The 57671-nt window shown below is 69.3% G+C and carries 43 protein-coding genes and 3 pseudogenes (1 of these 46 running past the window's edge); 18 read left to right on the forward strand and 28 right to left on the reverse strand.

Annotated elements, in window-relative coordinates; genetic code table 11:
• Window positions 1-263: 263 nt before the first annotated feature.
• Window positions 264-881, reverse strand: a complete 618-nt coding sequence (locus tag EBO15_RS14460) for a hypothetical protein (RefSeq protein WP_122194901.1) — start codon at window positions 879-881, stop codon at window positions 264-266.
• Between the two features lie 276 nt (window positions 882-1157).
• On the opposite strand from EBO15_RS14460, the gene EBO15_RS14465 reads away from it, so the two are divergent.
• The 3 genes from EBO15_RS14465 to EBO15_RS14475 are packed head-to-tail and all read left to right on the forward strand — an operon-like array spanning window position 1158 to window position 5213.
• Window positions 1158-2150: a LuxR C-terminal-related transcriptional regulator gene (locus EBO15_RS14465; protein ID WP_147481498.1), complete on the forward strand. Its 993-nt coding sequence runs from the start codon at window positions 1158-1160 to the stop codon at window positions 2148-2150.
• A 28-nt stretch (window positions 2151-2178) separates the two neighbouring features.
• Window positions 2179-3981 carry a S9 family peptidase gene (locus tag EBO15_RS14470; RefSeq protein ID WP_122194903.1) on the forward strand — a complete coding sequence of 601 codons (1803 nt, stop codon included), beginning with the start codon at window positions 2179-2181 and terminating at the stop codon, window positions 3979-3981.
• On the forward strand, window positions 3978-5213 hold the full coding sequence (locus tag EBO15_RS14475; protein ID WP_158628227.1) for an MFS transporter: 1236 nt from the start codon (window positions 3978-3980) through the stop codon (window positions 5211-5213). The genes EBO15_RS14470 and EBO15_RS14475 overlap by 4 nt, the downstream gene beginning before the upstream one ends.
• Window positions 5214-5313: 100 nt before the next feature.
• Here EBO15_RS14475 and EBO15_RS14480 read toward each other — a convergent pair whose 3' ends face one another.
• The 7 genes from EBO15_RS14480 to EBO15_RS14510 form a co-directional block, all read right to left on the reverse strand.
• Window positions 5314-7278, reverse strand: coding sequence for a hypothetical protein (locus EBO15_RS14480; protein WP_122194905.1), 1965 nt, complete (start codon window positions 7276-7278; stop codon window positions 5314-5316).
• A complete protein-coding gene (locus EBO15_RS14485) occupies window positions 7275-8432 on the reverse strand; it encodes a 5'-methylthioadenosine/S-adenosylhomocysteine nucleosidase (protein WP_122194906.1) in 1158 nt (385 codons plus the stop codon). Before EBO15_RS14485 ends, EBO15_RS14480 begins: the two co-directional genes overlap by 4 nt.
• The gene (locus EBO15_RS14490) at window positions 8429-9163 is read right to left on the reverse strand and encodes an NUDIX hydrolase (protein ID WP_122194907.1); all 735 of its coding nucleotides are present in this window, start codon (window positions 9161-9163) and stop codon (window positions 8429-8431) included. Before EBO15_RS14490 ends, EBO15_RS14485 begins: the two co-directional genes overlap by 4 nt.
• A 615-nt stretch (window positions 9164-9778) precedes the next feature.
• Window positions 9779-10180, reverse strand: a complete 402-nt coding sequence (locus EBO15_RS14495) for a superinfection immunity protein (protein WP_122194908.1) — start codon at window positions 10178-10180, stop codon at window positions 9779-9781.
• A gap of 18 nt (window positions 10181-10198) precedes the next feature.
• Window positions 10199-11098, reverse strand: coding sequence for a hypothetical protein (locus EBO15_RS14500; protein WP_122194909.1), 900 nt, complete (start codon window positions 11096-11098; stop codon window positions 10199-10201).
• Between the two features lie 26 nt (window positions 11099-11124).
• Window positions 11125-13083, reverse strand: coding sequence for a toprim domain-containing protein (locus EBO15_RS14505; RefSeq protein ID WP_122194910.1), 1959 nt, complete (start codon window positions 13081-13083; stop codon window positions 11125-11127).
• Window positions 13080-13418 (reverse strand): hypothetical protein, encoded by a 339-nt coding sequence (locus EBO15_RS14510; protein ID WP_122194911.1) that lies wholly within the window; start codon window positions 13416-13418, stop codon window positions 13080-13082. The genes EBO15_RS14505 and EBO15_RS14510 overlap by 4 nt, the downstream gene beginning before the upstream one ends.
• Window positions 13419-14108: 690 nt before the next feature.
• Between EBO15_RS14510 and EBO15_RS46795 the strand changes: the two are divergent.
• From EBO15_RS46795 to EBO15_RS14525, 3 genes and pseudogenes are all read left to right on the forward strand, one after another.
• A pseudogene (locus EBO15_RS46795) lies at window positions 14109-16172 on the forward strand (type I polyketide synthase); the annotation flags it as partial.
• Window positions 16173-16191: 19 nt separating this feature from the next.
• Window positions 16192-19200 (forward strand): SDR family NAD(P)-dependent oxidoreductase, encoded by a 3009-nt coding sequence (locus EBO15_RS46800; RefSeq protein WP_122194913.1) that lies wholly within the window; start codon window positions 16192-16194, stop codon window positions 19198-19200.
• A gap of 142 nt (window positions 19201-19342) precedes the next feature.
• Window positions 19343-20848 carry a spirocyclase AveC family protein gene (locus EBO15_RS14525; protein WP_158628229.1) on the forward strand — a complete coding sequence of 502 codons (1506 nt, stop codon included), beginning with the start codon at window positions 19343-19345 and terminating at the stop codon, window positions 20846-20848.
• Window positions 20849-21104: 256 nt separating this feature from the next.
• Here the strand turns inward: EBO15_RS14525 and EBO15_RS14530 are convergent, their stop codons facing one another.
• The 15 genes from EBO15_RS14530 to EBO15_RS14600 form a co-directional block, all read right to left on the reverse strand.
• On the reverse strand, window positions 21105-21740 hold the full coding sequence (locus EBO15_RS14530; RefSeq protein ID WP_147481499.1) for a hypothetical protein: 636 nt from the start codon (window positions 21738-21740) through the stop codon (window positions 21105-21107).
• Window positions 21741-22005: 265 nt separating this feature from the next.
• Window positions 22006-23520, reverse strand: coding sequence for a hypothetical protein (locus EBO15_RS14535; protein ID WP_147481500.1), 1515 nt, complete (start codon window positions 23518-23520; stop codon window positions 22006-22008).
• A complete protein-coding gene (locus tag EBO15_RS14540; RefSeq protein ID WP_122194917.1) occupies window positions 23504-23908 on the reverse strand; it encodes a hypothetical protein in 405 nt (134 codons plus the stop codon). The genes EBO15_RS14535 and EBO15_RS14540 overlap by 17 nt, the downstream gene beginning before the upstream one ends.
• A 51-nt stretch (window positions 23909-23959) precedes the next feature.
• Window positions 23960-24733, reverse strand: coding sequence for a hypothetical protein (locus tag EBO15_RS14545; protein ID WP_122194918.1), 774 nt, complete (start codon window positions 24731-24733; stop codon window positions 23960-23962).
• Window positions 24730-25125 carry a hypothetical protein gene (locus tag EBO15_RS14550; RefSeq protein ID WP_122194919.1) on the reverse strand — a complete coding sequence of 132 codons (396 nt, stop codon included), beginning with the start codon at window positions 25123-25125 and terminating at the stop codon, window positions 24730-24732. Before EBO15_RS14550 ends, EBO15_RS14545 begins: the two co-directional genes overlap by 4 nt.
• 243 nt (window positions 25126-25368) lie before the next feature.
• On the reverse strand, window positions 25369-26175 hold the full coding sequence (locus tag EBO15_RS14555) for a hypothetical protein (RefSeq protein ID WP_122194920.1): 807 nt from the start codon (window positions 26173-26175) through the stop codon (window positions 25369-25371).
• A 72-nt stretch (window positions 26176-26247) separates the two neighbouring features.
• Window positions 26248-27048 carry a hypothetical protein gene (locus EBO15_RS14560; protein WP_122194921.1) on the reverse strand — a complete coding sequence of 267 codons (801 nt, stop codon included), beginning with the start codon at window positions 27046-27048 and terminating at the stop codon, window positions 26248-26250.
• A 49-nt stretch (window positions 27049-27097) separates the two neighbouring features.
• A complete protein-coding gene (locus tag EBO15_RS14565) occupies window positions 27098-27538 on the reverse strand; it encodes a DUF4913 domain-containing protein (protein ID WP_122194922.1) in 441 nt (146 codons plus the stop codon).
• Between the two features lie 84 nt (window positions 27539-27622).
• Window positions 27623-29428 carry a type IV secretory system conjugative DNA transfer family protein gene (locus tag EBO15_RS14570; RefSeq protein WP_122194923.1) on the reverse strand — a complete coding sequence of 602 codons (1806 nt, stop codon included), beginning with the start codon at window positions 29426-29428 and terminating at the stop codon, window positions 27623-27625.
• Window positions 29425-30888 carry a hypothetical protein gene (locus tag EBO15_RS14575; protein ID WP_233616192.1) on the reverse strand — a complete coding sequence of 488 codons (1464 nt, stop codon included), beginning with the start codon at window positions 30886-30888 and terminating at the stop codon, window positions 29425-29427. Before EBO15_RS14575 ends, EBO15_RS14570 begins: the two co-directional genes overlap by 4 nt.
• Before the next feature lie 15 nt (window positions 30889-30903).
• Window positions 30904-32376, reverse strand: coding sequence for an SCO6880 family protein (locus EBO15_RS45260; RefSeq protein ID WP_199744532.1), 1473 nt, complete (start codon window positions 32374-32376; stop codon window positions 30904-30906).
• A complete protein-coding gene (locus tag EBO15_RS14585; protein ID WP_122194925.1) occupies window positions 32366-33775 on the reverse strand; it encodes a hypothetical protein in 1410 nt (469 codons plus the stop codon). Before EBO15_RS14585 ends, EBO15_RS45260 begins: the two co-directional genes overlap by 11 nt.
• Window positions 33772-34443 carry a hypothetical protein gene (locus EBO15_RS14590; RefSeq protein WP_122194926.1) on the reverse strand — a complete coding sequence of 224 codons (672 nt, stop codon included), beginning with the start codon at window positions 34441-34443 and terminating at the stop codon, window positions 33772-33774. Before EBO15_RS14590 ends, EBO15_RS14585 begins: the two co-directional genes overlap by 4 nt.
• Complete coding sequence (locus tag EBO15_RS14595; RefSeq protein WP_199744533.1) at window positions 34440-34787, reverse strand: hypothetical protein; 348 nt, start codon at window positions 34785-34787, stop codon at window positions 34440-34442. The genes EBO15_RS14590 and EBO15_RS14595 overlap by 4 nt, the downstream gene beginning before the upstream one ends.
• Window positions 34787-35302 carry a hypothetical protein gene (locus EBO15_RS14600; protein ID WP_122194927.1) on the reverse strand — a complete coding sequence of 172 codons (516 nt, stop codon included), beginning with the start codon at window positions 35300-35302 and terminating at the stop codon, window positions 34787-34789. Before EBO15_RS14600 ends, EBO15_RS14595 begins: the two co-directional genes overlap by 1 nt.
• A 182-nt stretch (window positions 35303-35484) precedes the next feature.
• Here EBO15_RS14600 and EBO15_RS14605 point away from each other — a divergent pair, with 182 nt between their 5' ends.
• The gene (locus tag EBO15_RS14605; protein ID WP_158628231.1) at window positions 35485-35802 is read left to right on the forward strand and encodes a helix-turn-helix domain-containing protein; all 318 of its coding nucleotides are present in this window, start codon (window positions 35485-35487) and stop codon (window positions 35800-35802) included.
• 30 nt (window positions 35803-35832) lie between these two features.
• A complete protein-coding gene (locus EBO15_RS46010; RefSeq protein ID WP_233616193.1) occupies window positions 35833-36795 on the forward strand; it encodes a C40 family peptidase in 963 nt (320 codons plus the stop codon).
• Window positions 36796-37948: 1153 nt separating this feature from the next.
• Here EBO15_RS46010 and EBO15_RS14615 read toward each other — a convergent pair.
• Window positions 37949-38224 carry a hypothetical protein gene (locus tag EBO15_RS14615; protein WP_147481501.1) on the reverse strand — a complete coding sequence of 92 codons (276 nt, stop codon included), beginning with the start codon at window positions 38222-38224 and terminating at the stop codon, window positions 37949-37951.
• 601 nt (window positions 38225-38825) lie between these two features.
• Here EBO15_RS14615 and EBO15_RS14620 point away from each other — a divergent pair.
• Window positions 38826-40379: an NAD(P)/FAD-dependent oxidoreductase gene (locus EBO15_RS14620; protein WP_122194930.1), complete on the forward strand. Its 1554-nt coding sequence runs from the start codon at window positions 38826-38828 to the stop codon at window positions 40377-40379.
• Window positions 40380-40464: 85 nt separating this feature from the next.
• Here the strand turns inward: EBO15_RS14620 and EBO15_RS14625 are convergent, their stop codons facing one another.
• Both EBO15_RS14625 and EBO15_RS14630 read right to left on the reverse strand, forming a co-directional pair.
• Window positions 40465-41412, reverse strand: a complete 948-nt coding sequence (locus tag EBO15_RS14625) for a UbiA family prenyltransferase (protein WP_122194931.1) — start codon at window positions 41410-41412, stop codon at window positions 40465-40467.
• 211 nt (window positions 41413-41623) lie between these two features.
• Window positions 41624-42655: a polyprenyl synthetase family protein gene (locus tag EBO15_RS14630; protein ID WP_199744534.1), complete on the reverse strand. Its 1032-nt coding sequence runs from the start codon at window positions 42653-42655 to the stop codon at window positions 41624-41626.
• Between the two features lie 401 nt (window positions 42656-43056).
• Here EBO15_RS14630 and EBO15_RS14635 point away from each other — a divergent pair, with 401 nt between their 5' ends.
• From EBO15_RS14635 to EBO15_RS14650, 4 genes and pseudogenes are all read left to right on the forward strand, one after another.
• Window positions 43057-44175 (forward strand): IS630 family transposase, encoded by a 1119-nt coding sequence (locus tag EBO15_RS14635; RefSeq protein ID WP_122194933.1) that lies wholly within the window; start codon window positions 43057-43059, stop codon window positions 44173-44175.
• A 44-nt stretch (window positions 44176-44219) separates the two neighbouring features.
• Window positions 44220-45053: pseudogene (locus EBO15_RS14640) on the forward strand (IS3 family transposase); the annotation flags it as partial.
• Window positions 45054-45307: 254 nt separating this feature from the next.
• Window positions 45308-46597 (forward strand): hypothetical protein, encoded by a 1290-nt coding sequence (locus EBO15_RS14645; RefSeq protein ID WP_147481502.1) that lies wholly within the window; start codon window positions 45308-45310, stop codon window positions 46595-46597.
• Between the two features lie 552 nt (window positions 46598-47149).
• Window positions 47150-48055, forward strand: coding sequence for a transposase family protein (locus tag EBO15_RS14650; RefSeq protein WP_378240127.1), 906 nt, complete (start codon window positions 47150-47152; stop codon window positions 48053-48055).
• Window positions 48056-48110: 55 nt separating this feature from the next.
• On the opposite strand, the gene EBO15_RS14655 is transcribed toward EBO15_RS14650, so the two are convergent.
• Entirely contained in the window at window positions 48111-51059 is a 2949-nt protein-coding gene (locus EBO15_RS14655; RefSeq protein ID WP_158628232.1) for an AfsR/SARP family transcriptional regulator, read from the reverse strand.
• A 281-nt stretch (window positions 51060-51340) separates the two neighbouring features.
• Here EBO15_RS14655 and EBO15_RS14660 point away from each other — a divergent pair, with 281 nt between their 5' ends.
• From EBO15_RS14660 to EBO15_RS14680, 5 genes are all read left to right on the forward strand, one after another.
• Complete coding sequence (locus EBO15_RS14660) at window positions 51341-52840, forward strand: coproporphyrinogen-III oxidase family protein (protein WP_122194936.1); 1500 nt, start codon at window positions 51341-51343, stop codon at window positions 52838-52840.
• Window positions 52841-52941: 101 nt separating this feature from the next.
• The gene (locus EBO15_RS14665) at window positions 52942-54108 is read left to right on the forward strand and encodes an ATP-grasp domain-containing protein (protein ID WP_158628233.1); all 1167 of its coding nucleotides are present in this window, start codon (window positions 52942-52944) and stop codon (window positions 54106-54108) included.
• Entirely contained in the window at window positions 54105-55364 is a 1260-nt protein-coding gene (locus EBO15_RS14670; protein ID WP_158628234.1) for an MFS transporter, read from the forward strand. Before EBO15_RS14665 ends, EBO15_RS14670 begins: the two co-directional genes overlap by 4 nt.
• Window positions 55361-56827, forward strand: a complete 1467-nt coding sequence (locus EBO15_RS14675; protein ID WP_122194939.1) for an amino acid permease — start codon at window positions 55361-55363, stop codon at window positions 56825-56827. Before EBO15_RS14670 ends, EBO15_RS14675 begins: the two co-directional genes overlap by 4 nt.
• Window positions 56828-56846: 19 nt before the next feature.
• Window positions 56847-57350: an aminoacyl-tRNA deacylase gene (locus tag EBO15_RS14680; RefSeq protein WP_122194940.1), complete on the forward strand. Its 504-nt coding sequence runs from the start codon at window positions 56847-56849 to the stop codon at window positions 57348-57350.
• A 154-nt stretch (window positions 57351-57504) separates the two neighbouring features.
• On the opposite strand, the pseudogene EBO15_RS46015 reads toward EBO15_RS14680, so the two are convergent.
• Window positions 57505-57671 (reverse strand): annotated as a pseudogene (locus tag EBO15_RS46015) (transposase family protein); its annotated part runs 275 nt beyond the window's last position; the annotation flags it as partial.

The raw sequence follows: 57671 nt of genomic DNA on the forward strand, positions 1-57671 counted from the left end.
CGCACCCAACAAGGCATGACCAAAAAGGAGATCATCCGCTGCCTCAAACGCTACATCGCCCGCGAGCTCTACCAACTCATCACATCAAACGATCTTGAACTCGCCGCTTGACATCCATAGGAGCATCTCCAAACCGGTTGATCGACGCAATAGGGCAGCGAACTCCGTGCGCTGCCCGGGGGCTGGTATTGCCGCGACGGGAAGCCTCGGGCCGTCTTCGGTCTGCGGGGCTTCGTGTGACAGAGCTCTTGGCGGTTGGTCGGTCAGCTCGGCGGCTGGAGGGCAGCAAGTGCATCTTGCAGGGGTTGGGCGCTGAACGCGTGGGTGATGGTCGTGGGCCAGTGGGCGGGGTGTGGGCGGCGGTTGGGGCCGTGGGGCCAGTGGCCGCGGAGCAGGGCGATGAGGTCGAGGCCGGCCCAATAGTCGATCGTCTGGTGGATCACGTCGGTGTTGTCGCCGAGCGTGGTGACCCAGATGGTGGTCGGTACCGGGAGGCCTGCGCGAACCCTGTCGGCTTTGGCCTCGAGATGTTCGATGGAGTCTTCCAGGGTGTCGAAGACGGACAGCCGACCATCGAATGCCCCGTTGGTCCCGTCGGCGCGGTGGCCCCGAAGGATGAGGGCCAGGTCGTGGTGAGTGGTGACGACGTCGGGGAGGCGTTCGTCTTCGATGAGTGCCTCGGCGAAGGCCGTGCGAAGCCAGTCGGCGGCGAAGGAGCCATCGATTCCGCAGTGGAGAGGGCGGGCGATGCTATGGAGAAGACGCTGCCTGGGCGGTCTGCGGATCGAGTCCGCTTCGACGGAGTCGAGGGGCGGGTGGTTGGACGGGTCTGAAGCCGGAATGAGGCTGGTCGTGGTGCTGGCCTGAGGCTGATGGCTCACGGTGTCTCCTGTCGCTGGGCGATTGCCTAGATGGAAGCCGAACGGCCAGGTCGGAAGCCACGCTCAAAGTCGTCAAGACAGGAAGTGGTCTCGCGAAGTCCTCGGGGGTGCTGAGTCGCGAGTGGCCGGAGTGCCTCGTGGTTCGGGGATCCAGTGGGCGTCTCACCTTCGTCGCCCGGACGTGATCAGTTTTGGTCTGTGGCTAGAACCGCCCACGCGCGTCACCGTCCTGTTACGCTACGTGACTCCGATTGGGCTGAGCGTCAGAGGAGCGATGTGGCGGACGGGCCAGAGGTGGCAGCGCGTCTACTGGAGGGCATCGTCCCGGACGAGTTGTACAACGCCTACCGAGTGTTGCTCGATGGGCAGGGGTGCCCCCCAGAGGAGGAGCACGCGACGCTGGGGAGTGCAGAGGTCGTCTCTGCATTGCTTGACCGGGGGATGGCCTACCGGGGGCCGGAACCGGGGGAGGCGCCTCGGTTGTTCCCGGCGCCGCCGCACCTGGCGCTCCAGGCTGTGCTGGTCGAGATCAACCAGCGGCTGAGCAACGAGCATGAACGGCTGCTGGTCGGTCATCGCCGCTTGGTCGAGTACATCCCCACTCCATCGGCGAGCGGGCAAGGCTCGTCCCGCGGACTGATCGAGGTCGTCACCGACCCTGAGGAGATCACGCGGCTGTCCGGTGCCCTGGTGAACGCGGCACGGCGCGACTGGCTGACGCTGGAGAGCTACCTGACCGAGGGCCCGATCGACGAAACCGTGATCATCGAACCGCCGTCCGCCCTCCGGAAGGGCGTGCGGAGTCGCACCATCTACGAGAGCCGCTGGGCCGATCATCCCATCGTCACCGAGAACATCATTGGTGCCGCCGAGCTCGGTGAGGAAGCCCGGCTGCTGCCCGGTGTCGGGATGAAGATGAAACTTGCCGACGCGAGTGTGGCGCTGCTCCCTCTCGGGCCGACCGGCATGACGGGCGCGGTCCTCGTTCGCTCACCGGTCATCGTCGCGGCGCTACGCGAGTACTTCGAGATGTTGTGGGAGCGGGCGACGCCGGTCGGAGCCGTGCAGTCCGACAACCCGCTCAGCGAAGACCTCCGCGCGGTGCTGGCACTGCTGGCCCAAGGCGCAGATGACGACGCCATCGCTCGTCGGCTGAAGATCAGCACAACGACGGTCCGGCGGCGATTCACCATGATCCGCGAAGAGCTGGGAGCCGTTTCCCGCTTCGCGGCCGGTGCCGCGGCGGTCCGCCGCGGCTGGATCAAGTAGCTCACTCCACACCAATGTCAGGAGCGGCATGCCCTCGTTCCAGTATCAGGACTTTGTTCCCCACCAGCGGTTCCAGCGTGCTTTGGCCTTCGCTCCGCAGGGCGACCGCCTCGCCTTCTCGAGCAACGCGGGCGGCACTTCCGCGTTGTGGACGGTGCCGACGACTGGGGACCCCGCACGCAAACTCGCGCAGATGCCTGGACGGATCGTTCGCCAGGCCGCCTGGACGCCGGACGGCGCCGCTGTGGTGTTCACCGCGGATTTCGAGGGTGATGAGCAGTACGGCATCTTCCGGGTCGGGCTCGATGGCGACGCTCCGATCCCGATCGTCTCAGGCCAGGACTGCCAGTGCATCATCGCGCGGCGCCCCTTCGATTCGGAGGGTCGTCGTCTCCTGTACGCGGCCAATGACCGTGATCCGGCTGTCCAGGATCTGCTGATTCGGGACCTGGCAACAGGTGATGTGCAGCGGATCGAGCCCGAGGAGGGGGTCGCTTTCACGCCTGTGATGCTCTCCCCGGACGCTCGTTGGGTGTTGGTGTCGGGCTTCCGCTCCAACACCGATGTCGGCGCGTACCTGGTCGACCTCGCCCGTCCGGACGACAGGCCGCAGTGCGTCACCAATGAGCACGGAACGGCTCTGTACGAGCCAATGTGCTGGGCCCCGGATTCTTCCGGCTTTTACCTGCTGACCGACCTGTGGGGATTCACAGCGGCGGCCTTCTACCGGTTGGACGATCACTCCCTGAGCCCGGTCTCCCAATACGATTGGGACGTCGAGACGCTCGATGCGGCAGGCGGGTCGCTCGCCTGGACCGTCAACGAGGCCGGACGGTCGGTCCTGTACGTCCGGCGAGCCGAGGGCACCGCCGGGATTTCTGACGTGCCCAGCGGTGTGATCTCGACGTTGAGCCTGTCGGAGGACGGCCGGATGGCGGCGATGTTGCTGGATTCGCCATCGCGCCCGGAGGAGATCCTGCTGGTCGATTTGGACGAGGGCGCTTCGCGCCGTCTTACCGACGGCAGACCGTCGGCGCTCCGTTCGGTCGCCCCGGTCGAGCCCGAGTTGATTACCTACCCCTCGTCCGGCGGGCGCGATGTCCACGCGTTCGTCTACCGGCCCACGACTCCGGGTCCTCATCCGGTGCTGTTGTCGATTCATGGTGGGCCCGAGGGCCAGGAACGTCCGCGATATGCGGCCCTCTACCAGCACCTGCTCCATCACGGGATCGCGGTGTTCGCCCCCAACATCGCAGGTTCAACCGGCTACGGCCGGGTCCACCAGAAGCTCATCTACCGTGACTGGGGCGGTATCGACCTGGAGGATCTGGACCACGCCGTCCGCTACTTGCACACCCGGCCCGATCTGGACGTCGACCGGGTCGCGGTCTTCGGCGGCTCCTATGGCGGGTTCGCCGCGCTGTCCTGCCTCGCGCGCCTGCCGCACCGCTGGGCTGCGGGCGTCTCGATCTGCGGCCCTTCGAATCTCGTCACTCTCGCCTCGGAGGCCCCGCCCACCTGGCGCAGCGTGGTCGACGCCCTCTTGGGTAACCCCGAGACGGACGCCGATCGCCTGCTGGCCAACTCGCCGATCACCCATGCGGACGCCATCGACGCACCGTTGCTCGTATTGCAGGGAGCCCGGGACCCGCGGGTCCCGCGCGCCGAGTCCGACAATCTCGTCGAGCGGCTCCGTAACCGTGGTGTCCAGGTCCGCTACGAGGTCTTTCCCGACGAGGGGCATGGCTTCGCCACGCAAGCCAACGAGTTGCGCGCATACTCCGAGACCGCCGCGTTCCTCATCGCCCATCTCGCCAAGGACGGACGGTGACCGCGTTCCGCCTGCTCTCCAATCCGGCCGTCGCCCCGCTCCTCGCGGCGCGACTCCTCTCGTCGGCCGGGCTCGGGTTCGGGCAGGTGGCGCTCGTCTGGGGCATGAAGGCGAACGGTTACGGCGCCAGCGCGATTTCCCTTGTGGCAGCGTGCAAGGCTTTGCCGGCCCTTTTGATTCTGGCGGGCGGAGTTCTGGGGGACCGTTTCAAGCGTCACCATGTCCTTGCCGCCGCCGAACTCACCGCGAGCGCCACGTGGCTGGCCATCGGTGTGTGCCTGCTCGACGGCCGCACCCCCACGGCCGTGTTGTGTGTCCTGGCCTTGCTGTCGGGGACGGCGTTCTTCGTTTTCCTGCCGACCGTTCGAGGCATCGTCGCCGACCTGCTCCCCGGTGCGGAGCGGCATGCTGGAAACGCCCTTGTAGGCCAGACCGAGGCGGTCGGCGCACTAGTCGGCCTGGCCGCAGCAGGAGCGGTGGTGGGGTCGTTCGGTGCGGCATCGGCAGCCGTTCTCAAAGCCGTGCTGTGCCTTGTCAGTGCTGCCTTGCTGCTACGGCTCAAGGTTCCCCTTCGTAGGACGAAAGCGCCCGGCCCGATTTCCGAACTGGCCGCTGGCTGGAAGCATTTCGCCGCCCACCCCTGGATGTGGGCCACGGCGCTGCAGTTCACCGCCGCCGTCATCGCCACCGCGACGCTCACTGACGTCATCGGACCGCTGTTCATGTCAGAGCATGGCCGCAGCGCCAGGACCTGGGGAATCATCGGCGCCTGCGAAGCCTTTGGCGCTCTTGCCGGGGCGGTCCTGGCAGTCCGCTGGAAACCACGTCGCCCGGTCACCGTCGGGATCGTCCTCCTGACCTTCGCCGGAGCACCGTTGCTGGCCGTCGGCATCACGACCCCGTCCCCAGTCATCGCAGCGACAATGGTGGCATCAGGTGTTGCCAAAGCGGTCTTCCTGGTCCTTTGGCTGACCCAGCTCCAAAAGACGCTTCCTGTTGAGATGCTCGCCCGCGTGAACAGCTGGAGCATTGTGCCCGCCTACGCCTTGGCGCCCATCGCGCTCCTGCTCGTCGGCCCGCTCACGGAGGCTGACGGCCCCGGTCACGCAGCGCTGGCGATTGCAACCACAACGCTGCTCGCGACCATCGCCGCGCTGCTCGTCCTCCTGCTGGGAGCCCGTGCGGCCAACCGGAGAGAGGAAGACGCAACCGAACTCCTCACGGCCTCGTAGGGACCTCTATGGCGCCAGCGGAGAAGGAGACGCGGTCGCCAAGTCGTTGTGGCCTCGTCACTCTTCGGCGGCGTGGGGTTCCCCATGCGGCCGCGTGACCTCATGGCTGTGCCCTTCGGCGGCGTGCCTGTTCGATCCACAGCTTGCCCTCTGCTGCGATCCCCTCCATGACATGGAGGGTGTGGCCCAGACCGGCGGCGTCCAGCGTCGTCTCAGACACTGTGGCGGAGGTCTCGTCTACATGGAGTTCCTCCATCGCGGCGGCCAACATCTCCGCCTTGACCAACTCTCCGTTGACGAGGGCGAGTTCAAAACTGTGGTCGCCATCGTCGGCTTGGCGTACCCGGACGGCTGCAACGGCTTCGTAGCGGTAGTTGGTGCGGTTCCGGTCGTGGAAGGTGCCCCGCTTGAAGTCGAGGTCAGCATTGAGCTGGCGTACCCCATCCCTGGTGAGGAGGAAGAGGAGCAAGCGATAGCGCGTGTAGCGCCGAGGCCCGTTGCGGACCCGTGCACGCTTGGTCGGGGACCCAGGAGCTTCGATGAAGGCGTGCGCGATCATGTCGCTCATGCTCAGGCCGTAGTGGTGTAGCGCCTCGTTCAACAGCACTTTTCGGTCGCGGTCCAGCCAGACGGCCATGTCCGGGTCGGTCGGCTTGTCGGCGAGTTTGAGCTTCCAGCGTTGGTAGGCCGCGTCGCAGCCCTCCTGGATCTTGGCCGCCTCGGCATTGTCGGCCGCGTACCGTCGACGCTCCATGGTGATCCGCAGCCAGGCACGGACAGCGGTCGCCCCGGCCGGCAGCGCCAAGAGCATGGACCCGATTGCGCTTGCGGGTGAGGTCCAAACTGCAAATCCCACTGTCCAGATCGTCCCACTGGTGAGGACGGCGAGGCCGAGTAGGGTCACCACCTTGATGGCCGGCGGGGCTGCAAGTTCCCGCTGGTAGTCCCACAGCGTTCTCTGCTCCCACTGTCGACGGACCTCACTCACCCGGTATCGGATCAACCAGGTGATCTCTTCCGCGCCGGTGCGCTGTTCCCGATAGACCTCGACAATCTCGTTTCGGATGCTCCTGCGGATCCCTGCTGTGCCGGTCAGCCAGTCGGAGCGGCTCGTGTTGCGTGGCACGTACTTGGCGAAGTAGCGATCGAAGTGCTGGTCCACCTTGCCGACGAAGCCATCGGCTTTCGTACGAGGTGCATGCTCTCGAGGCTGTCTGTACTCCTTGTCCTTTGTCAGCCGCCTCTCGGTGAGGAAGTGCCATTCGGCGCCCGCGCGTGCAGCGCAGAGTCCACCGCCGATACCCAGCAAGAACACAAGTAACGTGAACAACTGAAGGTCCCGTACCAGCAGATTTGCCATGTTGACCGCTGTGGCGAACAAGACGACCGCGGCGACCATACCCTGGACCCAGGTGCTGGTCGGTATGTCCGGCGGTCGGACCGGACGGACCCGAGGCGGAGCAGGGTCTGGCTCGAAGAACTTCCATACTCGTTCGCTGCGGTCTTCCGCCATCTGATCACGCTGAGCCTCTTCCAGAGCACGGCTCCACATCTCATCCTTCAGTGGCCCGTCGAGGAACGGCTCCAGATGCCGGAGGATCATGCCACGTTGAGGGTCACCGAGACCGTCGAAGTCCTTCAGCAACGGGCGGAGATCCGTGTCGGGCTGCCCCGCGGCATCCAGGAGACGGATGACGGTCTTCGCACCATCGGCCCAGGCGTCTCCGCCGGTGAGGTCACAGCCGATCGGTGCATGGCGGAGCGCCGCGATGTCCTCCTGCGGCATCTCATTCCATGTCCTCCCACTTACGAGGGCGAGTTGCCAGTGGAAGCACACCCTGTTGCCGGTGAGACCAGCAGCCAACACCGCCTCGCCGATCAGCTCCCGGGCTTTGCCCGGTATGCCGCCGTCGAGCGCGCTGACGCCGAACTCGAACCTCTCGGAAGGAGACGCGCCTGGGGGAGGCGAGTAGATATTGACATCGCCGTGGACGATCCCTGTCTGCACCCCGACGTAGGCATGAGCCTCGGCGTAGTTGGCCGTGGTCGCCTCGGGCTCGGTCATGACAGGCTCCGAACGAGGCCCAACACGCTCGCCACCTCGGTTGCCAAGGCGGCCACGTCTCCGACGAGTCCGCGCAACTTCTTCAGCGCGAGTGCCACCGCACTCGTGTTCTGCGGGGTGGTTTGCAGGGCTTCGCGGGCATCGTCGAGCTCGGCGCGCGCAGCGCGGAACGTGTCCTCGTCGATGAGCCCTGCGTCTCGGGCCTGCTCAAGCCGGGAGGCCAGGTCCGCGATGGCTTCGAGAGGACTTGCCAGTGTGGCCTTCTCGCCCTCGATCCGGACACCGCCATGAACGTGCCCGGCCTGCACACCCACCCTCGCGTTGCCCTTGGCGATGTTGCGGACTGCCTCACTCATCTGCGAGCTCCCCGGCGTTGCGGTTGTCTCGGGCTGTTGGCGGTTCGGTTCGTCCGTCGTGAGGTTCTCTGCCAGGGCGGCGGTGAATGCCGCCGCGTTCGCCACGGCTCGCGGCTGCCATCGCTCGCGGTCGGTGGTCTCCTTGGTGCCGTCGGCCCGATCACTGACGCCCCGGATCACGACCACCGGAAGCGAACTGTTCAGATGTGCCGCCTGGGCAACACCGGCCCCTTCCATCTCGATCGCCAGCGCATCGTTGTAGTGCCCCCGGATCCAGTCGGCGTGTGCTGAGATCGTGGAGTTGAGCACCACCTCGCCGGCCGCGATGGGCCCGAAATGCACTTCCGGCAGGCGGCGTTTCGCACGTCCGTTCCCCGTCCAGGAGCGCCCACGGGCAATGTGCCGGGCGATCTGGTCGGCGCCATGCGACACCTCCCAGACACGGGGACGACTCTTGAAGCCGTCGTCCTCGCTCGTCCCACCGTGGAAGGCGTAGATATGGGTCGCCACGACCACGTCGCCCAGAGCGATGTGGGAGTGCAAGGCTCCCGCCACCCCCACGAACAGAAGTGCCACAGGGGAGAACTCGGCGATGGCACGTTCGGCCAGCACCGCCGCAGATTGATTGCCCTTGCCGACGAGCCCCAGAGCTATGCGGCACCGCCCATCGTTGAGTCGGCCGACTTCGAAGCGGGTGCCCTGCGGATGCCGATGCAGCAGGGGGCTGCGCAGCTTCTCACGGACAGCGTCGTACTCGACATCCAGTGCCGTGAGCACAACGATCGTGCTGTCGCTCATCCTTCTGACCCCTTTGTGTCGGGAGATTCGGTCGGCCGGACCATGGGGGGAGACAAGTCCTTGCGTCGGCCCGCCTTGAACAGCCGAGCAGGCCGTCCGGTCGTGACCTTGCGACCGGTGTCCGCCGCGAGGATGAAGCCGCTGGATTTCTGGACCTTGCGATAGAAATTGCGAGGGTCGAGCGGCATCCCCCAGACCGCCTCGTAGACCCGCTGAAGCTCGGTGATCGTGAAGGTCGGGCCGCAGAACGCCGTCGCCAAGGACGATCGTTCGAGCTTTGCTCGCGCGCGCTCGACGCCGTCCTCCACGATCTTCTGGTGGTCGAAGGCCAGTACCAGCTCTCCGCAGAGCACCTGATCGGTGTGCTGCCAGCGGGCGCCTACCGCGTCCGTGCCGGCCGTCGGCTCGGGAAGTCCAGGAGCGACCGCCAGGTAGGCGACGGAGACTACCCGTCCGCGCGGATCACGCCCCGGAGTGCCGTAGACGTCCAGATGCTCCAGATGCAGCGCCTCTGCGTCCATGGCGGCCTCCTCCGCCAGTTCACGATGAGCGGCAGCGGTGAGGTCCTCCTCGGCGTGACGCAGGAAGCCGCCCGGCAACGCCCAGGCACCCTTGTACGGTTCGACGCCACGCTCAACGAGCAGGACGTGCAAACGCGAATCTCGCAACGTCAAGATCACCAGGTCGACCGCGAGCATCACGGCCGGTGGTGTCCAGTGGTCGTTGGTCATGCGATGACGGTAGCTTTTTGTCAGGCAGACAAAAAGTGCCTTAGGGCTGACGTGTTGGCTATTCCCTCGTCACCGATCGGCAAGGTCCGCGGCAGGCGGGGAACCGGTCCGGGCTTGTTCTGGTCTGCCGGGCTTACAGGTGTACCCGGCCGGACATGCCGCGCGGTCCCGAGGTCGCGCCACCGCGGCGGGTGCGCAGGTAATCTCCGCTGTCCAGCGGAGTAGGCCGATGGTGCATTCGATGATGTAGCGGTGGACGCCCAGGCCGGAGCCGTGCGAGGGCTTGCGCTGGGCGCTGACCGGTTGATGCCTCGATTCCAGACCAGTCGCCGGTGCTTGTCGTGGTCGTAGCCCCGATCGGCGACATCCGCCTGGTGCAATTCGGCCGGGCGCGCCTGCACGTAAGCCCGACCCGAACCCCAGCTCCTGAGGCAGGAGTCCCCACCGGATCCTGGTGCAGGACGAACAGGATCCCGCACAGCAACTTCTGGTCGTCCAGTTGCTTGCAGCCCGTGTGGACGCTTGCGCCGCTCGACCTTCGGCAGCGTGGCTCGATGTTTCTCGACGAGCTGTTGCGGGCGATGGGTAGTGGTCAAGCCGGGAGGTGCCTGCCGTTTACCTGCGTCGTTCGTCCCTGGAGTAGTCCGGCTTCAGGTGAAGGATTCGAGGAGATCTGTGGGGGCTGAGCTCGCTGGCAGGTGAGGGGTGACGCCCGAAGCTGCGGTACTGCCCAATGCCGGGGGCCTTTGATGCCGGTTGTTGCGGTGCCGGCTGAGCCGTGGGAAGGACGGCGGTGAGGTCCCTACGAGTGGGCCACTTGACGGCGAATCCCAGCAGGATGAACCAGCCGATGATCGTCGGACAGGCCAGGATGTTGAGCAGGAAGAGGACCAGGACGTCCGCGATCTCGGCGCCGCGAACCGCCGCGATGAGTGTGGGCAGGAACGCGATGAGCGCCAGGACGATGACCGCGGTGAGCACGAGCGCGAGCCCGGTTCCACCCGAGGGGAGCGGCATGGCGTGCCTCCGTTTCGTTCAGTGGTTGAGTTGGCGGGTCCGCTCGGAGATCTGAGCGGAGTGTCGATCATTGGTCGGTCGGCCGTTGGGAACTGCGGTGGGCATCGCGAGGACCTCGTCGATCGTGAAGGGAAACGCAGTATCGGAGAGTGCGGCCTCTGGAGTGTCGATGCCGCTTCCGGCTCTGCGTTCGGAGTGGAGAGGCACTGCCTCGGCGATGACGTTCTCGGGGAGGTTGGTGGCTACCTCGAGCATGGTGCGCAACTCGATCGGGCTTGGGACATGGCCTTTCTCGCCAGCTTTGCTGCGAAGCGTGTCGGCGATGTCACGAGCACGTTCGCGCTGCCGGACTGCTTCAAGGTCCGTTCGAGTCGGGCCGTGCGGGTTCGCCGCCCAGGTGGCGCCATCACCCTCAGACAAGGCTGCACGAGGTATCGGCGGGTCACCGGGGCGACTGTGTGGTGCGCGGGTGAAGAAGGGGGCGGATTCCCGCATGGCCTCCAGCCGTTCCCTCCCCTCGGCGCGAAGTTCGTCATAGCGCTGCATCGCGTACGGGTGGAGCTCTCGGAGCCGAGCTTCACATTTGTCGGCAGCGGATCGAGCCGAGGTGAGGCTGTCGATGTAGGGGTTCGCCGCAGCCCAGGATCGTCCGGTCTCGTAGAGGTCGGCCTGCTGTAGCCACTCGCGGTCGTGTGCAGGGGCCCAGCGGGCTCGAGCTTCGTCGCGCATCGCACGGAGCGCGGTGTCTTCGCGGCGTACTGCCGCATCGTCTCGAGCTTGGCGCGCCTTGTTCATCCGGCGGGTGAGAGCGTCGTGGCCCTGCTTGAGCGCTGCGGTGACGGTGATCAGCTGCACCATGCGCTGGCCGCTGAGGGTGAGGGCCTCGGCGAACGGGTCGGGATGGTGGTTCTCACTCACGGGTGGTCTCCTGTGGCTTGGCTGCGTTAGCGGCTGGGGCGACGGGACGGGCGGTGCGTGGAAGTGGGGGACGTCCTGCCGGGGAGGGGGCTGTGTTCGGGGGCGGGCGGTGCCGGGATGTCCGGGCTGATGGCGTCGGCGACCAGGGTGGTGACGATGTTGGAGGGAACTCCGGTTGCCGTGGCCACTCGGGGGACCTGGCGGGTGATCTCGCTCTGGGGCATCTGGGCGATGAGGCCGGCGGCGGCGCGGGCAGCGGCCACCTGGTGCTCGGCGTGGTCGAGCGTTCCTCCGAAACGGTCGATCTGTGCGTCCACGACCAGGTCAGCCAGGGGAACCACGGATCGTAGTGCTTCGTGTACGTTCACAGATCCTTGGTAGCGCAGAATGTCGGCCGGGTCCTGGTCTTTGGGAAGAATGACGGCGTCGATGGGCCCGTTGACCTGCAGGAGTGTCTTCCAGGTGCGCAGCATCGCGCGTTGTCCGGGGGCGTCGCCGTCCAGTGCGAGGACCAGGCCGACGGTGTCGAGGTCGGCGTGGCGGTGGAGGATCGCCAGGTGCTCGGTGGTGAGCGTGGTGCCGCAGGGAGCGAGTGGTGCGAGGCCGTCTGGGGCGGCTGTGGCGACGGCGATGACGTCCAGGGGGCCTTCGACCAGGAGTGGACGGGCTCCGGTGCTCAGCCGGTCGCGGTGTTCGTGGAGGCCGAACAGGGTTTGGCTCTTGTTGAACAGGCTGGTGGTGGGGGTGTTGAGGTACTTGGGTCCGCGGCCGGTGTCGGGTCGGCGGCCGATGAAGCCGACCACTGTGCCGTCCGGCGTTCGGAGGGGGAGGACGAGTCGGTCGCTGAACAGGGGCCGTCGTCTGTTGCCGGTGTCGCGGGTGAGTCCGGCGTCTTGGAGCGTGGAGTCGGTGAAGCCGAGGGTCTTGAGGTGTTCGAGCATGCCTTGGGTGGGGGCGTATCCGATGGTCCATGTGTCCAGGGCCGCTGGGGGGATGCCGCGTTCGGTCAGGTACTTGGGCACCCAGCTGTCCGGGAGGCGTGCGCGGAAGTAGTCGTGTGCTTGGGCTAGGGCCTTGACCAGGTCCTTCGGTTGAGGTTCGGGTGCTGCTCGGGCCGTTGCGGTTGGGGTTGCGGAAGGGGCTGGGGGTGTTGGTGGTGAGGACTCCAGGCGACGGCGGATCTGCTGGGATGCACGGACGATCTGTGTGGCGGTGTTGCTGGCCGCGTTCAGAGCAGGCGCTCGAGGGTCGGTTCCGGCCCAGGAGCTGATGAGGGGGAAGCGGATCTCGCCGGGGTCGGCTCCGAGGTGGGTCAGGGTGAGGTAGGCGATCGAGTCGGCGCGGACGCGGCGGACGCCTCGGCAGGGTGTCTGGGGATCCGGGTCGGGGTGTTCGCCGCTTTGAAGGACGTGGCTGAGCTGGTGGGCCATGACGGTCAGGGCGAGTTCGTCGTCGAGTTCGCCTGGGAGGACGATTCGGCGGTTGGGGCGTCCCAGGTAGGGCCAGGTTCCCCGGTCGACGTAGACCCCCAGGTCGGCGGCGACTCGCAGGAGTCGTTCGAGCGCGTCGGATGTCGGAGCGGGCTGGGTGGGCGGGGTGCTGTCGAGGGCGGGGCCGTCGGTTTGGGTGATGTCGAATCCGGAGTACGGGACGTCCTGGCGGGAGATGAGCCGGATGCCGTGTTCTCCCTTGCGGACCTGGCGGCTGTGGGCCTGCCAGTCGTTGTAGGTCCGGATCTCTGTTGCTGCGGCGTGCTGTGCGCCGATCAGCAGTGTGTTGGTGAATCCGAATCGTCCGTGCCGGTCGGCCAGGTTGAGCCATGCCGTCCAGGCGAGTCGTCCGTCGAGGAGTTGGCGGGTCTGGTGGTCGGCGATGCCGCGCAGTGCGGCGAGTTGCTGTTGCCGTTGTTCGTCGGCTTGTCGGACGCCGGCACTGGGGGTGGTGTCGGCGTCCGGGCCGGGCGGGGTGAGGTCGGCTGAGGTCATCGCTGCTGGTGGTCCAGCATCCAGACGAGCAGGCGGGCGATGGACTGGACGTCGCTGGTCGGGCCGAGGAGGCGTCCGTGGGCGGTGACGTAGGCGTAGGTTCCTTCGCTTCCCGCGCACATCACGGTCTCGTGCCAGCCGTTCTTGTGGACTCGCAGCCGCCAGATGCGGTTGCGGGGCCGGGTGAGGCGTGTCCGGACGCCGAGGGCCGTCAGTACGGCGCGCAGTCGGTTGAGGCCGACTTCGCGCGCCCGCTGGTCGGGGTCGTCGTGGCCGCGTGTTCTTGGTGCGGGGACGTTCTGGTTGGTGGCGGACGACGAGGTGGGTGTGGTCATGAGCGTCACCTCCAGCAGATGATCGTTAACGAAGCGCGAATCTCATCAACTAAAGTTGTTGGCGCTTCGACAGTGCCCGCCTGGTGAAGGAATGTCAACCATGAGCGCTGCGTCGGTCGGATCGTTTCCTGGAGTTGTCGCAACGTGTCGGTGGGCGTATCCCTGCGGGCGAGTCGGTGGAGCTCGCTGGAGGTGCCACGCCCCGGGCGCCGGGTGTCCATGTGCGTACTGTGAGTATATGACTACATAGTGTTATATTATGAAGCTGTTCCCGCGCTGCCGACCCTCGTAGGGGTCCTCATGACTCCGACCTTCTGATGCGCCGCGTCCGGTGCGCCGCATGGGCGTGCCAGTACCGCCGTGGTGGCGGCGTCGATCACTTTGGGTGACGCACGGGACTGTGTGGGAGGAGTGCGCGGATGCGCTCGTCGGAACAGGCCCTTGCGGGGCGGGGCGAGGTGACAACGGTGGTGCCGGAGGGGGGACCGTCGGGTCGAGGCCGGATGCGCCGGCCCGCCGGTGACGGCTCGAGGATCTCGGTGCCGTTGGGCGGCCGTGGTCATCGCTTCGAGCGCGGCGCGGAGCGTGCGGTGGTCGACGGGCACGAGGCGCCGGTGAACCGGCGGTCGTGCACCGGCGCGAACGCGGAGTGAGGCCGTCGTGTCGGCGTCGCGGGAGCGATCCATTGCGGTGATCGGGGTCGGCTGCCGGTTCCCCGGAGGTGTGGATTCGGCCGCGGGGTTGTGGCGGCTGGCGGCGGAGGGGCGGCAGACGGCTGGGCCGGTGCCGGCCGACCGGTGGGATGCGGCGCGGCTGGCGGCGTTGCATGATCCGGGGCTGGTGGCGAGGGCGGCGCAGGGTTGCTTCCTGGACGGGGACGTGTGGTCGTGGGATCCGCGGGCGTTCTCGGTGGCGGCGAACGAGGAGCGGTGGGTGGATCCGCAGTTCCGGCTGCTGATGGAGGTGGCCTGGGAGGCGGTGGAGCACACGGGTGTGCCGATGGACCGGATGCGCGGGTCCAGAACGGGCGTGTACGTCGGGACGTACGCCCCGGACAATCTGTTCCGTGAGGCGCGGCCGGTGGAGGACGCGCCGAACAGTTCGTACCTGTTCGGGAACTTCACCGCGGGGGCGGCGGGGCGGGTGGCGTTCGCGATGGATCTGCGCGGGCCGGTGATGGTGGTGTCCACGCACTGCTCGTCGGGGCTGGTGGCGATGGACGTGGCGTGCGGGGCGCTGACGTTGGGCGAGTGCGACATGGCGCTCGCGGGCGGGGTGCTGCTGATGTTGTCGCCGGAGACGCACTATTTCGAGGCGCCGCTGCTGCTGTCGGAGCGGGGGGCGTGTCTCGCTTTCGACGCGCGCGCGGACGGGTATGTGCGCGGCGAGGGCGCCGGGGTGCTGGTCCTCCAACGATTGGAGGACGCGTTGGAGGCGGGCGCCCGGGTGCTGGCGGTGATCCGCGGCAGTGCGGTGAACAACGACGGGCAGGCCGGCCGATTGACGGCGCCGTCGACGGACCTGCAGCAGCGGGTGTTCCGGGAGGCGGTCGCCAGGGCCGGGGTCGATCCTGGTGACGTGGGTTTGGTCGAGGCGCACGGGCCGGGTACGGCGTTGGGCGATCCGATCGAGTACACCTCGATCCAGGCGGTGTACGGCCAGGGGCGCGGCAGGTGCGCGCTGGGCTCGGTCAAGACGAACATCGGGCACAGCGAGCCAGTGTCGGGGATCGCCGGGGTCATCAAGGCGGTGGAGTGCCTGCGGCGCGGGCGGGTTCCGCCGAACCGCGGTTTCGAGGTCTGGAATCCCGCGATTCCGCGCGCGGAGGAGTCGCGGCTGTTCGTCCCGACCGATCTCACCGATTGGCCGGTGGCCGGCGCGGCCCGGCTGGCGGCGGTCTGCTCCTACGGGGTGACCGGCACCAACGCCCATACGATCCTGGAGGCCGCGCCGTCCGGGCCGTCGCGGCGGGCGCGGGCGTCGCAGGCCCGGCTGTTCCTGGTCTCGGCCGGATCGGCGGGTGCGCTGTCGGCGGGGGCGGAGCGGCTGGGCGCCTGGATCGAGGGTGACGGCGCGGAGTGCGATCTCGCCGACGTCGCGCACACGCTGGCGGTCCGGCGCCGGCACGCCGACCACCGGCTCGCGGTGGTGGCGGGTACGCGCGGTGAGCTGGCCGGGCGGGAGCGGGTGGTGACGGGTGTCCCTGTGCTGCCGCCCGATCATGCGGGGCCGGTGTTGGTGTTCACGGGGCAGGGCTCGCAGCGGCCCGGAATGGGCCGCGCGCTGCTGGCGTCCGAGCCGGTGTTCGCAGCCGCCGTCGACGAGCTCGAGCCGCTGGTCCGGGCGGAGTCCGGTCTGTCGCTGCGCGAGATGATCGCCGGGCCGGGGGAGTTGACGGGCATCGAGCGGATCCAGCCCGCGCTGTTCGGGGTGCAGGTGGCGTTGGCGGCGCTGTGGCGGTCGTGGGGGGTGGTGCCGGCGGCGGTGATCGGGCAGTCGCTGGGGGAGGTGGCCGCGGCGGTGGTGGCCGGGGTGCTCAGCCCGGCCGACGGCGCGAAGGTCATCTGCCGCCGGTCGGCGCTGCTGTCCACCATCTCCGGTGGTGCGATGGCCTCGGTCCTGCTGGACGCCGGGACCGTTCGGGCGGCCCTTGGCGAGGTCGGCGCGGACGGTGTGTGCGTGGCCGTGGAAGCGGGGCCGGGCATCACGGTGATCTCCGGGGACGTGGCGCAGGTGGCCGGTCTGGTCGAGCGGTGGAACGCGGCCGGGGGTCGTGGCCCGGGCGATCGATGTGGAGGTCGCCTCGCACTCGCCGCAGGTCGACCCGATCCTGGGAGACCTGCACGCCGTGCTGGCCGATCTCTCCGGTACGGCGCCTGGCGGCGGGTTCTTCTCCACGGTGAGCGAGGATCCGTGTGCTCCGGGTCCGCTGGACGCGGGGTACTGGGTGCGTAACCAGCGGGGTACCGTCCGGTTCCGCGCGGCCGTGGCCGCGGCGCTGGCGGCGGGGCACCGGCTGTTCGTCGAGTGCGCCGCGCATCCGCTGGCGGTACGGCCGATCATGGACACCGCGCGTGCCGCCGGAATCCATGACGCGGTCGCGGTCGGCAGCCTCCGCACGGGGATGGGCGACAGGGAGGCGTTCCTGCTGAACGTCGGTGCCGTGCACTGCGCCGGCTTCGACGGCATCGACTGGGCCGGCCGCTACGGTGACGGCGATCTCGTCGATGTCCCGGCCACGACGTGGGAGCGGCGGCGGTACGGCGGCGACGAACCCGCGTATCGCCTGGTCGCTCCCGGCCTGGTCGGTGCGGACCAGCACCCGCTGCTCGGCGGGCACGTGCAGGACCCGGCCGACCCCGGGCGGCATCTGTGGCAGACACCGATCGGCCCGGGCCGGCTGCCATGGCTGGCCGACCACCGCGTCTCGGATGTGCCGGTGCTGCCCGGCACCGGATACGCCGAGATGATGCTGGCCGCCGCCGCTCAGGTGTACGGCGTCGACCGGGTCGCCGTCACCGGTCTGCACGTCGGCAGCCCGCTCGTCCTGGACCCCGAGCCGGTGGTCACCACCCGGCTTGTCCGCGGGGGCCGGGATGCGCGGGTCGAGATCGTCACCGGCACCGGTGTCGAAACGGTGGTGCATGCGTCGGGGACGGTCCGTCCGCTGGACCCGGGCGAGGCCCCGCCGCCGGTTCCCGACACCGGCGGCCCGTGGACCCCGTCGCTTCCGGAGGAGTTGTACCGCCGGTTCCGTGACCGCCACGACGTGCAGCACGGACCGGCCTTCACCGCCGTCGACAGCATCGGCGTACGGGCGGGGGAAGGGCGGGCCGTCGCCGCGCTGCGGACCGATGATGGGGCCCGGGTGTCGTCGTGGATGATGCGGCTGCACCCTGCGCTCGCCGACGAACTCGTGCAGACGGTGGTTGCCGCGTGGCTCGCCCACTGCCCGACCAGCCCCGGCCCGGTCGTCGTCGCGGGCTTCGACACCGTCACCGTGTTCGGGCCCACCGGGCACGCCTGCCGTGCGATCGTCGAACTCCATCAGGCCGACGACCTCGCCTGCCGCGCGTCCGGCCTGCTCGCCACCGCCGACGGCACGGTCGTCGCCGAGATCGGCGGGCTTCGCCTGGCCAACATCACCTCGGACGAGCAGCGGTACGCCGCGAGGCTGGCGCACCTGGCGTGGGTTCCCGAGCCGGCCCCCGAGACGGCGGTGGTGCGGTCGGACCGGCGGGTGCTGGTCGTCGCGCCGAAGGGCGTCGCGTGGGCGAAGGAGCTCAGCGCTCTGCTCGGTGGTGGCCTGCTCACCCACGCGCCCGGGGACGTCCCGGATCTCGGCGAGATGGCCGCCGGCACCGAGGTGATCGCGGTCGTCGTGACCGGCGGCCCGGACCCGTCCGCGGCGGCGCGGGAGAACCTGTCCAGGGTCCGTGCGATCATCGCGGGCCTCGCCGGCCGCCGGACTCCGCCGCGGTTGTGGCTGCTGTGGCGGGCCGACGTCACGGCCCTGACCGGGGCGGGACTGCGCGGCCTGCTCCGCACCGCCGCCTTCGAACACCCCGAGCTGCAACCCAGCGGCCTGGAGGTGTCGGGGAGCACGCCGTTGCACGCGGTCGTCGCGGACCTGCGCGCCGATCACCCGATCACCGAGATCTCCTGGCGGGACGGGACCCGCCACATCGCCCGCGTCCAGCCGGGCCCCGGCGCCCCCGGCGTGCCGCTGCCCGCACCGGTACGTCCCGGAGCCTCCTACATCGTCACCGGTGGGCTCGGCGGGCTCGGGCTGCGGACCGCGCACTGGCTGGCGGGTCAGGGCGCCGGAAGGGTCGTGCTCTGCGGACGTACCGCACCCGCCGGCGACCTCGCCACGGACCTGGCCTCGGACCTCGCGGTCGCCACCGTCGTCCTCGGCGACATCGCCGATCCCGCGACCATCGGCGAGGCACTGCGCGCCGCCACCGCCGGTGGTGGCACGCTGCGCGGCATCGTCCATGCCGCCGGAGTCGTCCAGGACGCCACCCTGGCCACCCTCGACGACGACATCATCGAACGGGTCTGGCGGGGCAAGGCCGACGGAGCCTGGGCCCTGCACCAGGCCACCCGCACCGAGGACCTGGACTTCTTCGTCGTCTACTCCTCGCTCGCCGCGCTGATCGGCTCACCCGGGCAGGCCTGCTACGCCGCCGCCAACGGCTTCCTCGACGCCCTCACCGAGCACCGGCTCAGCCAGGGACTGCCCGCCACCTCGATCCAGTGGGGCGCCTGGGCCGACATCGGCCGCGGCCGGCACCTCGCCGACCAGGGCTTCCTCATGATCAAACCCGGGGACGGCGTCGCCGCCCTGCACCGCATCCTGGCCGAAGGCCACCAGCACGTCGCCTACTCACCCATCGACGTCGCCCAGTGGACCGCCGCCTACCCGGCGCTCCACACCTCCACCCTGCTCACCGACCTGCTGTCGGGACGGGGCACGGACGCCGCGGGCAGCCCGTCCCCGATCCGCGACGAGATCCTCGCGACCCCAGGCGCCGAGGAACGCAGGTACCTGCTGCAGGCCTTCATCATCGGCGAGGTCCGCGACATCCTCGCCGGCATCGAACGGCACATCGGCCCGCACACCAGCCTGGTCACCCTCGGCCTGGACTCCCTCGGCGCCGTCCAGCTCCAGCAGAGGATCCGGAACCGCCTCGGGGTGACGCTGCGTCCCGGGGTGATCTGGGTCAAGCCGACGGCGGCCGCACTGGCCGACTGGATCCTGGAGGCGATGACCCCATGACCGCCCCCGGCTCCGGCATCCGGCGGGTGCCGGACGGCCGCCGTTCCGCCCGCCCACTCCGATCCTCCCCGCCGGGAGGTGGGGGATGACGCGCGTCGACCTGGCCACGGTCACGACCTGCCGTCCCCTGGTCAGGACCCCGGTGTTCCGCTGGGCCGTGGCCGGCGCCACCGGTCTCACCGCGGGCCTGGTCCTCATCCTCCGCTGGCTGCTCGACGGAGGCTGGCGACTCGATCGGCGGCCACCGACACACCCCGGCCTGGGCAGCCCCTCCCTGACCACATGGTTCACCCCCTGCTACGCCCTCGTCGTGCTGGGGATCCTGACCGTGGTCATCTGGGACTGCCGGCGACGGCACCGGCTGACCTACCCGGCCGCCGTGATGATCGTCGCGATCCCGTGCATGTGGATGGACTCGCTCGGCGCTTACGCACGACCGGTGTTCGGGTTCTACAAGGACCACCCGTGGGCGATCCGCAGCTGGTCGGCCTACCTGCCCGGCTGGCACGGCGGTGACCAGCCGGCGACCGATCTGCCGGTGCAGGCACTGATGTACTACCTGTCCATGCCGCTGCTGTTCTTCGTCGTCCGGCAGGCCACGCGGCTGTCGGGCCGGGCTCGCCCGTCATGGGGACGCTACCGGCTCACGGCGGTGGCGATCGCTGCCGCGGCCCTGTGTTCCGCCGCGGTCATGCTGCTGGGCATCTCCGTCCGCCTGTTCGCCTACCTGCGGGTCATCCCCAGCCTCACAGTCTTCTACGGCACCCGCTTCCAGTACCCGGCCTATGACGCGATCTACTTCGGTGTGGCGTTCGCCTGGTTCGGTCTGCTCTGGCAGCGCCTGGACGCGGACGGGCTGACCGCCGTCGAGCGCGGAGCGGAACGGTTCCCGCGCCGCAGCCGCCCGTGGATCCGCTGCCTGGCCATCGCCGGTGCCCTGCAGGCCGCGCTGCTGTTCTACGGCCTGGCCACGGTCGCGACCAGCTTCGCGACCTCCGGTCCGCCCGCCCAACTGCGCACCCCGATCCTGACCTCGCAGGGCTGGTTTCGTTCGCGTCCATCGGCAACGTTTCTTGACGGTTCCGGCAACACCCGAGTGGGCGGCCGTTCGGTGATGGTGGGTTTGAGGAACGCGGAAGGCCCGGCGGCGTTGAGCGGCAACGTCCTCCGTGGAGCATCGGTGTTGCCGCCGCTGCACGGCGACGGGGATCGAGCCGGCCCTGGCGCGGTGTGGCGAGCGAGGCCCCGGGTACAGCAGCCGCTTTGTCCGGCGTTGGTGGGTGGGGATTGCCAGACAATTCTCCGCCTCCAAGGCTGGGTCCGAGCGGCCGTCCCCGGCCGTGCACCCCCGCATCCGGCACCCGGCGCAAGGGAGAAGCATGCGCGCACACCTCAAGATCCTCATCGCCGCCGCGGCGGCGACCGTGGGCCTCGGCCTGGCCGCCGCCCCCGCCCACGCGGGCGAGGAGATATGGCCGGGCAAGGGCGGCTTCGCCCCGGCGGGCAACGACTACCGGCCGCACGCCGACGGGTTCGCCCCGCCGAAGGAGGAGCCCTGGCCGAGCAGCGGCGGGTTCGCCCCGGCGGGCGACGACTTCTGGCCGCACTCCGGCGGGTGACGATTCCCGGCCGCGCTCCGGCGCTCTGAGGTTCGCTCCCGCGTGGGCCGGCCGGTCGCCGGTCGGCCCACGCGGGGTCCGCCGGGCCGGACCCCAAGGCGTTGAGCTGCGCGGACGTCGTGGCGTGAACGGGGCAGAGTGAACGCTCTGCCATGCCCAGGCCAATGGTGACGTCGACAACACGCCCCCATCGCGGTCACGACCCGGCACCGTCGCCCACAGCCGGAATCCGTACAGCCCACGACCGCCGCTCAGACCGATCTCAGTGTCGATGGCTGTCCCAGGCTACGTGTGCGACGGCCTGGTGCCGATGGAAGGCAGGGTTGAGATCATGTCGAAGTGGCCCGTGGCCAGGAACAGGTCGGCGCCGGTGGCGACCGGCGCCTGGCCGAATGCCTGGGTGAACGCGGTCGCGCCGCCAGGCTCGAGCCGTAGGGGCACGTTGGTGCCGCTCACCTTGGTGGCCGTGGTGATGAAGTTCATGGGACCGGATGTGTACCTCACCAGGTCGATGCCGGTCGGCGCGGCGCCGTTGACCGCGGCCTGTGCGGTGATCGTGCTCCTGGGGAGGTCGGCGTGCACGTGGGTGAGGTCGAGCCGGGCCGAGTCTCGGGAACGGGTGAAGGTCAGGCCGCCCGGGAAGTCCGCCCCACCGGAGGAGAGGTCGAGTGCCACGTTTCCGCTCGCCTTCGGGAAGGTCGCGCACGGCGTTGAGTCGGAGGTGTCAAGCGTGGCCGGCGCGACCGCGGACGGCGTGACGCCGTCCGCGGTCAGAGAAGCCGCCGCCGCAGCGGTCAAGCAGATCGTCGCGCCGCCGTTGACCGGGATCACCGGGTCGGCCGCGCTCGCCTGCGCCGTGCCCTGGGCGAGGGTGGCGCTGGCGAGCAGGCCTGTGGACACGATGGCGAGCAGTCGATGCATGATGACGAGGAACCTCTTCTGGAGTGAAGCTTGGCCGACCGCCACTACGCATGGTCATCAAGCCGATACCCATGGTCTGAATGTTGGAATCCGACAGCTCTTTTGCTGATCCACGCGTTCGGCGGGCGGCCGCATGGGCGCGGGCTGCGCGGCGGCTTGACGGTGGCGAGTTCATGGGCCACAGGAATGCCCTGCCCGTTGTTGGGGCGGCGGTTCCCGTGCGGTTGGGCGCGGGGTTCGGTGCTCGAACGGCATGGTTCTCCCCTCACAGGTGTGGTGAAGGGCGATGCGGATGGGTGGGCTGGTGGAACGGGGCCGGGGCCGGCGGCGAGGCGTTGAGGGTCTCCTCGGTGAGCGCAGGCAGCGGGCAGTCGGCGCCGGCCAGGGCGGCGGGGGAGGGGAGTGCCGCGCTTCGCAGCGTGAGTGTCGCTTCGGAGCCGAGGTCGGGAGTGTTTGCGTGGAGGAGGTGGGCGAGCCGGGAGATGACCTGGCGTCCTGCGGTCCGGTTGGCGGGGTAGTGGTGGCGGAGCTTGTCGATCTCCCTCCGATGGCTGACCGCCTTCGGGTTGGTCGCGGTGAGGCGGCCGGTGCGAACCAGGTCGTTGATCGCGCGCCGGTGTTGCTCGGCGATCTGGTCGCAGACGCCGAGGGTCGTGATGACCGTGAGGCCGATCCTGGTGACCTCGGACATGGTCGGTGCGAGCTGGGCGGGGTCGGTGGTCGCGGGCTGCGCGCGGTGGCCTGGTCTCCAGGCCGGGTCGGTGTAGCCGAGTCGTCCGAGACGGAGGATCAGGTCGCTTGCGTCCGTCGCCGGGCCGATCTCGGGTCCTTGGTGGTCGGTGGTCAGTTCGTGCCAGACGCGGGTGACGTTCCGCCATCGGAGGGCCGTGTGGTGCATCGACTTGATGACGGGCCATAGCTGGTCGGCGGTCTGGGATTGTCCGAGCTCTTCCAGGCGGACCCGGAGAACGCAGAGCAGGTGGCGGTCGAGCTGGTGGGTGATCGCGGCGGCGCGGGCGAGGTACCGCCAGGTGGTGACCGACCCTTCGGCCTGGGAGGCGTCCAGGCGGCGGACGCTGGCGTCGATGCCCGCGATGAGCTGGTCGCGGTCCTCGTCGGCCTCGGGCGGGATGCGGTCAGGGGTCCCGGGCAGGGCGACGGCGTTGAGCCCGGTGTCGCGGGTGGGGGTGTGGCCGAACATGCCGGTCAGTGCCGCCGCCCGCAGAAGGAACTGTCCTGCCGGGCGTGTGATGGGCCCGGAGTTCAGGGCGAGGCGCCCGGCGGTGGTGGCGTGCTTGTTGATCAGGCGGAAGAGGTCGCCTGCGGTGTCGGGAGCGGAGATGACGGCCGCGACGGATGTCGGGTTTCGGCCGCTGTCCGGGGACGGCAGGTGGGTGGAGAGCAGGTCGAGGCCGCAGCCGAGGGCCACGGCGGACGCGCGCAGGTTCTGCGCCAGGGTCGTGTTCTGCTCCGGTTCGGGGCGCGCTCTGTCCAGGTAGGCCGTCGCATGGCGCAGGGACGCGCCGGCCCGGCGGGCGATGTCGCGGGCGTGCGCGCCATCGTCGCTGGGGAGGCCGAACCCGTGGGCGATGCGGTCGGTGTAGCGCGTGAGGACCCGGGCCAGCCGCCCCAGCTCGTTGAGCGAGCCGGGGCGGCCGGCCCGGACGGTGATGTCCGGATGCCGCAGGGCTTCGTGGACCTCGGAACGGTGCCGGTCGGCGACCGCCGCCAGCTGCCCGAAGGTCGCCATGGCCGGCGGCCCGTTACTCGAACTGCTCACGCAGCCGTCCCGCGTACCGGGCCGCGTCCAGGCAGGCCGCCACGTCACGGGCGTCCGGGCAGTGCTCGGCCAGGCCGATCAGGGTCTCCGACGCGCGGGTGGCCGCCGCGGCGATCCGGTCCAGCGCGGCCGTGATGCCGTCCGCGGTCGCGGTGGCGGCCGTTTCGGCGTTGGCCTGCGCGCGGGAGATCGCCGTGGACGGCAGCGAGGGTGCGGATCGGAGTGCGCTGAGGGCGTCGGCGGCCTCGCCCTCGGCGAACCCGAGCCGGATGAAGCCGTCCGGGTCCTGGTCGATGGCCGCGGTGATGACCGCCTTGGCCTCGGCGAGGTCGGCGTAGACCTCTTCCAGGACGGTCGCCGGTTCGGGCTTGGTGGTGGTGGATGTCATGGTGTGCCTTTCGCTGTGTCGAGTGGTGCCGGGCTGGTCACGGCACTCCTGTCAGGTGTTGTCGCGACGTGGAGTGCGCGGTGTCGAGGTCATCGGTGCGGCTGATGTGGCGGTGCGGTCATGTGAGGCGAGGCGTGCGGGGTGTTCTGGCTGTGGGGTGGCGGCCCGCAGCTGCTGTATCCGTTTGTCGATCTGCGGTCTGAGATTGGTGAGGAGCTCGTGCGAGGTGCAGCCGCTCCATGCGGTCAGCGCCTTCAGCGCCCGGTCGTAGGTCTGCGTCCAGGCGGGTGCCGCGGAACCGAGGTGCAGGTGAGCCCAGGCGTCGATGAGCTCGGCCTCGGCCTGATCCACGGTGACCGCGACCCGGAACATGCCTTTGACCGGCGGGAACGGTCCTATGGGTTCCAGTGCGACGGCGTGCTCATGGTGGACGTACGGGAGCCCGGGGACTTTGACCAGGTACGACGGATGGTCCGCGTGGGCGTCGTCGGTGCCGCTGATGATGCCGCGCCGGTGGGGACTGTGGCGTAGCTGGACGGCGTCTCCGACCGCGTACCGGCGGGCGGCGGCGATCTCGTCAGCGTACGTTTCGTGTCCTGCGACAGCGGCCGCCATGAAGTCTACGCCGTTCGCGGACGCGAAGTGCTCCAGGTCACAGATCAGCGAGGACATGAGTGTCTGCACGTAGGCGGGCTCGCCGGGCACCGCGGACGGCCCGTCGCCGAACACTCCGTGCTCATAGGTGCGGAGTGCGTCGGTGACGGTCGCGATGCGCTGGACGGCGTGGTCGCTGGAGCTGGGAGCGGTGTCGGGGGAGGCGCTCATCCGATCTCCTTCAGTGCGTCGTGGACGCGTCCGGCGTGATGGACGGCGGTGAGGCAGGCGATCCGGTCGGCGGGGTCGCTGGTCTTGTTGGCGGCCTGGAGGAGCGTCTGGCTGATCAGGAGCACCAGCGCCGACGTCCGCGCGGCGAGCTCGGCCGGGGTGGAGTGGCCGGGGGAGCTCCAGGTCGGCGCGTCCGACAGGGCCCACCAGGCGTCGACGGATGCGGTGAGTGCGTTGTCGCAGTCCGTTCGGTGGTTCTCAGGGGTGGTTTCGGCGAGCAGCGCGGTGGCCCGCTCGACGGTCTCCAGGCCGTAGAAGGCGGCGGTGAGCAGCGCGGGCAGCGTGTCGGCGTCTTGTATCTGGCCGGTGACGTAGCGGATGTGTTCGTTCATGCGGGTCTCCGTTGCGGTTGGTCAGGGGCTGGCGCGGGCCGTGAGCGAGTGAGCGGTGCAGCTCGGCCGTCAGGGCCGGAGTCCGGGCCATCGCCTTGAGTGCGCAGAGCGTGGCGGTGGGCGGCGGTGGGCGGCGGGGCGGGCAGCGGTCAGGCGATGGACGGTGCGGCCGCGAGGTCGGCGCGGACGCGCGCGGCGTGCGATGGCTCGGGCGATGAACGGCAGGGACAAGGGAACTCCTGGTCAGCGGTGCGGGCCGGTGCGGGGCTGATGGCCGTGGGACGGCCCGGCGCCGGGTGCCTGACTGGTCGGCGCCGTCAGGTCGAGGTCCGGCGTCGCGCGGTCGGCGGCGGCGACCTGGGCCGGGTGATCTCTGCCGAGGGCGGTGCCGGGACTGGCGCTCGTGCGGTACGCGGACGCGACCTGGGGAGCCAGGAGCGCGTTGAGCCGTGCGCTGGGCAGGCCGGTCCAGTCGACGAGTGCGTCGAAGAGCGCGTCCAGGTTGCGGACGTCGTCGGGGTGCGGGGGCTGCCCCTGCTTCTCCGCGTGCAGCAGCTGCACGCAGGTGCCGAGGACCGCCTGCTCGGCGTCGAGCGGGGACCGGACCAGCCCCTCGGTGGTCTCGACAGGACCGAAGCGTTGCGGGGTAAGCCGCAGCTCCTCGCCCAGGTAGGGGTGAGCGGTCCTGTCTCCTGGGCAGCGGACGTGGTACACGAGACGGCCGTTGGCATCGGCGATCCCGGTCACCATGCCGCGTGTGGGCATGGCGGTCTGCTGGGCCTGGTCTGCGGCCTTGCCGACCAGTTCGACGCAGGCGCCATGGGCGAAGCGGCCTTCGTCGGCGCGTTCGGAGGCGAAGGTCCACCGGGCGCTGTCCATGGCCCGGTCGAACTGCAGGCCCTGCAGCGAGCAGTAGTGCATGAGGTCGGTGAGGACGCCGCTGACCTGGCCTTCTCCGGGGAGTTGCCGGAGGTGCTGGTCGGCGGGGGCTGCTCCGTACTGCTCCAGGAGTTCCTGGGCGCTCTTGGCGGAGGCGAGATTGTCGGGCATGGGGCGGCTCCTGTCAGGGTTCGGTGGGAGCGGCAGGACGGAGTCCCGCCGCGTCTGGTCCGGGTGTGGCGGTCAGGGACGGGGATCGCGCGCCGCGGACGGCCGATGGCGCGGACGTGGTCCGGCGGGCGGCGCCGGCCCGGTCCGGAAGGCCGGAGGGCCGGGGAGGTCACTGGCCGCGACCTGCGAGGCGTCGCGGCGCGGAGCCGAGCGGGCCTGCTCGGCGGCGGCCTGCAGGATCCGGTCCTTGAGCGCCTCGGTGACGCGTTCGGCGGGGACGCCCGCCCAGTGCGCCAGAGCGATCGCGATCACGGCTCGATCCGCCAGGTCCGCGGGCCGGACGTCGTCCTGTTCCTGCAGGGTGCGGGCCCAGGCGGCGACGAGCCTCCGCTCGGCTTCCGACGGACGGGCGATGTCCTCGCTGGCGGTGCTGACACCTGGAAACGGTGTGGTGGGACGCAGGCAGGCCCCCGGGAGCCGGATCGGCGTTGGGACGCCGGGGAACGCCACGGTGTACTCCAACGCCCCGTTGTCCGCGTGGTGGACGGCGGTGATGTAGCCGCGTGTGGGTGGCAGCGCGGCGGAGCGGGGGATGCTCTCGACGGCGTCGTCCACCAGCCAGTAGCCGGCAGATGAGGGGCCGGGCTCGGGGGCACCGGTGCGGGCGTGCAGCCGGGCCAGGGCGGCGATGTGCTGAGGGTCGATGGTGATCTGGTGGTGTGCGGCGTAGGCGGCGAGGTCCTGCAGAAGGCAGTTGACCGTCATGCGGGTGAGGAGCCTGCTGCCGCGATGCGACCGTCCTTCGGGCAGCGCCGCCAGGCTGTGGTCGTAGGCGTCCAGGGCGCTCTCACTCCGGCTGATGGCGTCGCTCACCGGTCATCACCGGCCGTCCGGGGCGCGGCAGTCGTGGTCGGCGCGGCCCTCATGCGTTCGCCTGCTCGTCGGGCTGCGGTGCGGGGTCGTCCCACCAGCGCAGCGGGGGAGGCTCGAGGCGGGCCTGGTGCGGTTCGAGGTGCTCCTGCTCGGTGCACTGGCAGAAGGGGCCGCGGGCGCCGAGCAGGATGGGCAGCTGGGGGTCGAGGTGGTCGCGGTACCACAGGCCGACGCCGGTCGCGCCCTGGAGGCGGCATGCCTCCCAGGACTGCCACAGCGCGCTGAGCCGGGAGATCGCCTCAGCGTGGTTCCACCACTGGGCGCACCATCGGAACTCTCCGCCGAGCGTGCGGCGGTACGTCGGGACGAAGTACTCGGTGACCCAGACGGTCACCGACGAGTAGTACGGCTTGGTGACGCGGACTACGGCACGGGCAGGGGTGTCGCCGGGGGCGGCGGTTGCCGCCGGCAGGTGTTCGGTGTCGGACACGGCAGGTGCTCCTGGGTCGGTGCGTTCATGGGGACGTGCTCCTTCGTGTGATCGGTCGGGAAGTGTGCTGGTGACGCGGGTGGGTCAGCCGGCTGAGGTGGGCTCGGACGCCTTGCGGTGGAAGCTGCGCGCGGCGTTGGTGATGGCGGCGTCGGCGGTTCTGATCGCGGCGTTGATGTCGGTTGCGTGCGGGCCGCGGTACCAGGGGCGCAGCTGGATGAGGGCGGGGCGGGTGCCGGTGGCGAGCAGCAGCGCGGTCCCGGCGGGTAGGGCGCGGATGTCGGCGGCCTCGAGGATCTCTTGGCGGCGCAGGGAGATCTGTTCGGAGGCGCGGCCTTCGTTGTAGGTGATGGAGCGGACGGGGACGTCGTGCTGGCCGATGAGGGTGGCCAGGTCGCGGGCGAGCCTGGGGGAGTCGATGCCCGCGCCGATGAGTTTGCGGGTGGCGGCGCCCCAGAGCGCGGCCATGCCGGGTTCGCCCCACACGGTCACGCCCTGCTCGTAGGACTGGAGGATCGTGACGGGGACGATGCCGCGTGATCCGAGGTGGGAGTAGAGCTGGGGGAGGTCGGCGATGCGGCAGATGTTGGCCGCCTCGTCCAGGACGACGACCATGGGCGGGTCGAGGCGTCCGCCGGATCGTTCGGCGCGGCGTTCGGCGGCGCGCATGGCGGTGTCGGTGAGCGCGGCGATCAGCGGGGCGGCGGCGCTGAGCGACTTGGACAGCAGGTAGAGGGTGTCGCGGGAGGCGGCGAAGGCGTCCGGGGCGAACACCGGCAGCTGGCCCTGCGGGGTGACCCAGGCGAGGATCTCCTGGTCGCGGAGGCATTTCGCGGCGGTCCGGGCGGTCTGGTAGATCCCGTCGCGGGTCTCGACCGCGCCGTTCTGCGTGCCCCTCAGCGAGGACGCCATCAGATGGAACCCGGCCTCCTGGAGCAGCTCGATCGGGGTGGGGACGGCGGGCTCGTCCAGCCATTGCGCGATGTGGTGCATCGAGCGGCCGGAGGTGGCGGCCGCCAGGAGCAGCGCACACAGCAGGTCCTGCGCGGCCGGTCCCCAGAGGTCCGTTTTCTGTCCGTCGTCGACGGTGAGGACGAAGTGCCCGGCGAGGCGGTGGGCGTCCTCGACGGTGGCCAGGTTCGCGAGCGGGTTCCACCACCATTCCTGGGCCTGGTAGGTGATGTGTTGGGGATCGAACAGCCAGATCCTCCCGCCGGTCCTGGTCGCGCGGACGGTCGCGATCGCCGACCACAGGTCGGCCTTGTTACTGGTCGCGATGACCGCGCCAGGTGCCGACAGCACGTGCGGGATCGACTGGGTGGTCGTCTTGCCCGAACGCGGCGCCATGAACGCGACCACGGTGTCCTCCCAGGAGCTGTACAGCGTGGCCCCGGTTCCGGTCGGTTTCAGGACGTCGCCCATCACCAGGCCGATGTCGTCGTGATCCAGTTCGGCGGCCGGGCGGTCGTTCAGTGAGCGGCGCAGTGCCACGGCACGCGAGGCGGTGGTGTCCGGCGCCAGGCCGGTCACGTCCGCGCGTTCGGCCAGGGCGGCGATCGCGTCACCGGGCGAGGTGCGACGCGCGGCGACGCGTTGCCAAGCGACCCACACCACCGTCCCGGCCGCGGCAACTACACCGGCGGCGAGCGCCAGGACGAGCAGCGTGGACGTCCCGGGCCACATCCGGGACGTCTGCCCCCGGGCGAGCGCGAGCGCGAAGTCGACGCCGAAAGGCATCACCCGCCCTCCGGTCAGCGCGGCTGCGGTGCGCGCGGTGGCCCACAGCAGCCACAGGCATCCGATCGGAAGCCAGCAGGCGAGCAGCACCATCCAGCCGCCCGCCGCATGGGACGCCCAGATGGAGGCGCGCGGCCCCAGCGCCCGGGTCATCCCACGCCTCCCCGGACGGCCTGGTCGGTGTCGTAGAGGTCGAACTCGGGGCCGACCAGCGACAGCTCGACGGGGATGCCGAGGCGCTCACCGGTCTTGATCAGGTACTTGCCGCGTCCCGGGTGGCGGGCGCCCGGCTGCCAGGAATCGGGCGCCGACCAGGACGCGACGAGGTGCTGTTCGGGGCCGGTCAGCGGGGTGATCTGGTGGATACGGCCCAGTTCGCGGGGCGGGAGCCCGGCCAGGACGGTGATGGCGGCCCGTTCGGCGAACCCGCGGGCCTTGGCGCGGTCCTCCTCGCTGGGCAGGGCGTCCAGGTCGGAGAGCGAATGGGTGATCATGATGGACGCCATGCCCTTGGCACGGTTCAGCCGGGTGAGGGCGTCGGCGTGCTCGACCAGCCCGGGCGCTCCGCGCAGGGCCCGCCAGAGTTCGTCCATCACGCCCAGGTGGGTGCGGCGCGGGGCTCCGGTGAGGTCGGCGAGCGCGGCGGTGGCGTCGACCATGCCGTAGGCGTACGCCCACGTGCACAGCATCGCGGCGGTGAGGAGCTTGTCCCCGGCGGCCCGGACGCGGGAGATGTCGACGCTGATCGCGGGCGCGTCCAGGTCGAGGGGACGGGTGGTGGGCGCGTCGAACACCCCGGCGAGCGAGCCCGTCAGCAGCAGATCGAGGGTGTACGCCAGCTCGCGGGTGTGCCGGCGGTAGGCGGCGGCCGAGTCGGTGCGGGTGACGGCGCGCAGCTCGGCCGGTCCTTCCTCGAGGATGCGCAGGACGTCCGGGATGGTCGGTTCGGTGTCGAGACGGTCGTCGAGCAGGTCCAGGGCCCGGCCGAGGACGACCTCCTCAGCGTTGGTGATGCGAGACTCGCGGACCAGCGTCGCGAGCGCGAGCAGCAGCGACAGCCGGCGGGAGCGGACCTCCCACCGCAGCGTGTCCGAGCCGGATCCCGTGACGGCCGCCAACGGTCCCGCGTCCAGGGGGTTGATGCGGTCGAGGCCGCGCCCGATGCGGATGACCTGGCCGCCGAGATGGTCGACCAGCATCGTGTAGTCCGGTTTGGTGTCGCCGAGGACGATCGGGGTGGTGCCGGTCGCGACCGCCCCGGTGAGCAGCCGTTTCACCAGGGTGGACTTGCCGGTGCCGGGCTGGCCGAGGACGAACATGCCGGGGTTGGTGACCAGCCCGGCGCGCAGCCAGGCCAGCGGATCGCAGCACACGACCTCACCCCACAGCTGATGCCGCCCGATCGGCGTCCCCACGGTCGGCGTACCGGACCCGGCGGTGAAGGGGAACAGGCCGCAGACCTGGCTGGTGGTCGCCTGGAACTCCGGCGCCGCCTCGACATGGGCGGCGCGTCCGGCGCCCGGGAGCTTCCAGCCCCAGGCGGGCGCCAGAGGCCCGGCCATCGCGGCGGCCTCCGCGGGAGTCCCGGCGCCGGTCGATGCTTCGGTGAGCACGGGTGTGTCTCCTTCCTAGCGCGGGAAGCGGCGGGTGAGGTCGGGCGGGCAGATGCCGCACGGCAGGGTCGTGGCGAACGCGGCGGCCTGGCTTCCCCAGAGCCGCCGCAGACGGATCCTGGCCGTGTCGGCGGAGGTCTCCACGTGCGCGACCGCGCGCGCAAGCAGCTCCGGATCGGTGACGGTGACCGCCGCGTACATGGAGACCAGGCAGACCCCGGCTCCCGCGGCCTCCTCGGCGGCGGCCTGGTGGGCGCGGGCGGCGTCGACGCTGTCGCGGGCGGTCTCGTCCCGCCCGGTCCGGCGGCGGAACTGCGCGCGGAACGAGGCCGCGTTGACCTCCTGCTGGACGACCCTGCTCGCTGCGGCCGCCGGAAGCGCCCGGTACTGGAGCGTGATGCGCTTGGGGAACGGCCCGGGCGCGACGAGCGCGGCGAGAACGTCGGAGCGGACGTTCTGGCGGGGTGGCTCATGCCACCCCCAGCAGACCGAGACACCGCCGTCGTGCTCGTAGCGGTCGGTGTGCTCACGCGCGGCGAGCGGCCCGGCGTCACCCCAGCTCAACACCTCCGGGACGCCGTAGGACAGGAGCCGGTCGACCTCGCCGCGGCTGCGCGGGTCGAACGCCATCCGGACCGTCCCGGCGATCTCCGCCGCCGAAGCCCGGCCCAGCACCGACACCCCGCAACCGCCGAGCCGCGAGGCCAGACCGTCCAGGAGGCGGCCGAGCTCGGCGACGGCGGCGGCGAGCGTGCCCGGCTTGGTCGGCGAGGCGTACGGGTCGAAGGTGATCGACACGCGGGTGTCGACGTCGGCGGCGGCCGCGGGCGCGGTCCGCACCAGCTCGTCCAGGATCGCCCGCGCGGCCGCCGGCGCATCCGGCGCCGCCGAACGGGACACCGCGCCTGCGAGGGTCGAGCCGGGCTCCGGGGCCGTGTCGACGGTGACGCTGACCCACCGCACCTGAGGCAGATGCCCCAGCGACGCCAGCCACCCGCCCCAGGACGCCACCCAGGTGTCGCTGTCGGCCCGGTCCGCCAGCCAGGTGGAGGAGGGAACGACCCGCAGCGTCGCGGTGAGCAGGCCCGTGCGGCAGTCCCAGACGATGCCGTAGCCTCCGCCGCGTCCGTCCTCGGCACTGAGCAACGTCAACGGCGCCAGCACACCCGGGAGCTGGAAGGCACGCGGATGCTCCACCACGATCCCGGCCCGGTACCGCGTCCGTCCACGCCAGACCGCCCACCACCAGCGGACACGGGCCAGGGCGAGCCGTCCGACGGGGATCCCGCCGATCCGGATCAGGCAGAGCCCGCCCGCCGGCAACGCGGGCAGCGCGACATACGGCAGGACGGCCGGGCGGATCGACGCGAGGACGACCAGGGCCATCGCCGCGGCCAGGACGGCGAAGGTGGCGGTGGTGTCGAGGCCGAGCAGGCCGATGCCGCGACGGCGCCGCCAGCCTCCATAGGTACGAATCTCAGGCCCCACTCGCGCCACCTCCCGCATCCTCCGCGCCGGTCGGCGCGCTCGAAGTACCACCGTCGCCGCCGCTACCTGTGGGGTTGCCGAGCCAGCGGATCATCTCCGGCCCCCGCCGCCGCTCCCGATCCGCCATCCGGACGGTCGCCGGCCCGACCGGCTCACCGCCCGAGGCCATCGAACCCGCCGCCGCGTCCGAGGTCTGGGCGGTGCTCCCGGACGGCGTCGCCCCCTCAGCCGTGCCGGACCGCCCCGGCATGGCCGAAGGCGCGGCGGGCTGCCCGGACGGGCCGCCGTCGCTGCCGCCTCCGGACGCGCCGGTGGCACTGCTCCCGCTGAGACCCGATGAGGCGGCCAGGCCCGAGCCGTGCTGATCACCGAGCTGCTCCGACAGCCGATTCGCGTGCTCGCCGGCCGAACCGTGTCCGGACCCGGCACCGGCCATCCCAGGGGACCAGCCGTATCCGCGCAGCGCGCCGATCGCGGTCAGGCCGCCCATGACGCTGTTCATGATCCCGCCGCCGGACCCGGACGAGACGTTGCCGGTCGTCCAGGTGAAGAACCGCAGCAGCACGGGGAAGGCGATCAGGCTGAGCAGCATCATCGCGAAGCCCGCGAGCACCGTGTGCAGGTTCCTGCCGTTGCCGACGAACGTGAACGCGGTCGCGTACACGGCCGCGGCCGCCGGCTTGTAGAAGATCAGCGCGAGCATCCACCCGCCGACCTTCCCGAACCACGCCTTGGTCGCACCGGTCATCATCCCGGCCGCCGCCAGCGGCAGCAGTCCCGCCAGCAGCACGATCGCCGCGCCGCGCAGGATCAGCAGCAATGCCTGGACGATCCCGATGAACAGCGCGACGATCCCGAGGACCACCACCAGCACGGACGGGACGCCCTGACCGGTGAGCAGCAGGTTCGTCATCTTGTTGGCGAACCCGCCCGAGGCCGAGGCGTCCAGCGCCCAGGACACCCACTGGTCGCCCCACTCCAGAAGCCGATTGGGCACCACCACCCCGAGCACGCTCACCACGGCCAGGACGGCCAGACCCGTCCCGGCGTCGATGAGCGGCGTCGCACGGCGCAGCAGCGTCAGCTTCGCGGCCACCACCAGCAGCGCCCCGAGCGCCACCGTGATCGTGAGCGGCTGCATCAGCTCGTGCATGCGCGCGACCGCCGGCTCGGCCTCCAGGTTCGGCGACGGGGACTGCACCCACCAGGAGGCGGTCTGCGAAACGAACCACTTCACCGCGGACGTGATCGCCTTGGCCAGGCCGTCCAGGGCATTGCCGCCCGCCTCGGCCGCGATGTCGGGCAGCGGAATACCGAAGGCGTGCCCGTCATGGTGGTCGACGGCCTGGACGCACTGCGGATCCAGGACGGTGCTGCACGGCGGCGCGAACGGCGTCATCGTCCGCCCCCGATGGTCGGGAAGCGCGTGTACCCGTCGAGCGATCCGACCGGTGCCGCCGACCCCAGCCAGCTACCGCCGGGCGGGGCGACCACACGCCAGTCACCGTCGTCCCACTGAAGCTGGACACGAGTCGCGGCGCGGACGACCTGGTCACTGTCCCCGGGACCGGCCGACACCACGTCCACGCTCGCGGTCTCGGGCGTGTACCCCTGCCACCGGAACGCCTCCAAGGTCGCATAGGCGCGCGGGGTGCCCGGCGCGAGCGGCGCGGTGTTGATGGAGGCGAGCATTCCGGCCCGGTCCGGGCCGACGAACTGGGTGTTCACCGTCGAGGTGGCGGTGGCCAACCCCCACCGCGGATCAGAACGCACCGACAGGTGAACCGCGGCCAGCAGCGCCCCGAGCGGCGTGCGCGCGAAGCCGCCCGCCCGGTCACCCGCGACGGCATGGGGGCCATCGGACGCCGAGTACGGCAGCCGGAACCCGTGGAAGTCCCGCCACACCAGACCGGACGTCGGCGTGGCCGGTGAGGACTGGAGCTGTTCGTCGAGGGCGGCCGGCGGGCGGTGGACGTGCTCCCCGGGGCCGTCCGGGATCAACGCGAACCCACCGAGGGCGAGCCCACCGGCGATGGCCACGCCGATCAGAACATGACGGCGGTTCACTTGAAGAACACCTCCACGATCGAGGAGGCGGTCGCGGCCAGGCTCAGCCCACCCAGCACCCAGGGAATGCCGGTCGCGCCGTCGGCGGCGAACGTCGAACGGTTCTTACGACCGATCGCCATCTGCCCGGCACAGATGAACAACCCGGCGACGCCACAGACCAGCACCGCCCACTTGCCCCAGCTGAGCAGCGTGCTCATCTTCTCGCCCAGACCGGGTGGGGGCGCCGGCAGCGGGTCGGGCACCTGCACACCGCCGCCGCTCCCGGACGCACCCGGCGACGGCGCGGCCTCGGGCCAGGCCAAGCGGACCAGCCCCAGCAGGCCGGCGGAGACCGAGAGCATCAGCGCCCCCTCGTGGATTCAGAAGCGGATACGGGCGGGGCGGCGGCCAGGGCTGCGATCCGATCCAGCGCCCGGCGAACCCTCGACGGGACCGAGACCCGTCCCGGGTCGGTCGTCAGGCGTAGCGCGGCCATGAACGGCACCCGCACCACACCGGCGACCTGCGGCGCCAGCAGCGCGAACCGGGAGCTGGCGTCCCGCGGTTCGCCGAAACCGTCATCGACGATCGCCAGCACGCGCACCTGGTGACCGACGCGCCCGAGGTAGTGCCGGGCGGTCACCGCGCGGCGGGAGCCGGGCACGGTGTTCCGCGCGACCAGCACCATCGGTGTGTCGGAGGCCTCGGGGACGTGGTCGGTGGTTCCCAGGTCACGGGCCCCGCCGAGCAGGACGGCCAGCGTGCTGGTACCGGCTCCACCGTGGGCTCCGATCAGCTGCAGGCTGTCTGGAAGGGACGGGGCGGGGGAGGGCGAGGGCGGGGTGGTCAGGTTGAGTTCGATGCGTCCGAGTTGCATCCGGATACCTCCGGTCGACTGCTCAGAGTTGCGATGCGAGCACCGTACGTGTCAATCTTGTGGAGCGCAAGCATCACCAAAGAAGCTCATCGCTCGTCAACACATCGAAGAACATGCTTCCGCGGCGCCCCGCGTCCACGAGAATGAAGGGCGAGCCCGTGACCCCGACCCCAGGAGCCGACATGGCCGACCGACCCGGCGTAGGCACTGACACCGGCGCAGCCACCGGCCGCGACCCGGACGTCCTCACCACCGCCGAACTGGCCGCCAAGCTGGGCCTGTCCGCCCAGACCGTCCGCCGCATGGCGCACGCGGGACAGATCCCCGCGCTAAAGACCGGCAAGGACTTCCGCTACTCCTGGGAAGCGGTCCGCGAGGTGCTGCGGCAGCCCCACCACGAACCAGGGGCCCCAGCCGATGAACCACAGCCTGCCGAACCCGCCCGACGCGCGGGCTACCGCGCCCAGCGCCGCGCCCGCAACGGAGCCACCACCGACTGAACCGCCCACCGGCCCGGCGTGGCGGCCGCAATGCTGAAACTCGCCGCCGCAGCCGGAACCACCCTCCTAACACCGCTGCTCCTGCTCGCCCCCAGCGCATCGTCCAGCAGCCCGACCCCGGGCGTCGCCGGCGCACCCACCGCCCAGGCCCGCCGCGACATTCCGCCCGACTACCTGCGCTGGTACATGGACGCGGCCCAGACCTGCCCCGGCCTGTCCTGGGCGACGCTGGCCGCCATCGGCAAAACCGAATCCGACCACGGCCGCTCCACCGAACCCGGCGTCCACTCCGGCGAGAACCACGCCGGAGCCGGCGGCCCCATGCAGTTCCTCGCCCCCACCTTCGCCACCTACGCGACCGACGGCGACGGCGACGGACACACCGACCGCTACAACCCCGCCGACGCCATCCACACCGCCGCCCACTACCTCTGCGCCAACGGCGCAGGCAAAGGCGGCACCCACCTCCGCGCGGCCATCTACGCCTACAACCACAGCAACACCTACGTCACAGGTGTCCTCGCACTCGCCGCGAAATACGCCGCACCCACCGCCACCACCCGGGGCCAGACCGCCGTCCGTGCCGCCCTCCACTGGCTCGGCACCCCCTACTCCTGGGGCGGCGGCAACACCTCAGGCCCCACCCGCGGCATCGCCAAAGGCGCAGGCACCATCGGCTTCGACTGCTCCGCCCTCACCCAATACGCCTGGGCACGAGCCGGAATCCACCTCGACCGCATCGCCGCCGACCAATACCGCGACGGCCCCCACATCCCCCGCGACCAACTCGCCCCCGGCGACCTGCTCTTCTTCGCCCACGACACCACCAACCCCGCGACCATCCACCACGTCGCCCTCTACCTCGGCAACGGCCGCATCATCCACGCCCCACAAACCGGCGACGTCATCCGCATCTCCACCTTCACCGGCAACCCCTACCGCGAACACCAATACATCGGCGCCGTCCGCCCCAGCACCCCCACCAAGACATGACGAAGGCACATCACCAGCCGCCCAGCGTTCGGATGCGACTATCGGCGCTCGATCGACACGGCCGGATCCGGAACGGCGGACGGGCGGTGCGAGTGAACGCCGGGTCGGACCGGGAACGTCCCACCGAGGTGGGCGACGTGGCCCCGCACGGCGCGGTCGACATTGACCGGGACGACCTTTTCGACGAGGTCCTCGCCAGGGCACTGGCCGCCCCGGAGTTCAGGCCGCGCTCGGCCGACCCAGTGCCCCGCCGCCCGCGGATCTGCGCAGGACAGCAGAACAGCGGAAGGACCTCCTGTGCTGTCAGGCTCGCAGCATGCCGTTCGACATCCGCCTTGGTGAAGCTGGGTGGGCTAACGCGACCCGACCCTGGCACGCGTTCCGATCTGCCGGGTCCGTCGGATGCCCCTCGGGGCGGCGTGGCGTGACGGCGCCTGTGAGGGTGGCGTGGGGCGCATGATGCGCGTTGGGGTTCTTGCTGGTCAGAGGGCGGCGCGCCCAGAGGGATCCGAACCCCCGACCGGCAGATCAAAGTTGCCGCCACCGGTCACGATGGGGGTGTGGCCGTGTCGCAACGTGCCGCTCTGTCCGTTCTTATCCCATTTCGCGTGCCGCCCCGTGTCGTTCGCCGCCGCGTGCTACTGCAACCACCGAGCGACCATGACGGCTCGGCCTGGCAATGCGCCCCGTCCACCGATGGGGGTTCCTGTTGGTGGGGCGACCGCCACCGCCCGCACATGGCCCACATGGTGCCTGATCGGCGAACTCGCCGGATCCGAGTGGGCGGGTAGTCGGGGTCAGGGACAGGCTGATTGCCCAACGTAGGTCGCCCTGCCCGCCCGCATCCAATCGTCCCCAGAAACGTGCTGAGGGTTGGGGTGCGCGTGGGTGCCGTGTTCGGAAGGTTCGAGGCACCTCACGCCCACGGTGAGGCCGCCCTGCCCGAACTGCGCCAGCTCGCCCAGAGCCTGCGTCCCAATGTCGAACAGGTGTGGGTCCACTGCGGCGGCGACTCCGGTGGATGGTCGACACCCGCCGATCGGCGGTCGACCATCCGTCGGCTGTTCGGCAAGGCTGGTTGCGGGGTTGGAGGGGCTTCTGGTGACGCTCCGACCCGAAGGACGGGCGGGTGTATCGGATTGTGTGCGGTGTGTCATCCCGGGACGTCGACGCTCTTGGCGAACTCGAAGGTGGCGGATTTGCCGGGGCCGACGGCGCTCAGGCTGTGGCCCGTGCAGTTTGCGCCTTCGTAGACGAACACCGTGATGTTGGTGCGGTTTGTGACGAACAGCGGCCAGATGTCGCTGTTGTAGCAGCCGCGGGCGGGGTTGTTGTAGGTGCGTGTGCCGATCCTGAGTGTTCCCCGCGCGGCCAGGGCCGGGGTAGCAGCGCTCAGGGCCACGGCTGCACCGGTGACCAGGGTGGCCAAGATCGTCATGGTACGTCGCATGATCGCCTCCGTCGGGAGAAGGGAAACCTTCCTCGACATTCCCCAGTGTGATGTCACGAACACTCTCCGTTAAGAGTGTTTCTGGTCGGCTGCGCGCCCGTGTCGGCGACTGGAGGGGCCAGAAGCCCGAACCGTGCGAGCGGGCCCGATCGAGCCGGGGCCGGCCTTCGCTTGCTATGCGCTGGAGGTCAGTCATGCATCCAGCGGTGCCTCCACCGAACCCGGGACAGTTCAAATGGGCTTACTGGTCCCCCGGCCGGAAGGGAGTGGCCGGCGGAGTTCGGTGTGCGTTCCAGGGAGACTGGTGTGCGAGGGTGAGGCAGGCCATCCTGGGTAGTGTCCGCACTACCTGAACAGGTCAGGCCCGTGCGGTGCGTGCCTGTAGGCCGTGAGGAGTCATCGTGTCCGCGACCGCTGGCGTCCCGCTCCCCGACTGGCTCGGCCTGTCTGGGTTCGGTCCGTGTGAGACGACGCGGATAGGCGGGGCCCTGGATGGGGCGGGGAGGCGGGCCGGAAGCGAGCAGCTCATCACGATGCGGCGATGCCCGGCTCTGCGCGGTCTGGCGGCTGCGAAGCTGTCATGGCAGCGGTGTCTGCCTTGCGGTTCGAGGCGTGTCGCCTTTGGGCGCTCGTCGTGATCGGCAGGCGCTGGGTCGGCCAAGGCAGCAGGCTTCGTGAGCAGCTGCTGATCCGCAGGCCGGAACGGCGCGAAAGCGTCGGCAGAGTCCATGGAACGGCGATTGTGATCGGCGCTGGGATGTCTGGCCTGTTGGCCGCCCGGGTGCTGGCGGAGTGTTTTACACGCGTGCTCGTTTTGGAGCGCGATGTGCTGCCGAACGGCCCGGAGTTCAGGCCCGGGGTTCCCCAGGCGCGTCATATCCATGCGATGCTCGCACGCGGAACGCATATCTACGAAGGGTTGTATCCCGGCCTGTGCGACGAGCTCCAAGGGGCAGGCGCGTCACTGATCGACTGTGGGCAGTCCCGGGTGTTGTTTCCGCATGGGTGGGCCGCGTCTCAGCCGTCCGGGATCCCCTTGTTGTTGGTGAGTCGGCTGCTGCTGGAGACGCGTGTGCGGCAACGGACGGCTGCCCTGGACAATGTGGAGATCTGCGACGCCACACGTGTCACCGGCCTGTGCTTCAGTCCCGGTGGCAACACTGTGATCGGGGTGCGGGCCTCGCGCCGGAGGGCTGACCACCGCGGTCGGGACGCGTTGTCGAGTATTCGAGCTGAGCTAGTCGTAGATGCCTCTGGACGGTCGTCCAAGCTCGCGGAATGGCTGTGTGGCTCTGGCTGTCCGCGCCCGAAGGAAAGCGTCCTCGACGCGCATATGGGTTACGCCTCGCGCATCTACCAGGTTCCCGAACACCGACTGAGTGACCCCGTCATGCTCGCTGAGCTTCTCCATGCCCCCGACCTGCCCCGCGGCCACGCGAGCGCACGGATCGAGGGCAACCGGCTGATGGTCACCCTGCAAGGCGTGGCAGAGTGCCAGCCGCCCAGGGACGAGCAGGGCTTCACGCAATTCACGAGGTCGCTCCGCGGCCCCCTTCAGGAGATTCTCCAGGATCTGCAACCGGCGACGCCGATCTACCGGTTTGCTCGCATGGCGAGCCGAAAGGTGGCCTACCACCGCTTGGCCGACTGGCCCGGTGGGCTGACAGTGCTAGGCGACGCGCTCTGCTCGTTCAATCCTGTCTATGGCCAGGGCATGACCGTCGCGGGACTCGAAGCACTGGTCTTGAGAGACCATTTCGCCCGCAGCGGGGAGCTCACGCCAGCGGCTTGCCGAAGGCTCCAACGCCGCTTGGCGCGCTCGGTCACCTGGCCCTGGCTGATCAGCACCCTCGCCGACCGGGGATGGCTGAAAGACCACCGGCCCGGCATCGCCGAGCGATGCGCCCGTCGGTTCATGGAGCTGTGGTTCCGGGCCATCCCCGGCGACCCCGCCATGTTCCGCCGGTTCCAGCGGGTAGCCCACCTGCTCGATGGCCCGGTCTCAGTCATGGCCCCGGCAGTCCTTGTACGGATCCTCATCCGTATGGCCTGCCCCCATCCCGCCGATGAGGAAGTCGGCGTCAATGGCCGCCGCACCCGCCCCAGCAACTCCGCTCCGGAGAATCATCCGTGAGCCCAATCGGGTCGACCGGCACTCTCTTGCTCCGACTTGGCCAATGCCAGCGGGTTGGAGCAGAGCCGGCCTCCTGTCGTCGGCGTTACGTGCAGAGGGGGCCGACGACGAACAAGCAGAACGAAGCTGCGTAGAGCTTGTACGTCAAGTCGTCGGACCGCGATGACCTGTAGATGAGGAGCCTTGCGGCGAGCGACCAGCACGTGATCACAAGGATGGCCGTCCATACGAGTGGCGCAATCTCAGGAGACGGCAGGATTCGCAGTTGTGGCAGGACACTGAGCAGTGGCAAGGCGAACAACGCTGCGGCGCCGGCGACCCGGGTCCGCGTCTTGCCGATGATCACGGGCAGCGTCCTACGGCCGTTCGTCCGGTCGCCGTCGACATCGCGCAAGTCCTGGATGAACACGGGCGTGGCGTATGCGAACGCGGCAACAAGCCACGCCCAGGCAAGGCTCGTCAAAGGGGTGACGATGCTCCAAGCTCCCGCCAGATACACCATCCCCCCGAAAGCCGCGTACAGGTTTTTCGCGATCCATGAGCGGTGCAGTCCCAGGTGGTTGTGGAGCAACACCGAGGCGAACCACAGGAACGACCAAACGAGCAAGCCGACCGCGGCCGCCAGAACCAGGAACAGCAGCGAGACCACGGCGAAGCGCACATGCGCGCCACGGACGGTGACCACCCCTTTGGGGATGGGGCGATGGGGCTTGTTGATTCGGTCCTCGTCAACACCCGCCGCCTGATTGGCCAGCGCATGGATATAGATGAAGGCCCACAAGTACATCGCCGACATGGCGAGCTCAGCCGGCAGCCGCGAAAGCGGCTGGCCCGAGACCTTCCACGCGCCCACCGCGAACACGAGGCCCGCTGCGACCGGCGGCACGTCCAACTTGATGAACCGCCAACTGACGTAGGCCTCAAACGCCAGCCATCCCAGTAGGCGGCGCGCTGTCCCCGCAACACACATCACGGCCGCCGTCGTGGGCTTCCTGTCTCGGCCAGCGACCATGATGTCTCCCTGCTCGTGCATCTAGTCAGCGGCGGTCTCTGCCAGACGCACGGTGGGCACCGAAGCGCCCGCTGGCTGGGGATCTGACGGTGGTCGACAGCAGAGGTGGCAGCAGCGCCGAGGACGCGTTGTCCACGGTGGGCTGGACCGCCACCTCCGCCTCGAAGGCCAGCCGCCAAGGACCGGCTTGACCGGGCGAGCCGGGCGCGCACAGGTGCACGGCCGCCGGGTGTCATGACGACCTCACGACGGCGGCCGCCGCCAGCTCACGCAGCATGACGACCGCCGTGGGGTGCAGGAAGGTGCCGTCCAGTGCCCGAAGCGCGGCACGGTGCCGGTCCGCGATCATCTCCTCCACTGCCGCGACCGCCCCGGTCGCTGTGAGAAGGTCCCGAGCGCGCTGCGCGCCGTGTTCGTCGAGGGCCGGATCACCGACCAGACGGCGCAGGGCCGTGCGCTGCGCGCTGTCCGAGCGTTCGAGGGCCAAGGCCATCAGCACGGTGGCCTTCCCCTCCCGCAGGTCGTCGAGGTTCGGTTTGCCGGTGTGCTCGCGGTGACCGAACACGCCGAGCAAGTCGTCGCGCAGCTGGAACGCCTCGCCCAGCGGCAGGCCGAACTCGCTCAGCGTCGTGCGCATGCCGGCGTCCGCTCCGGCCAGCACTGCCCCCAGCTGCAAGGGGCGCTCGGCGGTGTACTTCGCGCCCTTGAATCGGATGATGCGCAATGCCGCGTTCAGGTCGGTGCTCGGCCAGCCGGTGGCGAGCAGGTCAAGATACTGCCCGTACATCAGCTCCGTGCGCATCTCGTCCAGCACCGCCGTCGCCACAGCGAACTGGTCCACGCTCAGGCCGGCAGTGTGCAGCAGCTCGTCGGACCACGCCAGGGCCAGATCCCCGAGCAGCAGGGCCGCATTCGCACCCAGCCGCGCCGCGCTGGGACGCCCCACATGGCGGGCGGCGAGGGCCTCATGAGCGCTGGGTCGGCCTCGGCGGGTGGCGCTGCGGTCCATGACGTCGTCGTGAACGAGGGCAAACGCATGGAACATCTCCAGCGACACGGCCACCCGAAGCACCGGGCCCTGGTCACCACACCCTCCGGCGGCGCGCCAGCCGGCCACGCACAGCACCGGGCGGATCCGCTTGCCACCGCCCAGCACCAGATCCCGCAGTACATCGGTGACCTCTGCGGGGAAGCATTGCGCGGCCGCCCAAGACGCCTTGGTGTCCAGGAAGGCGGCCAGACGCTCCTCGACGGCGCTCCGCACACCGGCAGGGTCAAACACGGGGGGCGGAGAGTGAGGCGGCGGTCTTGGGCATGGAACCTCCTTCGACCAGCGAACCCGGGGGCAAACGCACCGATCCGCTCAGTCTGTTCCTGCCCTCGAACACGACACCGCCCCAGGGGGCGCCAGGAACGTCACCACTGCGCCAGCGCACATCTTGCCCAAACGGTCATTTATATGAGCACACCGCCAACTGCGCGGCCCGATGCCGCTGGTCTGGCCAGCTGACCGACGTCCTGGTCGGGACGTCAAACTGCCCCTGGCTAGTGCGCTGGCTCGGAACGTTCGCCGGGTTGGGTGACACGCCGTCGGGCTTGTCCGGGTCTGCATGATCTTGCCGTCAGACTCCTGGTGGTGTGGTGTCGACAGGACAGGGGGGCGGGGTGGCGGAGCCGGTGAGGGCTCGGCGGCTGACCGATCATGAGGGCCGGAAGCTGCAGCAGATCGTGCGGCGGGGTCGGCATGATTCGGTGAGGGTCCGTCGTGCGTTGATCGTTATGGCGTCGGCGTCGGGGACGTCGGTGAGAGCGATTTGTGAGCTGGTCCAGGCGCATGAGGACACGGTCCGGGACGTGATCCATGCGTTCAACGACAAGGGGCTGGCCGCGTTGGACCCTCGGTGGGCGGGAGGCCGTCCCCGCCTGCTGGTGGCTGAGGAGGAGGATTACGTGGCGCGGACGGCCTTGACGCGCCCGGAAAAGCTCGGCCGGCCGTTCACGCAGTGGAGTTTGCGGAAGCTGGTGGCCTACCTGGCCGATAATCGGGTCCGGACGGTGAAGATCGGGCGGGAACGGCTGCGCCGGCTCCTTGCCGAGCGGAGGGTCTCTTTTCAGCGGACGCGGACCTGGAAGGAGTCCAAGGATCCCGACCGGGAGGCGAAGCTGGACCGGATCGAGTACGTGACCGGCCGTTTCTTCGATCGTTGTTTCGCGTTCGATCAGTTCGGTCCGTTGTCGATCCGTCCCTGTCATGGCCGTTCCTGGGCGCGGGAGAGGCATCCCGACCGGATCCCGGCGACCTATCACCGCACTCACGGGGTGCGTTATTTCCACGGCTGCTACAGCCTGGGCGATGATCGGTTGTGGGGCGTCTCCCGCGGCCACAAGGGTGGCGTCAACACGTTGAAGGCGTTGAAGACGATCCGGGCCGCCCGGCCCGACGGCGCCCCGATCTACATCATTTTGGACAATCTCTCATCGAACAAGACGCCGGCGATCCGGAAGTGGGCCGAGAAGAGCAAGGTCGAGTTGTGCTTCACCCCGACCAGCGCGTCGTGGGCCAACCCGATCGAGGCCCAGTTCGGACCGCTGCGCAATTTCGTGATGGGCGGCTCCGACCACCCCAACCACATCGTTCTCGCCCGAAAACTGCAGGCCTACCTCCGGTGGCGCAACGCCAACGCCCGCCACCCCGACGTCCTGGCCGGGCAACGCCGCGAACGCGCTCGCATCCGGAGCGAACGACAGCAACGCTGGGGCCGACCACACACCCGCGCCGCCTGATCAGCCCCGGCAAACGTTCCGAGCCGACGCACTAGCGACCACGGCTGTGCCGGGTGCTCCAGGTCGCCCGGTCCTCGTTCTACCGGTGGCTGGCCGCGGCCCCGGCCCGGGCGGCCCGCCGCCGGGCCGACGATGTCCTGGCGGCGCGGATCCGGAAGATCCACAAGGCCGGGGACGGCACCTACGGATCGCCTCGGGTCACCGCCGAGCTGCGGGACCAGGGGCTGGATGTGAATCACAAGCGGGTCGCTCGGGTGATGCGCGAGCGTGGGATCGTCGGGCTGCACCTGCGTAAGAAGGTGCGCACCACGGTGCCCGAGCCGTCGGCGACCCCGGTCCCGGACCTGCTGGGCAGGGACTTCACCGCCGAACATCCGAACCAGAGGTATGTCGGTGACATCACCCATCTGCTGACCGGGGACGGGAGATTCCTCTACCTCGCGACGGTTCTGGACCTGGGATCACGCAGGTTGGCGGGCTGGTTGATCGCCGACCACATGCGCACCGAACTGGTCATGGACGCCCTGCAGGCGGCGGCCCGAACACGCGGCGGCACCCTGGACGGAGTGATCTTCCACAGCGGCAACGGCGCGCAGTACTGCAGCCGCGAGTTCGAGGACGCCTGCCGCCGGCTCGGGGTCACCCGTTCCCGCGGCAAGGTCGGCACCAGCGCCGACAACGCCGCCGCCGAGTCCTTCAACGCCACCCTGAAACGCGAGACGCTGCAAGGCGCCCACCGATGGGCCACAGCCCACCAAGCACGCCTGGCCGTGTTCCGATGGATCACCCGCTACAAAACCCGCCGCCGACACTCCACCCTCGGCCACATGTCACCCATCAACTACGAGAAAACCGCAGGTAGCACCCCTACCGCAGCCTTACAACCGTGTCCACATTCAGGGGCAACCCCCGTGGTTCAGCAAACCGATCGTGGCGTGTGGGTGGTGCGGTCGGCTCCCGGGATTGGCCTGGTTCGGACACGTTATTGATCTTGCCGTGGTGGGGGTGGTCTCTGAGATTCTGTGTTGCCGTCGCGCGCTCGGGCCGGGGGCGTCACCGTGCGCGGGCCGACGAGGAGACCTTCATGCGCGTGCGCCGCTTTGGCGTTGTTCTCACTGTCACTTCGGTCGGTGTGGGTTCGCTGGCATCCGGCACCGCCCTGGCCGCGCTGGCGCGGTCAGGTGTTGTGACGCAGATCGTGGAGACGGCGGCGAGCACCGACCATCTCGACTACGACCACCGACAGGTCACGCTGTCGGGAAGGCTGATGCAGCAACAGGCGGACGGGACGCTGGCGCCGTTGCCGGAGCACACGGTCCGCGTGTTCGCGGGTAACTACTCGCGGGACGAGGCGAGCACCGACGCCGACGGCCGTTTCACGGTCACCATGATCGATCCCGGCTACCGGGTGCTGACCGCCTGCAGCGACGACGACGACACCTACGCCGAGAGCTGCGCCGACTACCGGTTCACCATCACGCAACGCCCGACCCGGCTCAGCCTGAACCCGCTCCCCGCAAGCTCCAAGTTGGGCAGCTGGGTGAGCGTGTCCGGGCATGCCGAGGTGCTCACGTCCGCCGGATGGGGTCCGATCGCCGGTGTGATCGGCGTGGCAGCGCTGAACTCACCCCTCAACAACCTCGGCGCCATGCGGGTCGAGGCCGACGGCGGGTTCTCCGGCAAGATCCAGATTCGGGACGGCGCGAGCTGGGCGGCGACCCTGTACCCCGACGCGTTGGAGTACGACCAGCGGAACTCCACCCCGCCGACGCCGATCCGTACCGTCCACCCGACGTCGACCTGGCTCTATGCGCCGCAGAGCCGCCCTGTTCCGGGACGGCCGTTCAACTTCCGGGTGTCCACCGATGCCATGCGCTTCCAGGACGCGCAGTACGAACTCCTCGCGCCGTGGCCTTTGCCCGACGAGCCGTTCAAGCTGTACTTCCGCCCCGACTCCGGCGGCCAGCCCCGGCTGATCGCCTCGGGCCGGACCGGCCGAGACGGTGACGCCTTGATCGCCCACACGCCGAAGGTGGGCGAACGCGGGACATGGTTCGCGCGGATCGACCCGAGCGGCGACCTGACCGGCTCCGTATCCACCAACGTGCACCTGGACGTCCGGTACGCCACGACGTTGCGGCTGTCCGCCAAACCCGACCCGGTACGGAAGGGACGCCGACTCACCGCGCATGGGACGCTGCTCGCGCCCGGTGGGAAGGCCCTCGGCAAGCGCACGGTGAAGATCTACTTCCAGGCGCGCGGATCGAAGAAGTGGGTCGGCATGGCCACCGTCCACACCGACGCCCACGGCGCCTTCACCCGAACCTTCACCGCCAAGCAGGACGGCACCTGGCACGCGGCATTCGCCGGCGACACCCTCGACCTGCCCGTCCAGGCCGCCGACTACGTCGACGTCCGCTGACTCACCCGCAAGACGCTTGGATGCGCGCCCACGTGGTGAGCAGACTCGCCAGGGCAGAACGACGACGCTGGTACCTCAGATGTATGGGCGACCCGTGTCGGCGATCGTTTCGAATTCGATCAGGAAGAGCGTTTTGCTCGAGTGAGCCGAACGCCCGGAGCAGGCCCTGGGGCTGTCCACAGGCTGCTGTGTCATGCCCGCAGTATCACCGAACCCGCCGACAGAATCTCGAGCAGTCATGGGGTTCTGTCGGTGGGGGATCAAGCCCGTTAGCCCAACCCCGATCCCCCTACCCGCCGTCGTCCTGCCATTCTCGATGACGTGACCCCAGCGTCATGTGCAGCCGGTGAGTGTCGCTGGGGGGATCACTGAGGTTTTCTCTGCAAGATCGATTCGGACAGTGATGCTTTCCTTGGCATGAACAGGCATGGTCGGGCAGACACGCGGACGCAACACAACGGTCCGTAACAAGCGTGGAGCCCCCCGGTAGGACGGTCTCACCACAAGATCTCGTCCACCGCCGAAAGGCTCCACCTGGTCATCTACCCTGCCATGCTCGACGTCTCGCGTGAACTGATCCGGTACGTGGCCGGCCTGCTGCGCGCCGAACGCAAGGCCCGCGGCACACGGAAGGGCACCCGGGCGCTGAGCTGCCGGGTTCAAGCGGTGTTCGTGATCGCCTGGTTCCGCGACCGGCCCAACCTGCACCGGCATGGCAAGGCGTTCGGGATCTCCCAGGCAACCGCCTACCGGTACCTGCACGAGGTCATCGACGTCCTGGCCGACCAGGCCCCGAGCCTGCACGAGGCACTCGAACGCGCCGACACCGACGGCGTGACGCACCTGATCCTGGACGGGAAGATATTCGACACCGACCGGTGCCGCCTGACCACCACCAGCGTGAAGGGCGAACAGATCGATTCCTGGTACTCGGGAAAGACCCACGACTTCGGCGGCAACGTCCAAGCGCTCTTCGAGCCCGATGGCCTCCCGATCTGGACCAGCGACGTCGAGCCAGGCCACACCGTCGACATCACCGCCGCCCGCGCCCACGTGCTCCCGGCCGCACGCCCCGGCGGCGGGCCCACCACCGATCGGCTGCCGATCCTGGCCGACCCCGGCTACGACGGAGCAGGCCACGGCGTCCATGTCCCGTTCAAACAACCCGCCGACGACGGCGAACCGCACGTCGACAACCGCACCTACAACGCCCTACTGCGCGCCCTGCGCAGCCTCGGCGAACGCGGCTTCGCCCTCCTGGTCGAACGCTGGACCACGCTCCAGCACATCACCCTCAGCCCCAGCCGGATCGGCGACCTCGTCCGCGCCGCACTCGTCCTGGTCCATTTTGAACACCGCCGGATCACCAGAAAGTCGCTGAGAAAACGTCACTACCGCCCACACATGGCCCACGTGGTGCCCCATTGGCGATCCCATCGGATCCGGGTGGGCGGATAGCCGCTCAAACATGCAACCTCTATCCCCTACCGGATCGCCGAGGCGGCAGCTCGGTTTACGAGCGATAATGCTTCCCTTCAGCACGTTGATCGGATTCGCTGTTGGGTATCGAACCAGCTCGTTGGCGGCGTGACTCACTCCGTTCGGCCGCCTGGAGGTCGCGTTTGGCCAGGCCCTCCAAGCCGTGCTCCAGGTGCAGGTCGGCGACGGCACGTAGGGCACGCGACTGGACGTGCAGGTTGTTGGCCTGCTCTGCGAGATCCATGGCTTCGAACAACAGGGGGTATGCGTCGTCGGAATTGCAGAGCCGCGCGTGCGTCTCGCCGAGGCCTGTGAGAATGTAGGCCATTCCGAGAGTGTCGCCGATCGTGGCGGCAATGCGAAGGGCGGACCTGAACGCGGAAGCTGCCGCTTCCAGATCGGCTCTTCGGACGAAGTTCTGCGCCAGATCGTAGTGGACTTTCGCCTGCCCGCACATGTCCTTGCTTCGCTCGAACAGGTCGAGCGACTGCCGCAGTGCTTCGGTCGCCTCGGCCGGTTGGTTCAGGAACGTCTGGCAGCGGCCGAGGTCCATCCACAGCTCGCCGAGCGTCCGTTCGTTGGCTGGTTTCAGAGCGAAGCCGCGCTTGCAGGCCAGTTGGGCGGCGAGGTGGTCGCCCCGGAGCCGGTGCGCACCGCTGAGCAGCACCATCGCTGCGGCCTGCCCCTCGATGTGCCCGAGGTTGCTGAACAGCTTCGCCGAGTGCCGTAGGTAGTTCCCAGCCTCGACATAGTTGCGCAGCACCAGCGCCCGGTAGCCTAGCGAGTGCAGCAAGGTGGCCTCGCCTTCGGGGATGTCCGCCTTCCGAACCGCCGCGAGAGCGATCGTGTGTGAGCGGTGCCACAGGTCGAAGTAGCCAGCCGTCTCGAGCCCGGCCTGCGGCGCGGCCGCTAGTTCCCAGCAGCCCTCGCCGAGTCCGACCTCGGCGGCCCGCTGCACCATTTGCGCGATATGCGGCAGCCGCGAGGCGAACCACTCGGCGGCCGAGCCGTCGATCTCCATGGATGCGTCGTTTGGGGACCACCGGGGCGTGCTCCCAGCCAGGGCGCGTTCGAGCGGCCCGTGCATCGTCGCATATGCCGCGTCCATCAGGGCCAGCTGCGCGCCGAGCGCCCGGTTGAGAGCAGCGAGTAGATCGTCCGGGTCGCCGTCGCTCAGCGCGCGTTCGCGTGCGTAGGCCAAGACTAGGTCGTGGATGCGGCCGTGGAAGTTCGGGGCCGTCCCTGTCACCGTCAGCAGATGCGCCTCGGCAAGCTCGTCCAGCAGGTTCACGACATGGCCGATGGTGCTGTCGGCCAGCGCGGCGGCCGTCCAATCGCTGACTTCGTTCGCGCCGAGGTGGCCGAGGGCCTGCATCAGCGCCTGCGCCGCGGGCGAGAGGAACTGGTAGCCGAGCTCGAAGCAGTTGCGGACGTCTCGCCCGTCGATTTCCAGGACGGTCAGCCGACGGTTGATGTCCTCCAGCCGGTCGGCGAGATGCATCAGGTCCCAGTGTGGATGGGTGGCCAGGCGGGCGCATGCGAGGTCCAGTGCCAAGGGCATGCCGCTGCAAAGCCGGATCAGCCGCCTGAGGTCGGTGTCGTTGTCGGGGCCCGCCGTGCGTTCGTCCCCGACCCTGTCGGTGATCAGGGTGTGCGCCTCCCTCTGGCTCATCGGGCCGAGGATGATGTGATCACCCCGCATGCCAGCCATCGGGGCGCGGCTCGTCACAAGGACCGCGCAGTCCGGATCGCCCGGCAGCAACGGCAGAACCTGCGTGGACAGGGATGCATCGTCCAAGACGATCAGTACCCGTTTGCCGGTCACTGCGGCGCGGAACACCTCCGCCTTGGCCTCCAGCGCGGTCGGCACCTCCGTCACACCGAGGAAGGCGAGGAACCGGGCGAGGACGTCGCCCGCCGACGCGGGGTGCGGCTGCGCGCCTGAAAGATAGGCGTAGAGCCTGCCGCCCGGATAGTCGTCCGCGAGCCGGTGCGCCGCCTCGATCGCCAGCGTGGTCTTGCCGTATCCGCCCGGCCCACTGATCACGACGATCGGCAGGTGGCTCCGGTCGTGGGCGGTCAGAGCTCGTTGGATGAGCGCGAGCTGCTCTGACCGGCCGATCATCCCGTGCGGGCGCGCCGGAAGGTTATCCGGGGCGAGGACGCTAGAGACCGGTGGAGCTGTATTGGTGTCCGTGTTGTCTCCCCAGCCAGGGCTCTGGGTGGACACAGGCGAACGCTGCGAAGGAATTCCGAGCAGATCCGGGTCCATGTTCAGGATGCGGATCTGGAGCTGGCTGAGTTGCGGGGATGGCTCAATGCCGAACTGCTCGCGGACATGGTCGCGGTAGTCGGAATACACCTCCAGCGCCTCGCTCGTCCGGCCAGAGCGGACCAGCGCCCGCATCAGCAGGCCGCGCGGTGTCTCCCGTTGGGCGTGATTGTCGATGAGCTCGTACAGCTCACCGATCAGGTCCTGGTGGTGGCCGAGGGCAAGACCAGCGGTGATCTTGCGTTCGAGCGCGACCAGCCGCATCTCGTCCCACTGCGCGGCGGCGGCCCGGAACACCGTTCCGCCCAGGTCGGCGAGGGCGGGGCCGCGCCACAGTCGCAGGGCGCGTTCGAGCGTGCGGCATGCCTCGGCAGGATCCTGCCGGTCGGCCGTCCGGACCAGCGCGCGAAATTCGCCCGCGTCCACCAGTTCCGGTTGGACCGCGATCCGGTAGCCGCTTGGCCGGGTCTCGATCAGTCCGCGCTGCCCGGCGAGTGCTTGACGTAGCAGCTTGGCAGCCGTCTTCGGGGTGCTCCCAACGCTCTCTGGGAGCTCCGAGTCGTAGAACGCCCTGATCAGCTCCCGTGATGGCACGACCTCGCCTGGATGGAGGAGCAAACGTGCCAGCAATGCCCGCGGTCGCCATCCCCCGAGCGGCAACTCAACGTCGTTGTCCCAGGCTGTGACCGGCCCCAAGATTCCGAAACGCAAGACGTGACTCCTTGTGGCGGACAGGTTCAATTACGCACTTTACAGAAGCGGTCCATAACATTCAACGGATCCGGCTACCAGAGAGACACCGAGGTGACACCGGGCCGGTTCGCCGCAGCCGATCCGGACACCCAATGGACACTGGCCGATCGACTGTTGACCGTAGTCTTCTCCCGGCAGGAAGCGTGAACTCATCGCCCCCTGCCTTGCATGCCGGAGTGACGGAAGGCCCACACCACGAGCGGCGGACGGGTCTGCGAGAACCTGAAGAGGTGCATCGAATGGGCGTGAATTCCGAGTTCCCCACTTTCCGAGAGGTCGCCGATGAGGCGCATTCGGCAGTGGCCGGACTCCCCCTGGAAACACTGAAAACCCTAGGCATCCTCCAGTCAGTAGAGAACTACTACCTCATCGGCACCTACCCGCCGCTGAAGGCCATGGGGACCGTTGAACCCATGGACTTCCTGCCGCAGGCCACCGACTCGTGCAACATCTACCTGCACATTCCGTTCTGTGAGCAGAGATGCACCTTCTGTCATTTTGCGAAGGAGATCCTGCCGCGCGAGCAGCGCGTTGAGCGGTACCTCCGCGCGCTGTACCGCGACCTCGCCGTGGTGAGTGAGGCGACAGGCCACCCATACGCCGCGACCGTGTATTTCGGCGGCGGTACCCCGTCCTATCTGAACGCCCGCCAGATCACCGAGGTGTTTCACCGCCTGCGCTCCGCGATCGGCTTCACCTCGGAGGCCGAAACGACCTTCGAACTCCACCCCAGCGTCATTGACGCTCCCGACTACGAGGAGCGGCTCGACGCCATCGCCGATGCGGGAGTGAATCGATGGGTCTTCGGTGTCCAGTCCATGGAAGACCGGATCCTTGCCAAACTCAACCGCGGGCACACGGCTGCGCACGTCCATCGGCTACTGGGAATGCTTGACGCGCGTGGCGTGGACAACCTGTCCGTGGACCTGATCTTCGGACTGCCTTACCAGACTCTCGAGAACTGGTACACGAGCCTCCGTGACCTCATCTCGGCCGGGGTGACGAAATTCAATATCTTCCCGCTGATGTTCAAGCAGGCCGACCCGATCTCTGCGCACTATCGAAAGAATCCAAAGATCTTCCCGGGAAACCGCGAGCGGCTGCTCATGCACTTCGCCACCGAGGTGATCATGAAGAGTCTCGGCTTCCGGCGAGGTCCGCTCTTCTACTATGCAAAGGGTGAACAGCATTCACGCCAGCAGGAGAACAAGTTTGACTCCATCGAGGACGTCAATCTGCTGCCGTTCGGTGTCTCCGGCTTCGGTTATGTCGGTCACACCCAGTACTACAACCAGTGCACCATCGATTCATATATTTCGGCGGTCGAACGCGATCAGCCACCGGTGTGGCGAGGCATCAAGCTTGATCTCGAGGAGCGCATGCGCCGTTCAGTCATGTTCACTCTCCGCTCCGGCGGCATCCGCCGTGACGACTTCCAGCAGCGCTACCGTGTCGATCCCATCGACCGGTTCGGCGCGGAACTGGCCCCGTTTATCGAGAACGGGCTCCTAGAAGTGAGTGACACAGATATATCGGTGACCGACCAAGGCGCTCCCTTCGCCGACAGCATCGCCATCGAATTGGCGAGTTCGGTCGTCCGTGAGCGCATTCGCTCGACCAACCACCTCATCATCGACCTCAAACACGACCCGCTCGATCGCTTCGACTTCTCGCCGATCGAACGTGACCCGGTCGGGGCCGCGGTGTCCCCGCTCCCCGATGCCCCCGACGTGGCCTGATTCCAGCCCAGAGAGGGAAGTGTCTCATGTTCCCGTCCGGGAGCCCTACCAGGCCATTACTGATTCTGGTCAGTCCCATGTCTGAGCTCACACGCGGATACATGCTGGAGTCCGTTGTCAAGGAGTACCGCATCTGGATTTTCCAGGATGAGGATATCTCCCAGGCCGAGCGGAGACTCGCCGGGCACACTGCCGTGGACACACTGAACGCCGACGCGATGATCGAAGCGGCACGGGGAATCCCCGCTGACGGCGTCCTCTGCTGGGACGAGACGCGCATCTTGTCGTCTGCACGGCTCGCGGAGGCGCTGGGCCTTTCGACCGTGCCGAGCGGCGTCATCGCGACCTGCCGCGACAAGTTGGCCACCCGGCAGGCCCTCGAACTGTGCGGTGGTCCCACCGTCGCGGCCGTCGCGACAGGCGATGTTCGGGACGCGTTGGCTGCCGCAGACCGGATCGGCTACCCGGTCGTCCTCAAGCCGCGCGCCCTGGTGGGCAGCAACGGGACGACGCTGGCGACAGACCCGGGGCGGCTCGCGGCCGCCTTCGACGCGGTCGCCACCCGGACCATGCGCGAGGTGCGCGAGCGGTTCGCGGAGTCGGTGGTGGTCGAGGAGTACTTGGACGGTCCTGAGATCAGCGTGGACAGTCTGTGCTGGGACGGCGACGTCACCCCTGTTTTCATCGCCCGCAAGCACCTTGCCTATCCTCCGCACTTCGAGGAGGTCGGGCACACCGTGGCCGCCACCGACTCGCTGCTGCGCGATCCTGGCCTGCTCCAGGCACTCTCCGAGGTCCATGCTGCGGTACGGATGCGGCGCGGGTGGACGCACACCGAATGGCGGCTCACTGCGCGCGGGCCGCGCCTGGTCGAGATCAACGCGCGCAGTGGCGGTGACCTCATCCCGTACCTCGGCCGGCTGGTGACCGGGGTGGACGCGGCGTTGGTCGCCGCGTCCCTGGCGCTCGGGGAGCGGCCGGACCTGCGGATTCGCCCGGACGGGGCGGCGGCGATCCGGTTCCTCTACCCCGAGCGGGACACCATCGTCGGCTCGGTACAGATCAACCGTTCGCGACTGCCCGCCGCCGTGGAACGACTGGAGATCCTGGCTTCCCCCGGGCAACGGCTGCTACTCCCTCCGAGCACCCACGTCACGTGCCGTTACCTGATGGTGATCGTCACCGGCCGCTCGCCGGCCGAATGCGCCAACGTCCTGGATGCCGCGGAGGACGCCGTGACCCTGATACCGGCGGAAGGCGCAGCATGAACCAGGACGAGTCTGCGGCCTCCAGCGCGGCCTCCGACGAGGACGCCACCGGGGCCGTCGCGACTTGGGGGTCAGTACCGCGCGCCGTCCGGGCGGTGATCTTCGGGATCTTCGTGAACCGGCTGGGCGGTTTCCTTCAGGCATTCCTGGTGCTGTTCCTGATGCACACCGGGTACGACGCCGCGCGGGCGGGCATCGCGCTCGGCTGCAATGGCGCAGGCGCCATCGCCGGGATCCTGGCGTCCGCCTGGCTTGTGGACCGGGCCGGGATGCGCCGTGCCGTCGCCGGGTCGATGGCGCTTACGGCCGTGCTCACCGCGGGTGTCCTCGCGGCGACCTCCTACGGATTCGTCCTCGTCGTGGTCACCGCGCTGGGTACGACCAGCCAGATCTACCGGCCCGCATCGGCGCAGCTCCTCAGCACGCGGGTTCCGGCGCGCCGCCAGATCATGGTCTTTGCCATGTATCGGCTTGCGCAGAACCTCGGCACGACGGCGGCGCCGCTGCTCGGTGCGGCCCTGGTCGCGGCGTCCTACCCACTGCTGTTCTGGGTGGAGGCGGCCGCCGCTCTCGCGTGCGCGGCCATCACCTGGTGGGCACTGCCTGCCGATCCGCCAACGGCGACACGGGCGACCGTCCAGCCCGGCATTGGCGGTGGGTACCTGGTGATGGTGCGCGACGTCCGGTTCACCGGTTTCCTGCTCGGGATGCTCGTGTACGCGGCGGTCTATGTCCAGTACGTGTCCGTGCTGCCGCTCGCCGTGCAGGCCGCGGGCTGGTCTACCAACGTTTACGCGGCACTGATCTCGGTCAACGGCGCCATGGTGATTACCTGCGAGCTGTGGGTGACCCGGAGAGTGCAGCACTGGGGACGGCGTGCCGCAGCGCTCTGCGGCATCGCGCTGGTCTCCGCCGGGCTGGCCTGCTACGCGCTGCCGTTGGGCATCGCCGGCTTGGTCCTGGCCACGGTGGTGTGGTCACTGGGAGAGACCGTTTGCTCGCCGACAATGGTCGCCTATCCGGCTCGGGCGGCTCAGCCCGATCTGGTGGGCCGCTATCTCGGCGCGTCTCAGGCGGTGTTCGGTGTCGGCACCGCGCTTGGCCCGACCATCGGGGTGCTGCTGTGGGAAGGCATCGGTAGCGGGTCATGGCCCGTGTTCGGCATAGCGGGTCTGCTCGCGGCGGCGGGCGTGGTCCTCGGCATGCGCGAGGACCACGCGGAGCTGCGTGCGGTCGCCCCGCAGGGGGCGGCATGAACGGAGGCGACGCGACACAACGGACCCGGCAGGCGTTCCAACCCGAGCATCGGTCCCCGGCCGGGGACGGCGAGAGGGCTGAGGCGGACACCACGTTGCCTCGGCGGCTGACCTCCCGGCAGCTCTCGATGATCACACTCGGCGGCGCGATCGGCACTGGGCTGTTCCTGGGCACGAGCCGGGCCATCTCGCAGGCCGGGCCAGCAGTCATCATCTCCTACGCGATCGGTGCTCTGCTCGCCCTCGCCCTGGCGTACGCGCTGGCGGAGATGGCGTCGGCGCATCCGCTGCCGGGTGGCTTCGGCACGCTCGCGCACGCGTACCTTGGCTCGACAGCCGCGTTCACCCAGCGCTGGATGTACTGGATGGCGCAGACCATCAACGTGGGTAGCGAGGTGACAGCCATCTCCATCTACCTGCGGTTCTGGTGGCCGCACGTGCCCGCCTGGCTGCCCGTGCTGACGGTGTCGGCCTTTGTCCTCGGTGTGAACCTGCTCGCCGTAGGCGCGTTTGGAGAGGTCGAATACTGGCTGTCGGTGGGGAAGGTGCTCGCGATCCTCACGTTCATCGTGACCGGCACGATCGTCATCACCGTCGGCCTGCCCACCGTCCCAGCGACCGGGCTGCACCGCTGGACGGACCAGGGCGGATTCGCGCCACAGGGGATCGGGGGGATCTGGACCGCGATGATCGCGGTCACCTTCAGCTACATGGGCACCGAGGCGATAGCGCTCACGGCGGCCGAGAGCCGGGACCCCGCCCGAGACATCCCCCGCGCCGCCCGGCGCACCGTGGTGCGGCTAGGCCTGTTTTACCTCCTCACCATCGCCGTCATTCTCTCGGTGGATTCCTGGCGGCACACCGCCGCCGGGCCCTCGGTCACCGACAGCCCGTTCGTGCGGCTGTTCCAGACCGTGGGGCTTCCGGCGGCCGCGTCGGTCATGAACCTGGTGCTGCTGGTGGCGGCCGTGTCGGCGATGAACACCAACATCTACGTGACGACACGAACCATGCACGGCATGGCGAACTCGGGGCACGCGCCGAGGGCGCTCGCCCGGCTGCGGCACGGACGCCCGTGGAACGCGCTGGCGGTGTCGGCGTTCGGGCTCGCGCTCGCCGCCACAATGTCGGCATTCGCGCCCGTCCGCGCCTTTGAGATCCTGGTGGGGATCTCACTGTTCAACGCGCTCGCGACGTGGATCCTCATCTTCGCCACCCACATCGCCTTCCGGCGCCGCGGGGGTGGCGTCGTAGGAACGCCGACCCGGCTGCGGGGAGGCGTGGCCATCCCACTCGCCGCGATCGGCGTGCTGCTCGCCGTCCTCGTCACGATGGGGTTCGTACCACCGTTCAGGCTGGCCCCACTGACCGGAGTGCCGTTCCTGGTCGCGCTGCTGCTGGTCCATCTGATCCTGCACAGAAGGCGCGGCAGGATGCCAGAATCCCAACCGGACCGAACATGAAGGGAAGACCACCGAGACGATGGAGAATCCGTCGAGAACACCACCACCACTGCCACCCGCCGCCGCGCTGCTTGCCGCTGTTGGGGTCGAGTTCGTCGTCCATCGGCACGTCGAGATCCGCACTGAAGCCGACATTCGAGAACGTACCGGATTCACTCCGGAGAACATCAAGAACTCACTGAGGACAATGGCCTTCACGGCCGGGCACGAGACGCTCGCACTAGCCGCCATCCCAGGGCTGGAGCGCCTCCGGTACGGACGCCTCGCCGCCGCGCTGGGCGTGTCGCGCTCGGCGCTGAAGCCCGCCGACGAGGCGGGTTTGGCCCGGTTGGGCATGGAATGCGGCGGTGTCAGTCCAGTTTGCGGCGACCCATCCGTCACCGTCGTGTTCGACGCGGCGGTGCTCCGAATGGGACGGGTCCTGTTCGGCAGCGGACGGCCAGACAGCACAGTAGAGGCGGATGCAGCCGAACTGATCCGGATCGTCCCGGGAGCGATCGTCACCGACATCACTTCCACATGATCGAAACTGCGCTGAAGTCCGTACCGAAGGGCCGATGTCCTTGACGTTACGGGCGCGGTCTTGCCGGTGAGGATCTGGGCGGTGAAGCGTCCCCCCGTATACGAGGAGTTGCCGCGTGTAGACGTCGGAGATCAACTCGGTGATGTACCGGAGGACGCTTACGGCGGGTAGTGGTTGCCAGGGAGGAGTGTGCGGCCTTCGCGTCGTTCCACAGCCGAGCCCCCGCCCGGCCTGCCAGCACTTGAACCACCGCGCCCAACTGGCCGGTGAGCCTGCTCGTTCGACGCTTGTACCGCTCGAGCAGCCCGGGCACCTGCTCAC

This window comes from Actinomadura harenae (genome assembly GCF_003696215.1).
GTDB classification, from domain to species: domain Bacteria; phylum Actinomycetota; class Actinomycetes; order Streptosporangiales; family Streptosporangiaceae; genus Spirillospora; species Spirillospora harenae.

Bases quoted from the DNA above. Each gene is read 5' to 3' on its own strand.
- EBO15_RS14470 (WP_122194903.1), top strand. From the start codon at position 2,179: ATGCCCTCGTTCCAGTATCAGGACTTTGTTCCCCACCAGCGGTTCCAG.
- EBO15_RS14480 (WP_122194905.1), bottom strand. From the start codon at position 7,278: ATGACCGAGCCCGAGGCGACCACGGCCAACTACGCCGAGGCTCATGCC.
- EBO15_RS14485 (WP_122194906.1), bottom strand. From the start codon at position 8,432: ATGAGCGACAGCACGATCGTTGTGCTCACGGCACTGGATGTCGAGTAC.
- EBO15_RS14490 (WP_122194907.1), bottom strand. From the start codon at position 9,163: ATGACCAACGACCACTGGACACCACCGGCCGTGATGCTCGCGGTCGAC.
- EBO15_RS14495 (WP_122194908.1), bottom strand. From the start codon at position 10,180: ATGCCGCTCCCCTCGGGTGGAACCGGGCTCGCGCTCGTGCTCACCGCG.
- EBO15_RS14505 (WP_122194910.1), bottom strand. From the start codon at position 13,083: ATGACCTCAGCCGACCTCACCCCGCCCGGCCCGGACGCCGACACCACC.
- EBO15_RS14510 (WP_122194911.1), bottom strand. From the start codon at position 13,418: ATGACCACACCCACCTCGTCGTCCGCCACCAACCAGAACGTCCCCGCA.
- EBO15_RS14530 (WP_147481499.1), bottom strand. From the start codon at position 21,740: ATGCATCGACTGCTCGCCATCGTGTCCACAGGCCTGCTCGCCAGCGCC.
- EBO15_RS14540 (WP_122194917.1), bottom strand. From the start codon at position 23,908: ATGACATCCACCACCACCAAGCCCGAACCGGCGACCGTCCTGGAAGAG.
- EBO15_RS14545 (WP_122194918.1), bottom strand. From the start codon at position 24,733: ATGAGCGCCTCCCCCGACACCGCTCCCAGCTCCAGCGACCACGCCGTC.
- EBO15_RS14550 (WP_122194919.1), bottom strand. From the start codon at position 25,125: ATGAACGAACACATCCGCTACGTCACCGGCCAGATACAAGACGCCGAC.
- EBO15_RS14555 (WP_122194920.1), bottom strand. From the start codon at position 26,175: ATGCCCGACAATCTCGCCTCCGCCAAGAGCGCCCAGGAACTCCTGGAG.
- EBO15_RS14570 (WP_122194923.1), bottom strand. From the start codon at position 29,428: ATGACCCGGGCGCTGGGGCCGCGCGCCTCCATCTGGGCGTCCCATGCG.
- EBO15_RS14585 (WP_122194925.1), bottom strand. From the start codon at position 33,775: ATGACGCCGTTCGCGCCGCCGTGCAGCACCGTCCTGGATCCGCAGTGC.
- EBO15_RS14595 (WP_199744533.1), bottom strand. From the start codon at position 34,787: ATGCTCTCGGTCTCCGCCGGCCTGCTGGGGCTGGTCCGCTTGGCCTGG.
- EBO15_RS14600 (WP_122194927.1), bottom strand. From the start codon at position 35,302: ATGCAACTCGGACGCATCGAACTCAACCTGACCACCCCGCCCTCGCCC.
- EBO15_RS14605 (WP_158628231.1), top strand. From the start codon at position 35,485: ATGGCCGACCGACCCGGCGTAGGCACTGACACCGGCGCAGCCACCGGC.
- EBO15_RS46010 (WP_233616193.1), top strand. From the start codon at position 35,833: ATGCTGAAACTCGCCGCCGCAGCCGGAACCACCCTCCTAACACCGCTG.
- EBO15_RS14620 (WP_122194930.1), top strand. From the start codon at position 38,826: ATGGCAGCGGTGTCTGCCTTGCGGTTCGAGGCGTGTCGCCTTTGGGCG.
- EBO15_RS14625 (WP_122194931.1), bottom strand. From the start codon at position 41,412: ATGCACGAGCAGGGAGACATCATGGTCGCTGGCCGAGACAGGAAGCCC.
- EBO15_RS14650 (WP_378240127.1), top strand. From the start codon at position 47,150: ATGCTCGACGTCTCGCGTGAACTGATCCGGTACGTGGCCGGCCTGCTG.
- EBO15_RS14660 (WP_122194936.1), top strand. From the start codon at position 51,341: ATGGGCGTGAATTCCGAGTTCCCCACTTTCCGAGAGGTCGCCGATGAG.
- EBO15_RS14665 (WP_158628233.1), top strand. From the start codon at position 52,942: ATGCTGGAGTCCGTTGTCAAGGAGTACCGCATCTGGATTTTCCAGGAT.
- EBO15_RS14670 (WP_158628234.1), top strand. From the start codon at position 54,105: ATGAACCAGGACGAGTCTGCGGCCTCCAGCGCGGCCTCCGACGAGGAC.
- EBO15_RS14675 (WP_122194939.1), top strand. From the start codon at position 55,361: ATGAACGGAGGCGACGCGACACAACGGACCCGGCAGGCGTTCCAACCC.
- EBO15_RS14680 (WP_122194940.1), top strand. From the start codon at position 56,847: ATGGAGAATCCGTCGAGAACACCACCACCACTGCCACCCGCCGCCGCG.